At 61.2% G+C, this 56710-nt stretch carries 48 protein-coding genes; 19 read left to right on the forward strand and 29 right to left on the reverse strand.

Annotated features, from left to right (window positions below; all coding sequences use genetic code 11):
- Nucleotides 1-41: 41 nt before the first annotated feature.
- From HGP16_RS21490 to HGP16_RS21510, 5 genes are all read left to right on the forward strand, one after another.
- The gene (locus HGP16_RS21490; protein ID WP_168842188.1) at nucleotides 42-491 is read left to right on the forward strand and encodes a cytochrome c-type biogenesis protein CcmH; all 450 of its coding nucleotides are present in this window, start codon (nucleotides 42-44) and stop codon (nucleotides 489-491) included.
- Nucleotides 492-657: 166 nt separating this feature from the next.
- Nucleotides 658-2211: a Do family serine endopeptidase gene (locus HGP16_RS21495; protein ID WP_168842029.1), complete on the forward strand. Its 1554-nt coding sequence runs from the start codon at nucleotides 658-660 to the stop codon at nucleotides 2209-2211.
- Nucleotides 2212-2413: 202 nt separating this feature from the next.
- A complete protein-coding gene (locus HGP16_RS21500; RefSeq protein WP_168842030.1) occupies nucleotides 2414-3172 on the forward strand; it encodes a response regulator transcription factor in 759 nt (252 codons plus the stop codon).
- A complete protein-coding gene (locus tag HGP16_RS21505; RefSeq protein WP_168842031.1) occupies nucleotides 3169-4584 on the forward strand; it encodes a HAMP domain-containing sensor histidine kinase in 1416 nt (471 codons plus the stop codon). Before HGP16_RS21500 ends, HGP16_RS21505 begins: the two co-directional genes overlap by 4 nt.
- Nucleotides 4585-4624: 40 nt before the next feature.
- The gene (locus HGP16_RS21510; protein WP_168842032.1) at nucleotides 4625-7585 is read left to right on the forward strand and encodes a bifunctional [glutamine synthetase] adenylyltransferase/[glutamine synthetase]-adenylyl-L-tyrosine phosphorylase; all 2961 of its coding nucleotides are present in this window, start codon (nucleotides 4625-4627) and stop codon (nucleotides 7583-7585) included.
- Here the strand turns inward: HGP16_RS21510 and HGP16_RS21515 are convergent, their stop codons facing one another.
- Together HGP16_RS21515 and pepN are read right to left on the reverse strand one after the other, a co-directional pair.
- The gene (locus HGP16_RS21515) at nucleotides 7586-9901 is read right to left on the reverse strand and encodes a PAS domain-containing sensor histidine kinase (protein WP_168842033.1); all 2316 of its coding nucleotides are present in this window, start codon (nucleotides 9899-9901) and stop codon (nucleotides 7586-7588) included.
- A 229-nt stretch (nucleotides 9902-10130) separates the two neighbouring features.
- Nucleotides 10131-12779, reverse strand: a complete 2649-nt coding sequence (gene pepN / locus HGP16_RS21520; RefSeq protein WP_168842034.1) for an aminopeptidase N — start codon at nucleotides 12777-12779, stop codon at nucleotides 10131-10133.
- A gap of 479 nt (nucleotides 12780-13258) precedes the next feature.
- Here pepN and HGP16_RS21525 point away from each other — a divergent pair, with 479 nt between their 5' ends.
- Nucleotides 13259-14128 (forward strand): hypothetical protein, encoded by an 870-nt coding sequence (locus HGP16_RS21525; RefSeq protein ID WP_168842035.1) that lies wholly within the window; start codon nucleotides 13259-13261, stop codon nucleotides 14126-14128.
- 113 nt (nucleotides 14129-14241) lie between these two features.
- Here the strand turns inward: HGP16_RS21525 and HGP16_RS21530 are convergent, their stop codons facing one another.
- The 7 genes from HGP16_RS21530 to HGP16_RS21560 all read right to left on the reverse strand — a co-directional run bounded on the left by HGP16_RS21530 (nucleotide 14242) and on the right by HGP16_RS21560 (nucleotide 22813).
- Nucleotides 14242-14403, reverse strand: coding sequence for a hypothetical protein (locus tag HGP16_RS21530; protein WP_168842036.1), 162 nt, complete (start codon nucleotides 14401-14403; stop codon nucleotides 14242-14244).
- Between the two features lie 53 nt (nucleotides 14404-14456).
- Complete coding sequence (locus tag HGP16_RS21535; protein ID WP_168842037.1) at nucleotides 14457-14648, reverse strand: hypothetical protein; 192 nt, start codon at nucleotides 14646-14648, stop codon at nucleotides 14457-14459.
- A gap of 138 nt (nucleotides 14649-14786) precedes the next feature.
- Nucleotides 14787-15671 (reverse strand): uracil-DNA glycosylase family protein, encoded by an 885-nt coding sequence (locus HGP16_RS21540; RefSeq protein ID WP_168842038.1) that lies wholly within the window; start codon nucleotides 15669-15671, stop codon nucleotides 14787-14789.
- Between the two features lie 55 nt (nucleotides 15672-15726).
- Nucleotides 15727-17016, reverse strand: a complete 1290-nt coding sequence (locus tag HGP16_RS21545; RefSeq protein ID WP_168842039.1) for an Hsp70 family protein — start codon at nucleotides 17014-17016, stop codon at nucleotides 15727-15729.
- A gap of 224 nt (nucleotides 17017-17240) precedes the next feature.
- Nucleotides 17241-20360, reverse strand: coding sequence for an efflux RND transporter permease subunit (locus HGP16_RS21550; protein ID WP_168842040.1), 3120 nt, complete (start codon nucleotides 20358-20360; stop codon nucleotides 17241-17243).
- Complete coding sequence (locus tag HGP16_RS21555; RefSeq protein ID WP_168842041.1) at nucleotides 20357-21598, reverse strand: efflux RND transporter periplasmic adaptor subunit; 1242 nt, start codon at nucleotides 21596-21598, stop codon at nucleotides 20357-20359. Before HGP16_RS21555 ends, HGP16_RS21550 begins: the two co-directional genes overlap by 4 nt.
- Before the next feature lie 426 nt (nucleotides 21599-22024).
- Nucleotides 22025-22813, reverse strand: coding sequence for an SDR family oxidoreductase (locus tag HGP16_RS21560; protein WP_168842042.1), 789 nt, complete (start codon nucleotides 22811-22813; stop codon nucleotides 22025-22027).
- Nucleotides 22814-23105: 292 nt separating this feature from the next.
- Here HGP16_RS21560 and HGP16_RS21565 point away from each other — a divergent pair, with 292 nt between their 5' ends.
- Nucleotides 23106-24770, forward strand: a complete 1665-nt coding sequence (locus HGP16_RS21565) for an electron transfer flavoprotein-ubiquinone oxidoreductase (RefSeq protein ID WP_168842043.1) — start codon at nucleotides 23106-23108, stop codon at nucleotides 24768-24770.
- A 6-nt stretch (nucleotides 24771-24776) separates the two neighbouring features.
- A complete protein-coding gene (locus HGP16_RS21570) occupies nucleotides 24777-25304 on the forward strand; it encodes a GNAT family N-acetyltransferase (protein WP_168842044.1) in 528 nt (175 codons plus the stop codon).
- A gap of 88 nt (nucleotides 25305-25392) precedes the next feature.
- Here the strand turns inward: HGP16_RS21570 and HGP16_RS21575 are convergent, their stop codons facing one another.
- On the reverse strand, nucleotides 25393-26307 hold the full coding sequence (locus tag HGP16_RS21575; RefSeq protein ID WP_168842045.1) for a DMT family transporter: 915 nt from the start codon (nucleotides 26305-26307) through the stop codon (nucleotides 25393-25395).
- A gap of 96 nt (nucleotides 26308-26403) precedes the next feature.
- On the opposite strand from HGP16_RS21575, the gene HGP16_RS21580 reads away from it, so the two are divergent.
- Nucleotides 26404-26925: an Lrp/AsnC family transcriptional regulator gene (locus tag HGP16_RS21580; protein WP_409526857.1), complete on the forward strand. Its 522-nt coding sequence runs from the start codon at nucleotides 26404-26406 to the stop codon at nucleotides 26923-26925.
- A 51-nt stretch (nucleotides 26926-26976) separates the two neighbouring features.
- On the opposite strand, the gene mgtE is transcribed toward HGP16_RS21580, so the two are convergent.
- On the reverse strand, nucleotides 26977-28350 hold the full coding sequence (gene mgtE / locus HGP16_RS21585) for a magnesium transporter (protein WP_168842047.1): 1374 nt from the start codon (nucleotides 28348-28350) through the stop codon (nucleotides 26977-26979).
- A 354-nt stretch (nucleotides 28351-28704) separates the two neighbouring features.
- Entirely contained in the window at nucleotides 28705-29718 is a 1014-nt protein-coding gene (locus HGP16_RS21590; RefSeq protein ID WP_168842048.1) for a zinc-binding alcohol dehydrogenase family protein, read from the reverse strand.
- 104 nt (nucleotides 29719-29822) lie between these two features.
- On the opposite strand from HGP16_RS21590, the gene HGP16_RS21595 reads away from it, so the two are divergent.
- Nucleotides 29823-30227, forward strand: coding sequence for a helix-turn-helix domain-containing protein (locus HGP16_RS21595; protein ID WP_168842049.1), 405 nt, complete (start codon nucleotides 29823-29825; stop codon nucleotides 30225-30227).
- Here the strand turns inward: HGP16_RS21595 and HGP16_RS21600 are convergent.
- On the reverse strand, nucleotides 30192-31409 hold the full coding sequence (locus HGP16_RS21600) for an MFS transporter (protein WP_168842050.1): 1218 nt from the start codon (nucleotides 31407-31409) through the stop codon (nucleotides 30192-30194). The two genes, HGP16_RS21595 and HGP16_RS21600, sit on opposite strands and share 36 nt — an antisense overlap.
- 319 nt (nucleotides 31410-31728) lie before the next feature.
- On the opposite strand from HGP16_RS21600, the gene HGP16_RS21605 reads away from it, so the two are divergent.
- Complete coding sequence (locus tag HGP16_RS21605; RefSeq protein WP_168842051.1) at nucleotides 31729-32676, forward strand: diacylglycerol/lipid kinase family protein; 948 nt, start codon at nucleotides 31729-31731, stop codon at nucleotides 32674-32676.
- Between the two features lie 5 nt (nucleotides 32677-32681).
- Here the strand turns inward: HGP16_RS21605 and HGP16_RS21610 are convergent, their stop codons facing one another.
- Nucleotides 32682-34022, reverse strand: coding sequence for a glutamine synthetase family protein (locus HGP16_RS21610; RefSeq protein ID WP_168842052.1), 1341 nt, complete (start codon nucleotides 34020-34022; stop codon nucleotides 32682-32684).
- 284 nt (nucleotides 34023-34306) lie between these two features.
- Between HGP16_RS21610 and HGP16_RS21615 the strand changes: the two genes are divergently transcribed.
- Nucleotides 34307-35674 carry an aspartate aminotransferase family protein gene (locus tag HGP16_RS21615; RefSeq protein ID WP_168842053.1) on the forward strand — a complete coding sequence of 456 codons (1368 nt, stop codon included), beginning with the start codon at nucleotides 34307-34309 and terminating at the stop codon, nucleotides 35672-35674.
- Between the two features lie 86 nt (nucleotides 35675-35760).
- Here HGP16_RS21615 and HGP16_RS34575 read toward each other — a convergent pair whose 3' ends face one another.
- Both HGP16_RS34575 and HGP16_RS21625 read right to left on the reverse strand, forming a co-directional pair.
- Entirely contained in the window at nucleotides 35761-36294 is a 534-nt protein-coding gene (locus HGP16_RS34575; protein ID WP_312862922.1) for an NUDIX hydrolase, read from the reverse strand.
- A gap of 163 nt (nucleotides 36295-36457) precedes the next feature.
- Nucleotides 36458-37477 carry a glycosyltransferase family 2 protein gene (locus HGP16_RS21625; RefSeq protein ID WP_168842189.1) on the reverse strand — a complete coding sequence of 340 codons (1020 nt, stop codon included), beginning with the start codon at nucleotides 37475-37477 and terminating at the stop codon, nucleotides 36458-36460.
- A 95-nt stretch (nucleotides 37478-37572) separates the two neighbouring features.
- Here HGP16_RS21625 and HGP16_RS21630 point away from each other — a divergent pair, with 95 nt between their 5' ends.
- Nucleotides 37573-38532, forward strand: a complete 960-nt coding sequence (locus HGP16_RS21630; protein ID WP_168842054.1) for a lysylphosphatidylglycerol synthase domain-containing protein — start codon at nucleotides 37573-37575, stop codon at nucleotides 38530-38532.
- A 5-nt stretch (nucleotides 38533-38537) separates the two neighbouring features.
- On the opposite strand, the gene HGP16_RS21635 is transcribed toward HGP16_RS21630, so the two are convergent.
- The 4 genes from HGP16_RS21635 to HGP16_RS21650 are packed head-to-tail and all read right to left on the reverse strand — an operon-like array spanning nucleotide 38538 to nucleotide 40918.
- Nucleotides 38538-39779: an RNA polymerase sigma factor gene (locus tag HGP16_RS21635; RefSeq protein ID WP_168842190.1), complete on the reverse strand. Its 1242-nt coding sequence runs from the start codon at nucleotides 39777-39779 to the stop codon at nucleotides 38538-38540.
- A gap of 10 nt (nucleotides 39780-39789) precedes the next feature.
- Nucleotides 39790-40167, reverse strand: coding sequence for a YciI family protein (locus tag HGP16_RS21640; protein ID WP_168842055.1), 378 nt, complete (start codon nucleotides 40165-40167; stop codon nucleotides 39790-39792).
- A gap of 18 nt (nucleotides 40168-40185) precedes the next feature.
- Nucleotides 40186-40548, reverse strand: a complete 363-nt coding sequence (locus HGP16_RS21645; protein WP_168842056.1) for a YciI family protein — start codon at nucleotides 40546-40548, stop codon at nucleotides 40186-40188.
- Nucleotides 40549-40558: 10 nt separating this feature from the next.
- Nucleotides 40559-40918 (reverse strand): YciI family protein, encoded by a 360-nt coding sequence (locus HGP16_RS21650; protein ID WP_168842057.1) that lies wholly within the window; start codon nucleotides 40916-40918, stop codon nucleotides 40559-40561.
- Nucleotides 40919-41073: 155 nt separating this feature from the next.
- Here HGP16_RS21650 and HGP16_RS21655 point away from each other — a divergent pair, with 155 nt between their 5' ends.
- Nucleotides 41074-41304 (forward strand): hypothetical protein, encoded by a 231-nt coding sequence (locus HGP16_RS21655; protein WP_168842058.1) that lies wholly within the window; start codon nucleotides 41074-41076, stop codon nucleotides 41302-41304.
- Nucleotides 41305-41335: 31 nt separating this feature from the next.
- On the opposite strand, the gene HGP16_RS21660 is transcribed toward HGP16_RS21655, so the two are convergent.
- The 3 genes from HGP16_RS21660 to HGP16_RS21670 form a co-directional block, all read right to left on the reverse strand.
- A complete protein-coding gene (locus HGP16_RS21660; protein WP_168842059.1) occupies nucleotides 41336-42838 on the reverse strand; it encodes an AMP nucleosidase in 1503 nt (500 codons plus the stop codon).
- Between the two features lie 119 nt (nucleotides 42839-42957).
- Complete coding sequence (locus HGP16_RS21665) at nucleotides 42958-43134, reverse strand: hypothetical protein (RefSeq protein ID WP_168842060.1); 177 nt, start codon at nucleotides 43132-43134, stop codon at nucleotides 42958-42960.
- Nucleotides 43135-43337: 203 nt separating this feature from the next.
- Complete coding sequence (locus HGP16_RS21670; protein WP_168842061.1) at nucleotides 43338-43676, reverse strand: DUF2147 domain-containing protein; 339 nt, start codon at nucleotides 43674-43676, stop codon at nucleotides 43338-43340.
- Nucleotides 43677-44147: 471 nt separating this feature from the next.
- On the opposite strand from HGP16_RS21670, the gene HGP16_RS21675 reads away from it, so the two are divergent.
- Entirely contained in the window at nucleotides 44148-44411 is a 264-nt protein-coding gene (locus tag HGP16_RS21675) for a sel1 repeat family protein (protein ID WP_168842062.1), read from the forward strand.
- 223 nt (nucleotides 44412-44634) lie between these two features.
- Here HGP16_RS21675 and HGP16_RS21680 read toward each other — a convergent pair whose 3' ends face one another.
- Complete coding sequence (locus HGP16_RS21680; protein WP_168842063.1) at nucleotides 44635-45747, reverse strand: pyridoxal phosphate-dependent aminotransferase; 1113 nt, start codon at nucleotides 45745-45747, stop codon at nucleotides 44635-44637.
- A 277-nt stretch (nucleotides 45748-46024) separates the two neighbouring features.
- Between HGP16_RS21680 and HGP16_RS21685 the strand changes: the two genes are divergently transcribed.
- Nucleotides 46025-46837, forward strand: coding sequence for a chromate resistance protein ChrB domain-containing protein (locus tag HGP16_RS21685; protein WP_168842064.1), 813 nt, complete (start codon nucleotides 46025-46027; stop codon nucleotides 46835-46837).
- Nucleotides 46838-46841: 4 nt separating this feature from the next.
- A complete protein-coding gene (chrA, locus tag HGP16_RS21690; protein WP_168842065.1) occupies nucleotides 46842-48245 on the forward strand; it encodes a chromate efflux transporter in 1404 nt (467 codons plus the stop codon).
- A gap of 61 nt (nucleotides 48246-48306) precedes the next feature.
- Here chrA and HGP16_RS21695 read toward each other — a convergent pair whose 3' ends face one another.
- Nucleotides 48307-48705: a PilZ domain-containing protein gene (locus HGP16_RS21695; protein WP_168842066.1), complete on the reverse strand. Its 399-nt coding sequence runs from the start codon at nucleotides 48703-48705 to the stop codon at nucleotides 48307-48309.
- 309 nt (nucleotides 48706-49014) lie between these two features.
- Between HGP16_RS21695 and HGP16_RS21700 the strand changes: the two genes are divergently transcribed.
- On the forward strand, nucleotides 49015-49452 hold the full coding sequence (locus tag HGP16_RS21700) for a glyoxalase superfamily protein (protein WP_168842067.1): 438 nt from the start codon (nucleotides 49015-49017) through the stop codon (nucleotides 49450-49452).
- 65 nt (nucleotides 49453-49517) lie between these two features.
- The gene (locus HGP16_RS21705) at nucleotides 49518-50885 is read left to right on the forward strand and encodes an MATE family efflux transporter (RefSeq protein ID WP_168842068.1); all 1368 of its coding nucleotides are present in this window, start codon (nucleotides 49518-49520) and stop codon (nucleotides 50883-50885) included.
- 59 nt (nucleotides 50886-50944) lie between these two features.
- Here the strand turns inward: HGP16_RS21705 and iolB are convergent, their stop codons facing one another.
- The 4 genes from iolB to iolC form a co-directional block, all read right to left on the reverse strand.
- Nucleotides 50945-51742: a 5-deoxy-glucuronate isomerase gene (gene iolB, locus HGP16_RS21710; protein ID WP_168842069.1), complete on the reverse strand. Its 798-nt coding sequence runs from the start codon at nucleotides 51740-51742 to the stop codon at nucleotides 50945-50947.
- A gap of 70 nt (nucleotides 51743-51812) precedes the next feature.
- Entirely contained in the window at nucleotides 51813-52730 is a 918-nt protein-coding gene (iolE, locus tag HGP16_RS21715) for a myo-inosose-2 dehydratase (protein ID WP_168842070.1), read from the reverse strand.
- Nucleotides 52731-52797: 67 nt separating this feature from the next.
- Complete coding sequence (iolD, locus tag HGP16_RS21720) at nucleotides 52798-54648, reverse strand: 3D-(3,5/4)-trihydroxycyclohexane-1,2-dione acylhydrolase (decyclizing) (protein WP_168842071.1); 1851 nt, start codon at nucleotides 54646-54648, stop codon at nucleotides 52798-52800.
- A gap of 122 nt (nucleotides 54649-54770) precedes the next feature.
- Nucleotides 54771-56702 carry a bifunctional 5-dehydro-2-deoxygluconokinase/5-dehydro-2-deoxyphosphogluconate aldolase gene (gene iolC / locus HGP16_RS21725; RefSeq protein ID WP_168842072.1) on the reverse strand — a complete coding sequence of 644 codons (1932 nt, stop codon included), beginning with the start codon at nucleotides 56700-56702 and terminating at the stop codon, nucleotides 54771-54773.
- Nucleotides 56703-56710: the final 8 nt, after the last annotated feature.

Genomic DNA, 56710 nt, shown 5'->3' on the forward strand with positions numbered 1-56710 from the left:
CGACAACCCGCTTTACCTGTATCTGCGGTCTCGGCGGCGTCATGCGACTGTTTCTTTGCCTTATCCCGCTACTGGCGCCGCTGCCCGCCTTTGCCGTCAATCCCGACGAGGTTCTGTCCGATCCGGCCCTGGAAGCGCGGGCGCGCACGATTTCGGCCGAACTGCGCTGCATGGTTTGCCAGAATCAATCCATCGATGATTCCAACGCGGATCTTGCCCGCGACCTGCGCCTGCTCGTGCGCAAGCGACTTGCCAACGGCGATACGGATCGGCAGGTGCTCGACTATATCGTTTCCCGCTATGGCGAGTTCGTGCTGCTCAAGCCGCGCTTGAGCGAAAAGACCTACATACTCTGGGGGGCGCCGATCGCGCTCTTCGTTGTGAGCGGATTGGCCTTGGTCGTCTACGCCCGCCGCCGCGCCGGCAAGCCCACCGGCAAGCCTCTGAGCGACGAGGAAGAGGCGCAATTGAACGAGATCCTGGGAAAGTGACGCTGCCGTCATTTCCTTCACCTCATTACCACCACTTCCTTACATTACGAATTTTTCATGGGGCGGACAGTTCGCTGTAAGGTGTCGCGCCCTATATATTTATCACCACGAACCAAAACCGGTTTGCCGGCGCAAATCCGGCAAGAAAAGAAAAGGTAACTTGCATATGTTCAGGAATATCAAGGACAGCCTGTCCCGCAGCACCGCTATGAAGGCCTCGGTCGTCGCCGGCCTCGCTGTCGCTGCTCTGGCCACGGGTGTTCCGGCCGAAGTCAGCCGTTCCTATGCCGATGCGGTCAATGTTCAGGCGCCGCAGGTTCCAAGCTTTGCCAACGTGGTCGATGCCGTGTCGCCGGCCGTCGTCTCGGTTCGCGTCGAATCCCGTGTCAATGCGGCTGCGGATGAAGACGACTCCTTTGGTCTCGGCCGTGGCTTCGATGATCTTCCGGATGACCACCCGCTGAAGAAGTTCTTCCGCCAGTTCCAGCAGCAGCAGGGCCGAGGCCAGCAGCATGGCCAGAACCAGCAGAAGAATCCCGACGACAAGGGCCATCTGCGCCCAGTCGCTCAAGGGTCGGGCTTCTTCGTTTCGGAAGATGGCTATATCGTCACCAACAACCACGTCGTTTCCGACGGCGCGGCCTTTGTCGTCGTTCTCAACGACGGTACCGAGCTTGACGCCAAGCTCGTCGGTAAGGATTCCCGCACCGATCTCGCGGTGCTGAAGGTCGATCCCAAGGGCAAGAAGTTCACCTATGTCGGCTGGGCCGATGACGCGAAGGTTCGCGTCGGCGATTGGGTCGTTGCCGTCGGCAATCCGTTCGGCCTCGGCGGCACCGTCACCGCGGGTATCGTATCGGCTCGCGGCCGCGACATTCATTCCGGTCCCTATGACGATTACATCCAGATCGACGCACCGGTGAACAAGGGCAACTCCGGCGGCCCGACCTTCAATCTCAACGGCCAGGTGGTCGGCATCAACACCGCGATCTTCTCGCAATCGGGCGGCAGCGTCGGCATCGCCTTTGCAATTCCGGCGACGACCGCCAAGGATGTCGTAGCCGACCTGATCAAGTCCGGCACCGTCTCGCGCGGCTGGCTCGGTGTGCAGATCCAGCCGGTCACCAAGGATATCGCCGAATCCCTCGGCCTTTCCGAGGCAAGCGGCGCACTCGTCGTTTCCCCGCAGGACGGCTCGCCCGGCCAGAAGGCCGGCATCAAGAACGGCGACGTCGTGACGGCGGTCAATGGCGACCCGGTCAAGGATCCGCGCGATCTCGCTCGCCGCATCGGCGCGATGCAGCCGGGCTCCAAGGTTGAGGTTTCGATCTGGCGCGCTGGCAAGTCGCAGTCTGTCACAGTCGAGCTCGGCACGCTTCCGGCCGATCAGAGCCAAGCCTCCAACGATGACACGCAGCCGAGCCAGCCGCAGCAGCCGTCCTCAGAAAAGGCGCTCGCGGACCTCGGCCTCACTGTCGGCCCGTCCGATGACGGCAAGGGTGTTGCGATCACTGGAGTCGATCCCGATTCCGATGCCGCCGATAAGGGCGTGAAGGAAGGCGAGAAGATCACCTCGGTCAATAACCAGCAGGTCTCCAGCGCCGGCGACATCGCCAAGGTCATCGAGCAGGCGAAAAAGGATGGCCGCACGCGTGCGCTGTTCCAGATCCAGTCGGGTGACGGCAGCCGCTTCGTTGCTCTGCCGATCAACGCCGGCTGATCGCTCCAGTGTGTGAAATGCATTCAAGAGGCCGCGCAGGCCACAGCTTGCGCGGCCTCTTTTTAGAGCAATCCCAGAAAAGTGCTGCGCGGTTTTGCGTCCGGAATTGCGAGACAACAAAGCGATAGAGCGGTTCGGAGACCCGTGAAAAACTGAACCGCTCTAAGACGTTCAATAAGGCTGGCTCCAAGGCAGGTGAAAGATGACAACCACTGGCCAACATGCCGTGAATTCTTCCGATTCCCGTTGTGCCGAGACACCCTCGGCGGGTAATGTCGCCCACATGAAGATTCTGATCATCGAAGACGATCTCGAGGCGGCAGCTTATCTCACCAAGGCGTTTCGCGAGGCCGGCATCGTTGCCGATCACGCCAGCGATGGTGAGAGCGGTCTCTTCATGGCCACCGAGAACACGTACGATGTCGCCATCATAGACCGCATGCTGCCACGCCGCGACGGATTGTCTGTTATCAGCGAGCTGCGCCGCAAGGGCGTGCATACGCCGGTTCTGATCCTTTCCGCGCTAGGCCAGGTGGACGATCGCGTTACGGGCCTGCGCGCCGGCGGTGACGACTACCTGCCGAAGCCCTATGCCTTCAGCGAACTTCTGGCGCGCGTCGAGGTGCTCGGCCGCCGCAAGGGCACGCCGGAGCAGGATGTCCTTTATCGCGTCGGCGATCTGGAGCTGGATCGGCTCTCGCATGAGGTGCGGCGCGGCGGCAAGGAAATCCCGCTGCAGCCGCGCGAATTCCGCCTGCTGGAATATCTGATGAAGAATGCCGGCCAGGTCGTGACCCGCACCATGCTGCTGGAGAATGTCTGGGACTATCATTTCGATCCGCAGACAAATGTCATCGACGTCCATGTTTCGCGCCTGCGCTCCAAGATCGAAAAGGATTTCAGCCAGCCGCTGCTGAAGACGATTCGCGGTGCCGGATACATGATCAAGGACGAGGGATGAGTCGCTTTCGCGTCCTCTTCAAGTCCACCGCCGTCCGCCTTTCCGCCCTTTACATTCTTCTCTTTGCGCTTTGCGCCGCGACGCTGGTCTTCTACGTCACGGCCATGTCCGAACGGTTGCTGACGGGGCAGATCCGCGACGCCGTCCAGCAGGAAGTCAATCAGGTCAAGCGCGCCTATGACATCGGCGGGCTGAACCTGCTTCTGCGCACGATGGAGCGCCGCGCCCGTCAGCCTGGCGCCAACCTCTATGTCATTGCCGGTCCTTCCGGCGATATTCTGGCCGGTAACGTCGCCTCCGTGCAGCCCGGCGTTCTCGGCCAGTCCGGCTGGACGGAGCTGCCCTTCGTCTACGAGCGCTACACGGACGCTTCCAACGATCCGGAACGGCGCCATCTGGCGATCGCCAATATCTTCATCCTCGACAACGGCCTGCGCATCCTGATCGGCCGCGATCTCGGCGAGCCGGAGCGCTTCCGCGTGCTGGTGCGCCAGGCGCTGATGCTGGCGCTGGCGATCATGGGCCTCGGCGCGCTGGTCATCTGGTTCGGTATCGGCCGCAACGCGCTGAAGCGCATCGACCGGATGACGGACGCCAGCCGCAAGATCATGGCCGGCGACCTTTCCCAGCGTCTGCCGGTCGGCGGCTCCGGCGACGAGTTCGACCGCATGTCCGCATCGCTGAATGCGATGCTCGAGCGCATCGAGAAACTGAACGAGGGCTTGCGGCAGGTCTCCGACAATATCGCGCATGACCTCAAGACACCGCTCACACGCCTGCGCAACAAAGCGGCCGATGCGCTCGACAATGCCGACAGCGAAGGGCGTCGCGTCGCCCTGGAGGGCATCATCGGCGAGTCCGATCAGCTGATCCGCACCTTCAACGCGCTCTTGATGATTTCCCGTGTCGAGGCCGGATCGGTGGCTGCCGAAATGACCGATGTCGATCTTTCCTCCATCGTCGCCGATACCGCCGAACTCTATGAGCCGGTTGCCGAAGAGGCAGGCCTGGCGCTGACGGCGGATATCGAGCCCGATGTCGAGGTGCAGGGCAATCGCGAACTGATCGGCCAGGCGCTTTTCAACCTCATCGACAATGCCCTCAAATATGCCTCGGGCTGCAACGGCAAGCAGGCGATAACCTTCAGGCTGGTGCGCACGCACGATGCGGTCACGCTCGCCGTTGCCGATCACGGACCAGGCATCCCCGCTCATCAGCGCGGCGATGTGGTCAAGCGCTTCTTCCGCCTGGACGAAAGCCGTTCCAAGCCTGGAACCGGCCTTGGCCTCGCTCTTGTCGAGGCGGTCATGGAGCTGCATGGCGGCCTGCTGGAGCTTTCCGATACTGATCCCGACAGTGCCGATGCCAAGGGATTAACGGTCACCATGATCTTCCCCATGCAGAAACAATAGGTTAATCCTGCAGTATCCGCTTGCTGTTGGGGAGAACTGCATGACGACGACGCAAAGCGATTTGCTGCGGGATGTTCCGTCTGGGCGGTTGCGGCCTTTGAACCAGACCGAGACGAAGGCAGCACTTGCCGATCTCAAGCAGATCGGCGGGGCAGAGCCTGCCGTCGCTGCCTTGCTCGCCGAGGAGAGCGCATCGCGGGATTTCATCGTCGCTGCGCTCACTCTGTCTCCTCATCTGCGCGAGATCGCCAATCTCGAACCGTCGCTCCTCGTTGCCGCCATCGAGAGGCCATTGTCGCCTCAGCTCGAAACGCTGATCGAAGAGGCCCGCCGCGCCTGGCTGCCGGCCGAGGAGGCAAGCTCTTCGCCTTCAGAATCCGAGGTGATGAGCCGCCTGCGCATCGCCAAGCGCCGTGCCGCCTTTCTGATCGCGCTCGCCGATCTCGCCGGCATTTATAATGGCAAGGCGACGACCCTTTGGCTGAGCAGGCTTGCCGAAGCTTCCATCTCGGCGGCGATCGACCATCTGCTGCTGTCGTCGCACGAAGCCGGCAAGATTTCGCTGCCCGATCCCGCATCCCCGAGCCAGAAGTCAGGGCTGATCGTGCTCGGCATGGGCAAGCTCGGCGCCGAGGAATTGAACTATTCGTCCGACATCGATCTCGTCGTCTTCTTCGATGAGACGGCAGGCATCGTGCCCGATCCGGATGACGCCATCGATATCTTCCCGCGGCTGATGCGGCGGCTGGTGCGCATCCTGCAGGAGCGCACGGCGGATGGTTATGTCTTCCGCACCGATCTTCGCCTGCGTCCCGATCCCGGCGCGACGCCGCTGGCAATCCCCGTTGATGCGGCGTTGATCTATTACGAGGGCAGGGGGCAGAACTGGGAGCGCGCGGCCTTCATCAAGGCGCGCCCCGTTGCCGGCGATATCGCCGCCGGCCAGGCGTTCATCCGCGATCTCGTGCCCTTCGTCTTCCGCAAATATCTGGACTATGCCGCGATATCAGACATTCATTCGATCAAGCGGCAGATCCATGTGCACAAGGGCCACGGAGCGATCGCCGTCAAGGGCCACAACGTCAAGCTTGGCCGAGGCGGCATTCGCGAGATCGAGTTCTTCGTGCAAACGCAGCAGCTCATTGCCGGCGGCCGCATGCCGGCATTGCGTTGCCGGTCGACCGAGCAAACGCTCGCCGAGCTGACCGAAGCGAAGTGGATCGGCGCGGAAACCCGCGATGAGCTGACATCAGCCTACTGGTTCCTGCGCAATGTCGAGCATCGCATCCAGATGGTGCGCGACGAGCAGACGCATTTGCTGCCGGAAACCGATGCCGAGCTCCGGCGTATCGCCTTCATGATGGGCTTTGCCGACGTGACAGCCTTCTCCGAGGCTCTGGTGACGATGCTGAAAACGGTCGAGCGGCGTTATGCGCGCCTGTTCGAGCAGGAAATGAAATTATCGTCCGAAACCGGCAATCTGGTTTTTACCGGCCAGGGCGACGATCCCGACACGCTGGAGACGCTGCGCCGTCTCGGCTTCGAAAGGCCATCCGACATCGCCAATGTGATCCGTACCTGGCACTACGGCCGATATCGCGCCACCCAATCGGTGGAAGCGCGCGAGCGGCTGACGGAACTGACGCCCGAACTGCTGCGTGTCTTCGGCGAAAGCAAGCGTGCCGACGAGGCGCTGCTGCGCTTCGACAGCTTCATCTCCGGCCTGCCGGCGGGCATTCAGCTCTTCTCGCTGCTCGGTACCAATCCGGCGCTACTTTCCCTCATCGTCAACATCATGTCCTCGGCGCCGCGTCTTGCCGAGATCATCGCGGCCAAGCCGCACGTCTTCGACGGCATGCTGGATCCGGGCCTCATGGCCGAATTGCCGACGCGCGATTATCTCGCCGAGCGCATCAGGAGTTTCCTGTCGCCTGCAAGACACTATGAAGAGGTGCTGGACCGCCTGCGCATCTTCGCGTCCGAACAACGCTTCCTGATCGGCATCCGTCTGTTGACGGGCGCGATCGGCGGGCAGATGGCGGCTCGAGCCTTCACCTACCTCGCCGATCTGATCGTCGAGGCGGCGCTGGATGCGGTTATGAAGGAAATCCGCGTGGCGCACGGCGAATATCCCGGCGGTCGCATCGCTGTCGTCGGCATGGGCAAGCTCGGCAGTTTCGAGCTGACGGCGGGGTCCGACATAGACATCATCCTGCTCTATGACTACGACGACACGGCCGGTGAATCTTCCGGCACGAAGCCGCTCGACGCCACCCGCTATTTCACGCGCATCACCCAGCGCCTGATTGCGGCGCTCTCGGCACCGACGGCCGAAGGCATCCTCTACGAGGTGGATATGCGCCTGCGTCCTTCAGGCAACAAGGGACCTGTCGCCACACGCATCAACTCCTTCGAGAAGTATCAGCGCACGGAGGCCTGGACCTGGGAGCATATGGCGCTTTCGCGGGCACGCTTGATCGGCGGCGACGAGGCGTTGGTGAACGACGCCGAGCGCATCATCGGCGAAGTTCTCTCGGCAAAGAGGGACACCGCCAAGGTCGCAAGGGATGTTCGCGAGATGCGCGGCCTAATCGAGCAGGAAAAGCCGCCCGAAAACATCTGGGACCTGAAGCTGATCCCCGGCGGCCTGATCGATATCGAATTCATCGCGCAATATTTGCGGCTGATCGCGCCCGAGCGTGGCGTCGGCATCGACGCGAACGGGCTCAGCACGGCGGAAGCGTTGAAATTGCTGGGCGCCAGCCTGATGAATCGCAATGACCTCGATGTCTGCCTGGAGGCCCTGCACCTCTATACGGAACTGTCGCAGCTCATCCGGCTCTGCATCGACGGCTCGTTCGATCCGCAGAACGCGCCCTCGGGGCTGATCGAGCTGGTCTGCCGCGCCGGCGACTGCCCGGATATCCGCACGCTGGAAGCGGAGCTGAAGCGGCTGTCAAAGGCGGTGCGGAAGATATTCCAGGCGACCGTTGAAAGCTGATCAACCCTGATCCGGGATACGGATCGCGATGACGGTGCCGATGCCTTCGCGGGAGCGGATGCGCATGCGGCCATGATGCAGCACCGTCAGCGATCTGGAAATGGCGAGCCCGAGGCCGGAGCCTCCCTTGCTCTTGGCATATTGGCTCTGCACCTGTTCGAAGGGCTGGCCGATCTTGCTCAGGGCCGATTTCGGAATGCCGATGCCCGTGTCGGCGATGACAAGCATGACAGCATCTTCGACTTTGCGCGTGCGAACCGCGATACGGCCGCCGTCATTGGTGAATTTCACGGCATTGGAGAGCAGGTTGAGGACGATCTGCTTCATTGCCCGCCGATCGGCACTCAGCTTGATCTCGGAGGAAATGTCCTGCTCGACGAGAATGTTCTTCTGAGCGGCCGGGATGCGGGTGAAACGCAGGCACTCCTCGATGAGCGGTGCGAGATTGATCCGCTCGCAGGAGAGCTTCATATGCCCGGCTTCGATCTTGGACATGTCGAGAATGTCGTTGATGACATTAAGCAGATGCTTGCCGCTGTCGTGGATATCCTTGGCATATTCGTCATAGCGGGTCGAGCCGAGCGGACCGAACATCTGGTCCTGCAGGATTTCCGAGAAGCCGAGGATGGCGTTGAGCGGCGTGCGCAGCTCATGCGACATGTTGGCGAGGAATTCCGACTTCGCTCTGTTGGCCGCTTCGGCCCGTTCCTTTTCCGCGAGATAGTTCGCATTGGCGGTCGAAAGCTCGGCCTTCTGCCGCTCCAGGATTTGCCGCGAGGCGGAAAGATCGTTGATCGTTGCCATCAGCCGGCGTTCGGACTCGCGAAGGCGCTCCTGATTGCGCTTCAGCTGCGTGATATCAGTGCCGACGGAAACGAGCCCGCCGTCGCGGGTGCGGCGCTCGTTGATCTGCAGCCAGCGCTCGTCGGCCAGCTGCACTTCCGTCGTTTGCGAATGGCTGATGCGCCCGGGATCGACGATGCGCCGCTCAATGACCGGCCGCGCTGCCGCCGCGTTGACGACGGCGCGCTCGGTGCCGGGCACGAGCACGTTGTCGGGCAGGCCATAAGCCTGCTGGAAATGCGCGTTGCACATGACGAGGCGGTCGTTCTTGTCCCAAAGCACGAAGGCTTCGGAGGTGCATTCGATAGCATCGGCCAGCCGTTGGTCGGCTTCGGCATAACGCTGGGCCAGCCGGTGCTGCTCGGTCACGTCCATGGCGATGCCGATCATGTGCACGCGGCCTGAATTGGTGCGAATGACCTGGGCGCGGGCGCGCATCCAGACATAGTGCCCCTTAGCATGGCGGATGCGCAGGATCTGGTCCACCTGGCCGGCATTGCCGCGGGTGACGGAGCGGGCGAGCAAATGAAGGCTGTTGTCATCCGGGTGCATCAGCCGCGCCGCGTCCGTGAAGGCGAGAGGCTTGTCGGCGGCAGGCATCCCCAGCATGTCGTACATCGAGCGCGACCAGAAGAACTTGCGGCTGGTGAAATCGAAATCCCAGAGACCGCAGCGGCCGCGCGAAAGTGCCGTCTCGACCCGCAGGTTCGATTCGAGGAAGATTTCGTCCGCGTCCCGGGCGCGTTTCACCTGGGTATAATAGGCGTAAAGAATGACAAGCAGGATGGAGGATATGCCGGCAAACAGCGTGACGTTCAGCGTCAGCTCGTCGCGCCAGAGCTTGTCGATCTGATCCATCGATGCCGCCGACAGGATGAAATCGCCTTTGTCGCCTATCAGGGAAATCGCCGCATAATAGGGCTCGCCGCCGATCATCGTTTCGATCACGCCGGCATGGTCGCCGAAATTGCGGATGGCCGACACTTCGGGAAAGAAATCGGAAATCAGCATGCCGATATAGCCCGAGCCGGCGGCCGACGAGCCGAACACCCGCCCGCTCGACTGCACGAGCAGCACGAATGCGCCGGTATCCAATCGATCCTGCGGCAGATAGGAGGCCAATTTCCGCTCTGCGCCGCTGCGGTCGCCGGCCTGGAACAGGCTGGCATCGTTCGAAAAGGCGGCGGATGCGGCGGCGATGGAAAGCGAAGTGGTGCGGCGGGCCGAAGCCGCCATCCGGCTATGTTCCGTGATCATGCCGAAGAAATGCGAGGCGGCAACGACCATCAGGAAGGAAACGATGAGGACCGGAATGATGCGCTTGAGAATATGTTCCGTTTGCGGAAAACGACGCGAGATCGTCTCCACACGCACCCCGGTTCGATCGGTAACGCCGCTATGCCAGGACTTCAGACCGTCGAAATTAACACGCAGCCGTCCATCGGCCGCGGTTGCCCGCCGCACGTCCACCATCGCTTTAGCCTTGTCCCTCGTGCGATTCGCTGCGCCGCTCGCCCGAATCTGCCTTAATGAATCATTCGTGATTCGGCTTGTCCAGAGGGTGCGGTAAAACTTTCTTAACCATCTGCGATTTCAGCGTATTTTGCACACGCAGCGGTAAGTTGCGCATATTCGGGACTCGCTGGAGATGAAAAGGCCGATGCAAATCAGCCTTTGAGATCGGTGCGCGAGGAGATCGCAATCACTCCTTCAGGATGCGGTCCACGATGTCGCGCACATCGGTCGAAAGGTTGTTCGAACGTTCGATCCGCATCAGCGCCGAGCGGGCATGGTCGGCACGCACTGGCTCCAGCAGGCGCCAGGAGCGCATCGATGTTAGGATACGGGCGGCGAGCTGCGGATTGCGCGGATCGATCTCAAGGATCTCGTCGGCCAGGAAATGGTATCCGGCGCCGTCTGCCCGACCGAAGCCGGTCGGGTTCGCGAAGACGAAGGTGCCGAGGACTGCACGTACACGGTTCGGATTGGTTCGCTTGAACAGCGGCGTCTCCATCAGCAGCCGAATGCGCTCCAGCGCGCCAGCGCCAGGGATTGCGGCCTGAATGGCGAACCACTTGTCGATAACGAGCGCATTGTCCGCGAAGCGGTCGCGGAAATGCGCAAGCGCCGCCGCCGTCTCGGCCGTATCAGGGAAGCGCTGCGCCAGAATGGTCAGCGCGGCGCTGAGATCGGTCATATTGTTCGCAGCATCATAGGCGGCCTTCGCTCTCGCCGGCGTCTCGTCCAGCTGCGACAGGTAGCCCAGCGCCGTATTGCGCAAGGCGCGTCGGCCGGCACTTGCCGCATCCGGCGTGAAGACGCCTGACGTCTGCATGCCGTCATAAAGCGCGGTGAAGACCTGTTTTCCGGCCTCGGCGACACGCTTGATGATCGTCTGACGCGCGGCATGAATGGCATCCGGATCGTTATTGCCGCCAAGCTCGCGGGCAATATCGGCCTCGCTCGGCAACGCAAGCGCCTGGGCACGGAATGCCGGCTCCAGGCTTTCGTCCGCCGCCGCTGCGAGCAATGCATCGGTGAAGGCCGAATCGCAGGTGATGTCGATGCCCTGGCGAGCAGCGCGCACCGCCTGCAGCAGGTTGGGCAGGCCAAGGTCGATCAGCGCCTGCCAGCGGGCGAAATGATCGGTCTCGTAGCGGGCGATCAGGGCGAGATCGCGGGCGCTCTGGCTGAATTGCAGGTTGATCGGCGTCGAGAAGCTGCGATTGAGCGACAGAACCGGCCGCGAGGGAATGCCATGGAACGTCACTGCCTGCGTCTGCTTCGTCAGGTGCAAGACATCGTCGGTAAGTTCCGCGCCGGCGACGGAGGCAGGCGTAATGACAGCGCCGTCTTCGGCAAGCAAGCCCATGCGCAGCGGGATATGCATCGGCTTCTTGGCGGTCTGGCCAGGCGTTGCCGGCACCATCTGCTCAAGCGACAGAGTGAACGTCTTGGCATCGGCATCGTAGGCGCCGGATGCGGTGACGAGAGGCGTACCCGCCTGATGATACCAGAGCGAAAACTGCGTGAGATCGCGGCCGCTGACATCCTCGAAACACCTGACGAAATCTTCGATGGTGACGGCCTGTCCGTCGTGCCGATCGAAATAGAGGTCCATGCCCGTCTTGAACAGATCGCGGCCGAGCAGCGTTGCGATCATGCGCGTGACTTCACTGCCCTTCTCATAGACTGTCGTCGTATAGAAATTATTGATTTCACGGTATTTTGTCGGGCGAACCGGGTGAGCGAGCGGGCCACTGTCTTCCGGAAACTGTTCCGATTTCAGGTGGCGGACTTCGGCGATGCGCTTGACGGGACGCGAACGCTGGTCGGCCGAAAATTCGTGATCGCGATAGACGGTCAGACCTTCCTTGAGGCAGAGCTGGAACCAGTCGCGGCAAGTGATGCGGTTGCCCGTCCAGTTGTGGAAATATTCGTGGGCGATGATCGCTTCGATATTGGCGTAGTCGGCATCGGTCGCCGTCTCGGGATCGGCGAGCACGTATTTGTCGTTGAAGACGTTGAGACCCTTGTTCTCCATCGCGCCCATGTTGAAGTCCGATACGGCGACGATCATGAAGATATCGAGATCGTATTCGCGGCCGAACCGCTCTTCGTCCCATTTCATCGAGCGCTTCAGCGCATCCATGGCGTAGGCAGCACGCGGCTCCTTGCCATGTTCGACATAGATCTTCAGCGCGACTTCGCGGCCGGTCATGGTCGTGAACGTATCCTCGACGACACCGAGGTCGCCGGCGACGAGCGCGAAGAGATAGCTCGGCTTCGGATGCGGATCGAACCAGGCGGCGAAATGCTTACCTTCGCCATAGCCGGCGCCGCCGAGGAAATTGCCGTTCGACAGCAGCAGCGGATTGGCGGCCTTGTCGGCAATGATGTTGACCGTATAGGGGGCGAGAACGTCAGGTCGATCCGGGAAATAGGTGATGCGGCGGAAGCCTTCGGCCTCGCACTGCGTGCAATAGATGCCGTCGGTACGGTAGAGGCCCATCAACTGCGTGTTGGCCTCGGGATTGATCACGGTCGTGATCGTCAGCTCGAAAGGCGTACTGTCAGGCAGATCGCGAACGGTCAGGCTTTCCGGCGTGGCGTCATATTGTTCGGCCGGAAGTTCGCCCTGGTCGAGCAGCAGCCCGGACAAAACCAGTTCGTCGCCATCGAGCACAAGTGGTGCTTTCGGATCGATGCCTCCCCGCCGATGGAAGATCAGCCGCGCTTCGACCTTGGTTTCGGTTGGATGCAGATCGAAGGTAAGGTCCACGCGTTCCAGAACGAAGTCGGTGGGACGGTAATCTGCCAGATTGACGATCTGGCCGGTGTCTGTTCGCATGGTCTATCCTGATCAGGCTAAGCTATGGCGGGTGCAGTCCGAAGCCTTCCTCGGACTGAAGGTGTCGCATCATTACATCGAAATCTGAACCAAAGTTAAAGTCATGTCACGACATCAATATGTTTTGTTATGGCACAATAAGTATTCGCCCCGCAGCCTGTCTTCGTTTCAGGTTGAATGCAACATCCTGAATGGATGTCTGATTGATCAGATGTTTCCGCCTGCATTTGCAGGCTGATGCTACAGTTGCTACCATCGCGCTCAGGGGATCATCATGGCTGCACTACTAGGGAATGCAGGCTGGAAACAATAATTTAAAGTAAATTATTTGTTTAACTTCTTGCGATATAAGGGCGATTGCATAACTATAGCGTGCTATTAAATGTCGGAATTATGATCGATTCCGGTGAATTCGTTCACAAAAATGAAACATCCTCTTTTTGTCGCTGATTTGAAATGGGCACCCCAAGGAGGCCCGATTGAGTTTTTCCATCGAGCAGCTTGCTCGTCATCCCAAATTCGTCGCGTCGTTGCGCTTTCTTTCGGAGGCGTTACGCAACCGTTACGACAATGGTCCGAGGATCGCGCGCATGCTCGCCTCGCATCAGCGCTGGCTTCTGACGCAGACGGCCTATGCGCTTCACCTTGAGCACGACGCTGCCGTTCCCGGCTCGGGGCTGACTGTCGTCGCGCTCCGCGATCTCATCACGCAGTATCGTGTCGCCAGCCGCAATACGGTCTTGAGCTTCGTCGAAGAGCTGCTGACCTATCGGTTTCTCGAACTGGCTCCCGGCCCCGTTCGCCGCCCCCGCCGTTATGTGCCGACGGAGATGAGCTTCACCGCGATGTTCAGTTGGTATCTCGCCAACCTGACCGCGCTCGATTTGCTTGACGATGGCGAGCGGGCTGCGGCTCTCGCCGCCTCGCCGGCGCTGATGGATCTTGCCCAGCCGCGTATGGCGCGCAATTGTCTGGAAATGGAAATCTGGCGTGAACCGCCCGAATGTATCGGCCTGTTTCTCTGGACGGAAGCCGGCGGCCTTGTCGTCGATTATATCATGTCGAAACTGGATCTCACCGAGGAGGGAGACAGGATCGACATCGGCCGCGTTGACGCGCGGGCGCTGGCCGCCCACTTCATGATATCGCGAACCCATCTGCAGCGTCTGTTGCGTAAATCCGCCGAGCGCGGCGACATCGGCTGGCACGACGAGGTCAAGAAGACACGTATGTGGGTGTCGCGCGATTTTCTGAATCAATATTGCGGATGGCAGGCCGTGAAGCTGGCTGCGATCGACGAGGCTTTCGCATGGGCGCGATCCACTGTGGGGCGCTCCGATCCAAGCTAGGGCATGTCGCTTAAAACCGATTTCCACTTTTCTTGGAATTGCTGCGAAGGACCAGGTCGCTGGCTTCGACCCTCAAGCCGTGGCTGCCAGGCGGGCGTTCCACCCGCGAGATCTCAAAGCGGAATGCTTGCCGAAGCCCGCGCGGTGCCTGTCTCGCGGCAATCGCCCTTGCGGAAGTTGCGCGCGTGTTCAAATTCCTCGGCAGCGCGCACCGCAGCGCCGATATGGCCGACCGAATCTAGCAAGGCGATGAGTGAACGCAAACCGCAAGACATGATGTAATTCCTGATAGTCAAACGCTATGCTGCGGCGCCATTGGCGCCTGTGTTCAGCAGGTACGGAAATCTGCAAAGATGGCCGTCGGCCGGCTGACGCGCGCCGAAACGCCGGTGCCTCGCGCAATCATCTGCTCATTGGCGGCGATGCCGAGGTTGCGATGTCCATTTATTGCGCGCACGGGCTCGACAGCGCGGCGCAGGGTATCAAACCCGCAGTGAATAGGGCGAAAACGTGCAGTCATGGCCTTGGTTCCTTTCGATTCCTCCCAAGACACCATTCTATATTGCAGTGCAGCATTGATTCTGCAATGCACAACGTGGTAAGACTGATATGCCAAAAATGCATGGCTAACGTCATTTTTCGGTAATCGTGGCGAAAATCAGCCTAATATTTCAGCGTCGATATAATTTTTGAAGGCCAGCAAGTCGTTCCAGGCCAGCCGCTTGTTGATCGGCGCGGTCAGCAATTCCTGGGGATGGAGACTGGCGATCGCCGGCACGGCCCGACCGAGAATGCTTAATTCGCGCCACTGTCCACGCAGTCCATGAATGGTTTCGCCCCCCCCGAAGAAGTAGCGGGCGGTGAAGTTACCGAGCAGCAACAGGGCCTTCGGCTCGGCAAGCGCAATCTGCCGTTCTATGAACGGGCGGCATATCTCGATTTCGGGAGCGGATGGCGCACGGTTGCCGGGCGGCCGCCACGGAATGACATTGGCGAGCAGAATCCCGTCGCGTTGCAGGCCGATGGCGGCCAGCATCTTGTCCAGCAACAGGCCGGCGCGGCCGGAAAACGGTGCGCCTTCCCTGTCGTCGTCGGCGCTCGGCATCGGGCCGATCACCATGATTCGGCCTTCCGCCGTACCGCTCGCGAAGATCGTCGAGCGGGCGCTGTTCTTGAGATTGCAGCCGTTGAAGGCTTCGATCGCGGTTTTCAGCTCGCTGAGCGACCGCGCGCTTTCGGCGGCGAATCGCGCCTGTTCCACGGCCTGCTCATCGGGAATGGCGGGCGCGGCGCGCGGCGGTGCTGCAGCAGGCGCAGCCGGCTTCGCGGCCTGGCGACGATCAGGCTGTGCCCGCGTCGCAGGTACCGGAGCTTCGGCCCGGGGCTGCGCTGCCCGCGCGCCTTGCCGCGCGGCGCGCATGGCTTCGAACTCGGCAAACCGATCCACCGGCTGCTCTTCCAGCAACCAATCGACACCGGCATCCGCATGGAAATGCAGAAGGGCGGCAAGCTCGGCCGGGGAGAGATCGCTGGCGGAAATCATGGACGAACTTTAGCCAAAGCAGCGCAGAAACGGAAGGGTCGAGGAGCCTGCTATCTTACGCCGTCCACTGGGCGATATCGTCGCGTTCGCCGATCAGGGCAAGCCCGTGGGCGATCGACAGCAGTTCGCCGCCCGTTTCGATGTGCTCCTGACCGAAGCGTTCGGTGAATATCCGCCGCACAGCCGGCACGAAGGATGTGCCGCCTGTCAGGAACACCTTGTCGATCGCGTCGGGCGATGTGTTCGTGGTCGTCAGCACGTCGTCCAGCGCGCCCTCGATGCGGGCAAGGTCGTCGGCAATCCAGCTCTCGAAATCAGCCCGGCGCACATTCTTGCGGCCGGCCTTTCCGAGCGGCGGGAAGTTGAATTCCGCTTCTTCCTCGCTGGAAAGGGCCATCTTCGTCGCCGATACGGCCTGGTAGAGCGGGTAGCCTTCGTCATGCTCGACGAGTTCGATGAAGGTCTCCAGCTTTTCCGGCTCCAGGCTGCTGCGCACCAAGGTCTTCAGGTCGGCATACTCGCGCGAGGTCTTGAAGATCGAAAGCTGGTTCCAGCGCCCGAAATTGGCATAGTAGGAGGTGGGCATTTCCAGCAGCTTGTCGAAGCTCTTGAAGAAGCTGCCCTTGCCGATCGCCGGCGAGACGATGTTGTCGATCATCCTGAAATCGAAATGATCGCCGGCGATGCCGACGCCCGAGTGGCCGATAGGGGTGGCGGTCAGCTTTCCAGCCTGCGTTTCGAAGCGGATCAGCGAATAGTCGGTCGTACCGCCGCCGAAGTCGGCCACAAGCACGGTTGCGTCCTTCTTCAGATGCTGGGCGAAATAGAAGGCGGCTGCCACCGGTTCGTAGACATAGTGGACTTCCGGAAAGCCGAAGCGCGTCAATGCCGCGTTGTAGCGTTGCGTGGCAAGAGCGGCGTTCGGATTGGCGCCGGCGAAATGAACAGGGCGGCCGGTGACGATGCGGGAAACATCGCTCGGCCAATTGTCTCCGGCATAGGCACGCAGGCGCCGCACGAAGATCTCCATCAGGTCTTCGAAGCTGTGGCGCTTGGCGAAGATCAGCGTGCCCTGGAAAAGCGCGCTTGCGGCAAAGGTCTTGATCGACTGCAGGAAGCGACAGTCGCCGGGATTGTCGATGAATTGCCGGATGGCGGCGTGCCCGGCTTCTACCTTCAATGCTGCCGCGCCAAGCCCAGGATCCTTCATGAAGGAGAGCGCCGTGCGCATGCTGTCGGCCGTGCCGGCTGCGCTATGGAAGACGACTGATTGTGTCGCGGCTCCGTCGGCCATCGCCAGGACCGTGTTCGTGGTGCCGAAGTCGAAACCAAGCGCCCGAGCCATGCCCGCACTCCCTTCCGTCGAAATTGTCTGGATTGGGGCCAAGCCCCTGTGAGGCGCATGACACGCCCTTGCCGCAAAGAGCGCGCGTCATGCCATGGCTGAACCTCAAGTTCAAGACGTGAGTTTTTTATTTTCGCTCGTCGCTGTATCCGTCGCGAGAGCTTTACGGGCGAAGCGCTTCGGCTCGCCCCAAAGGAAACGGGCGCTTTCGGCGCCCGTTGCTGTCACTCGGCTGCGATGGCCGCTGGCGGTTCCTTATGATGCGGGTCCTTATCCTTGCGTTTGCCGAGCCGCCCAAGGAAGTCGCTCAGGCGGTTCATCTCAAGGAAGATAACCGGGGTGATGAACAGCGTCAGGAGCTGCGAAACCACCAGGCCGCCGACAACGGCAATGCCGAGCGGCTGACGGAGCTCGGAGCTCGCGCCGCCGCCGACCGCGATCGGTAGGGCGCCGAGCAGGGCACAGAAGGTCGTCATCATGATCGGACGGAAACGGCGCACGCAGGCTTCGTGGATCGCTTCCGATGGCGACATGCCGGAAGACGAGCGAAGCGTTTCGAGCGCCACGTCGATCATCATGATCGCGTTCTTCTTGACGATGCCGATCAGCATCAGGAGGCCGATCAGCGCGATGATCGACAAGTCGAAGCCGAAGACCTTCAGGGCAAGCAGCGCGCCGAGAGCGGCTGCCGGCAAGCCGGAAAGAATGGTCAGCGGATGGATGAAGCTCTCATAGAGAACGCCGAGCACCACATAGATCGTCAGCACCGCGGCAAGGATCAGATAAGGCGTGCTGCCCTGCGACTGCTGGAAGATCTGGGCGGTGCCGCCATAGGACGTGAAGACGTCCGCCGGCATGTTGATATCCTTCTTGATCTGCTCGATCTGTGCCGTGGCATCGCCGAGCGCTTCGCCGGCCGGCAGGTTGAAGGATACGGTGGTCGAGACGAGCTGGCCCGTCTGGTTAATGGTGACAGGGCCTGTCTTGCGCTCGACATGGGCGAAGTTCGACAGCGGAACGAGCGCGCCGCTCGCCGACGCGATCTGGATTTCCTGAAGCTTCTGGTCGTCCCAGGGCTTGCTCGTGTCGAACTCGACGATCACGTCGTAGCTGTCGCCGGTCGACTGGATCTGCGCGGCGGTAAAGCCGCCGAAGCCTTCTTCCAGCGAGGTGCGCAGCTGGTTGTTGTTGATCCCGTATTGGGCCGCCTTTTCGGTATCGACGACGATATTGGCCTGCAGGGCGTTATTCTGCTCATCCGAGGCGACATCCGTGAAGCGTGGATCGCGGCGCATCGCGTCGAGCATCTTGTTGGCCCAGAGATTCGTCTGGTCGGCGCTCAGCGCCTGGATGACGAGCTGGTACTGGCTGGCCGTCTGGCGGCCGCCGAAGCGCAGGCTCTGCTGCGGGGTGATGTAGGCCTTCAGGCCGGCGATCTTGCCGATGCTGGCGCGCAGCTCCCGCAGGGTCTGATCGAGCGGCTCGCGCTGGTCTTTCGCCTTCAGCTCGACATACATGGTGCCGTTGTTCAGCGGCTGGCGCGCATTGCCGCCGACGATGGACATGACGTGGGCAACGGCTGGGTTCTGTTTCACCAGCGCGGCGGCCTGGTTCTGCAGGTCCTGCATCGCCGGATAGGAGATATCCTGCCGGGCCTGCGTCGAGATCGTCAGACGTCCGATATCTTCCGTCGGAAAGAAGCTTGCGGGCAGGACCATGAAGAGGTAGGCCGAAAGCGCCACCGAGCCGAGGAAGCTCAGGAGCACCGTGCCGCGATGGCGCAGGCACCAGGCAACGCCTCGGTCGTAGCCGCGCTCAATCCAGTCGAAGCCCATATTGAAGAGGCGCACCGGGTAGGGCGGCTCGCCATGGCCCGCCGACAGGCGCGAGCTGAGCATGGGCGTGACGGTCAGCGAAACGACGGCCGAAGACACGATGGCGATGGCGACGACCATGCCGAATTCGTTGAAGATGCGGCCGACGACGCCGCCCATCAAGAGGATCGGGATGAACACCGCGATCAGCGAGATCGACATCGAGATGATGGTGTAGCTGACTTCGGCCGACCCCTTCAGCGCCGCCTCGAGTACCGGCATGCCCTCTTCGACGTGCCGCAATATGTTCTCGAGCATGACGATGGCGTCGTCCACCACGAGACCGACCGCAAGCGTCAGGCCCAGCAGCGAGATGTTGTCGATACTGTATCCCAGCACATACATCATGCCGAATGTCGCAATCAGCGACAGCGGCACGGCAAGGCCTGGGATGATCGTTGCCGTGACGTGACCGGTGAAAAGATAGATCACCAGCACGACAAGGCCGATCGTCAGCATCAGCGTGAATTTGACGTCGGAAATCGCATCGCGAATCGGCTGCGCCGCATCGTTCATGACCGTCGTCTTCACCGATGCCGGTATTTCCGCATGCAATTGCGGCAGCTTGGCATTGATGGCATCGACTACGTCGACCGTATTGGCATCCGGCTGGCGCTGGATGGCGAGAATGATCGCGCGCTTGCCGTCATACCAGGAGCCGGTATTGGTGTTCTCCACGCTGTCCTGCACGTCCGCGACGTCGCTAAGATGGATCGGCGCGCCGTTTGGGTTCGCGATGACAAGCGAACGGAATTGCTCGGCACTGGTGCGCTGGGTATCGGAATTGATGGTCATGCTCTGCGAATTGTTCTGTAGAGTACCGACCGGAACCTGGCTGTTGGCGTTGACAAGCGCATTGTTGACGGTGTCGATGCCGATGCTGCGGTTCTGCAGCTTGGCGGGATCGACTTCGACGCGTACGGCATAAGTCTGGGCGCCGAAAACAGTGACTTCCGCCACGCCGGGCAGCGTCGAAAGCGACGGCGAGATGATATCTTCGGCGATCTCGTCGAGCTTGCTGCGCGGCATCGTATCGCTCTGCACGGCCAGCAGCATGATCGGCGCATCCGCGGGGTTGGTCTTGCGGTAGCTTGGCGGCACGGTCAGATTATCAGGCAGCTGTCGGGTCGCGTGCGAGATTGCCGCCTGAACGTCGGCAGCCGCGGCATCGATATCGCGGTTGAGGTCGAATTGCAGCACGATGCTGGTGTTGCCGAGCGAGTTGGTCGATGAGATTTCGCTGATGCCGGGAATCGTCTCGAACTGCTTGATCAGCGGCGTCGAAACCGATGTCGCCATGGTCTGGGGCGAAGCACCATTCAACTGCGCAGTGACGTTGATGGTCGGGAAGTCGACTTGCGGCAGGGCGGCGACGGGAACGAGCTGATATCCCGCCAGGCCAGCCATAACCACACCTAGCGCCAGAAGCGTCGTCGCGACCGGCCGCCGGATACAGAAGGCGGGAATCATTGCTTTGCTCCGACAGAAATCGTTTCGGTTTTCTGACCCGACTGATCGTCAGCCGAGGCGACTTTCTGCGGCGTGCCATCGTTGAACTGCTCGACGACGCTCTGGCCGTCGTTCAGCTGCACCTGTCCTTCGGTGACGACATGGTCGCCTTCCGAGAGGCCCTTGGCGACGGCTGTAAATGCACCGTTCTGTCGGGCAACGGTGACCGGCGTCAGATGCACCTTGTTATCCTTGACGACATAGGCAAAAAAGCCTTCCGGGCCAGGGCTGATCGAAACCGTGGGCGCGACGATGACCGGCTGGTTGTCATTGAAGTGCACGACGATGTTGACAGACTGGCCGGGCCAGATGGCGCCGTTCGCGTTGTCGAACTTCGCCTTGGCGAGAATGGTGCCGGAAGCCGCATCGACCTGATTGTCGTAGAAGCTCATGGCGCCTTGGCGCGTCTTGCCTTCGGCCGACCGCGGCACGGTGCTGACCGGCACGGCGCCAGTCTTCATGGCCTCTTCGAGTTCGCGAAGATGGCTTTCCTGCAAATGGAACTTGACGTAGATCGGGTCATATTGCGCGATCGAAACAATCGCGGTCCCGGCGCTGACATAGGCGCCGACGCTGAGCTGCACATCGCCGAGGCGGCCGTCATACGGTGCCCGGATTTCGGTATGCTCCAGAAGCACCTGGTCGGATGTGAGCTGCGCCTTGTCGCCGTTGACTGTCGCGACGGCCGTATCGCGCGCCGCAACCGCCTGATCGACCGTCTGCTGCGTGCCGGCATTGTTGAGCAGGTTCTTGGCGCGGGCAAGCGCTGCCTCCGCCTCGACGAGGGTAGCCTGATCCTTGGCGAGATTTGCCTTATCCTTGTCGACCGAGGCCTGCGCGGTGCGCGGATCGAGCTTGGCAATCAGGTCGCCTGCCTTGACCATGGCGCCATCCTGCGCCTCGATCTCGGTGATCAGGCCGGCTTCCTGCGCCGCGACGGTGGTGGTGTCCTGTGCATCAGCCCAGCCGGTGGCTGTCACGTCGTTCGGCAGCGACCTTTTTGTGACGGCAACGGTCTTGACGGCAGTGGGAGCGGCTTCGCGCTTGTGACTGCCCGCTTGCGCCGTCTTACTGGCGTCTTTGGTTTCTGCGGATGCTTGATCGACAAATGCGGAAAGGAAAGGAATACGGTCGCGATAGCCCCAGGCAACCAGGGCTGCGACGACAAGAAGGCCGAGGGGAAGCCAGAATTTTTTCATATTAAAGAACCGGTCGAGGCGAGTTGCAGGAAGCGCGATGACGTTGAAGTGTATTTATTGCGTCGCACAACAAAGACGAGCTTCGCCGCAATCCATCACATCGCTGTTACCGCTAACGTTCGGTAATTCTGTCCCTATAACGTGAATTCGTGAACGCTGATCCACCGCAATTTACCACAGTTCGCCGGCACGAAAAATTAAAGCTTGGAAAGCTTTGGAATTGCTTCCGCTTGTGCAGTGCAACAAACAGTCAATTGGCTATTTTTTGATTGCCGTTATGTAATAATTGGACGGCTGTGTGGCGGGGTACAGTATTTATAGTGGAGAAGCAGGTCGCAAACCTCATGGCAGGCGCCATCGTCGCTCACGCAAATGTGTTGTCGGGGCCGGTTTAGCCAAGCCCCTTCTTCGTTCGTGGTTGGGACTTCAAAGGGAGCGCGCAGCCCCTCCGTCGCAGCGGACCAGCGTTCCCGTGACATAGCTTGCCGGTTCGCTGCAGAGGAAGGCGGCCGTTGCAGCGAATTCTTCGACACGGCCATAGCGGCCGACGGGAATGCGCTGCTGGCGCTCGGCGCTGACGTCTTCCAGGCTCCGGTTTCCGCGTTTGGCTGCGGCGGTATCAAGCTCGGCCAATCGGTCGGTGGCGATGCTGCCCGGCAGAAGCATGTTCACCGTGATGCCATGCGCGGCCACCTCGCTCGCCAGCGTCTTGCTCCATCCGGCCAGTGCCGGCCGCAGCGTGTTGGAAAGCGCGAGGTTGGGAATGGGCTCGATGACGCCGGAGGAGGCGACCGTGAGAATGCGTCCCCAGCCTTGGGCCTTCATGTCAGGAAGCAGGGCGTTGGTGAGGGTAATGATCCGCGACACCATGGAGACGAAATAGGTCTCCAGCCGGTCCGCGGTCATATCCTCCGTCGTTCCGGGCGTCGGGCCGCCGCTATTGTTGACGAGAATGTCGATGCCGCCGAGCTTCTCGGTCGCAGCCTTAGTGACGACATCAACGAAGTTCTCGTCGTTGAGATCAGCCCAGATCCAGTCTGCCCGACCCTTGCCTTCGGCGTTGATGGCCTTGCAATTGCTTTCGAGCCTTTCGCCACTGCGGCCGCAGAGCAGGACGTTCACGCCCTCGCGGGCCAGCGCCACCGCGATTCCATGGCCGAGCCCCTTGGATGAGGCAAGCACCAGCGCGCGCTTTCCGCCGATACGAAGATCCATCTCGATCACCCTTCATGCTATCCGCAATTTCCTGATCGGCTCTTATAGAGCGCCATCGAGCGATTATGGAAGTCACGCTCCGGAGATGGCGATAAATACCTTCAGAATATTGACGTTAACGTAAGGGTAATTTAACTTGTTTTGCGCGCTGGACGAATTGGAGGATTGCCTGTCGCTTCCCGGCTCGACAATCCTCTCCCGTTTTGACAAGAGATAAACGAAACGGGGAAGACGCCCAAGGGGATAAGGCTGTGATCCGATATCATCGGACGCCGCCAAGCGGAGAAGATGAATGACTGACGCGAGCGAGCTGCCGGAACGCGAGAGCATGGAATTCGACGTTGTGATTGTCGGCGCAGGCCCTGCGGGGCTTTCGGCGGCGATCCGGCTGAAGCAGATCAACCCCGATCTGACCGTCGTCGTGCTCGAGAAGGGGGCCGAAGTCGGCGCGCATATCCTGTCGGGCGCCGTCGTCGATCCGATCGGCATCGACCGGTTGCTGCCGGGCTGGCGCGAAGAGGAGGGCCATCCCTTCAAGACCGAGGTGACGGACGATCACTTCCTGTTCCTGGGTCCCGCCGGCTCCGTCCGTCTGCCGAATTTTATGATGCCGCCGCTGATGAGCAATCACGGCAATTATATCGTCTCGCTCGGCAATGTCTGTCGCTGGCTAGCCGAGAAGGCCGAGGCTCTGGGCGTCGAGATCTATCCCGGCTTTGCCGCGACCGAAGTGCTCTATAATGACGAGGGCGCCGTCATCGGCGTCGCCACCGGCGACATGGGCATCGAGAAGAACGGCGAGCCCGGTCCGAACTATACCCGCGGCATGGCATTGCTCGGCAAATACGTGCTGATTGGCGAGGGCGTGCGCGGCTCGCTCGCCAAGCAGCTCATTGCCAAGTTCGATCTGTCGCGGAACAGCGATGTGCCGAAGTTCGGCATCGGCATCAAGGAACTCTGGGAGATCAAGCCGGAGAACCACAGACAAGGCCTCGTGCAGCACTCCTTCGGCTGGCCGCTCGGCATGAAGACGGGCGGCGGCTCGTTCCTCTATCATCTGGAGGACAATCTCGTCGCCGTCGGCTTCGTCGTGCACCTGAACTACAAGAACCCCTATCTCTATCCTTTCGAGGAATTCCAGCGCTTCAAGACGCATCCGGCGATCCGCGGCACCTTCGAGGGCGGCAAGCGCATCTCCTATGGTGCCCGCGCCATCACCGAAGGCGGATATCAGTCGGTGCCGAAGCTGACCTTCCCGGGCGGCGCGCTGATCGGCTGTTCGGCCGGCTTCGTCAACGTTCCTCGCATCAAGGGTAGCCACAATGCGGTACTATCAGGCATGCTGGCGGCCGACAGGATCGCCGAGGCGATCGCGGCCGGCCGCGGCAACGACGAAGTGATCGAGATCGAGAACGAATGGCGCGCCTCCGACATCGGCAAGGACTTGAAGCGCGTCAGGAACGTCAAGCCGCTGTGGTCGAACTTCGGCACGGCGGTCGGCGTGGCGCTCGGTGGCCTCGACATGTGGACGAACCAGCTCCTCGGCTTCTCCTTCTTCGGCACGCTGAAGCACGGCAAGACGGATGCGCAGAGCCTGGAGCCGGCGGCGAAGCACACGAAAATCGACTATCCGAAGCCGGACGGCGTCTTGACCTTCGACCGCCTCTCCTCGGTGTTCCTGTCCAACACCAATCACGAGGAAGACCAGCCGGTGCATCTGCAGGTCAGGGATATGGCGCTGCAGGTATCGTCGGAACACGATATCTATGCCGGCCCTTCTACGCGCTACTGTCCGGCGGGCGTCTATGAGTGGGTGGAGAAGGACGGCAAGGAAACCTTTGTCATCAACGCTCAGAATTGCGTCCACTGCAAAACCTGCGACATCAAGGATCCCAACCAGAACATAAACTGGGTTCCGCCGCAGGGCGGTGAGGGACCGGTCTATCCGAATATGTGAGATGCAATGACCGGGATCGGGCAAAAGACCTGGGTGATTCGTTCAGCCAGGGCCGACGAGCTGCACTTGCTCGCCGCTATCGAGATCGATGCCTTTGGGGCTCTGCACGAGGCCGGCGCGGTCGCCTGCGAGCCGACGTCGCTGCCTCTCAACGTGTTGGAGCAATCCCGAGCAGAAGACTTGCTGTTCGTAGCTGTCGACGGCGACGACCGGCCATTCGGTTTCCTCGCGGGCATCCGCAAGGACGGTTCCGTTTATATCGCCGAAATCGATGTCGTCAGGCGCTGGCAGAAGCAAGGCGTCGGGCGCCGGCTGATGGAGGCTGTGATTGCAGCGGCCAGAACACAGGGTGCTGCTGGGGTTACTCTGACGACAGATCGTCAGGTAGCCTTCAACGCGCCTTTCTATGCCTCGATGGGCTTTCGCATCCTGGAGGGTGAGGAAAGGCCGGCCGTCCTCACGCAGATTCTGGAGAATGAGGTTGCCCACGGCGCCGATCGGCTCAGGCGTGTGGCTATGGCGCTTCGTTTCTGATCCTTGTTCCAAGGCTTGCATCGGAACAAATAGAAATAGAGCGGTTCGGCATTTAGCCGAACCGCTCTATTTCTCCGCGAGAGGCGGATTAGTGCTGGGCAGCCTTCCGGGCGAGTAAGCCGGTGGAGAGGGCAACGCCGGTGCCGGTCACGATTGCTGCAGCAATGCCGGCTATTCCGATTTCTTCGCCGAGCAGGAAGCCGCCGCCGATCGTCGCGAGAACGGGGGTGATCGCGGTGAAGGCCGCGGCCTGTGTGCCACCAAGAGCCTGCACGGCAAGGCCGTAGGCGAGGGTGGCGGCAAGGCCGGACAGCAGGCCTTGGCTGACGATCTGCAGGCCGATTTCAGGCAGCGGCACCGAGGTCAGCGAGCTGCCGAAGATGGCGGCCAGCCCGACATGGATCAGGAACGACCAGACGGCGATGATGGCGCTCGATTGCACGGCGTTGAGCCCGGAGCGGCGGAAGGCATGGGTGTAGCTTGCCCAGAGTACGGCCGACAGCGGCAGCAGCGTGAAGCCCTCCCAGGAGATCTGCACGCCGTAGAGGCTGCGGGCAAGCAGGATCACGACGCCGGCGACGATGCCGCCAAGACCGAGCCAGCGGGTGATATCAAGCCGCTCGCGAAAGATCAGCACGCCGATCAGCGCGGTTGCCAGTGGCATGGAGCCGCCGAGCAGGATACCGGCTGACGAAGCGGGCGTGAATTGAATGGCGAGCGTGGTCAGCTGAAAGAAGAGGGCACCGGAGCCGCAGACCATCAGCGCCAGCAATTTCAGCGGCACGCCTTTCGGCAGCAGGCCTGTCCGCCACCAGACGGGAGCCAGCACCAGCGCCGGAACGCCATAGCGCAGCAAGCCAAGGTCGATCGTGCTCATCTGGGTCTCGGCGGTATGGCGGGTGGCCAGGATCCAGTTCGCCCAGATCAAGACGGTGACGACAGCACCCGCATAGCCGATCGCGGTAGGGGTTGCCTTGTGAGTGGAGAGAGACAAAGCGGTCATCGACATATCCTTTCCAATTATCCGGTTATCGTTCGAATGAGGAAAAGATAGCGCCGAAGGCCGAGGCATGTCCTTGCTAGTTATGGCTGAAAAATCATGCTATCAGCAATAACCTGCCAATATTGGCAACTGGATTTATTGGATATGCCAAAACTGGATAAATTCGATATTGCGATCCTCAACTGCCTGCAACAGGATGCGCGGGCGACCAATGTCGAGATCGCCGAGCGCGTAAACCTCTCGCCATCGCCCTGCCTGCGGCGCATTCGCAATCTGGAAAAATCGGGGCTCCTGCGTGGCTACCGCGCCGATATCGACCGCAAGGAGGCCGGTCTCGGCCTGACGGTTTTCGTGGAGCTCAAGGTCGGCCATCATTCGAAGGAGAATTCGGAAGCGCAGCAGGCCGCATTGCTGGCCATTCCGGAAATCGTCGCCTGTCATCTGATTTCGGGAACCGCCGATTTCCTGGCGGAAGTCGTGGTGGAGGATCTTGCCGCCTACGAAAAGGTGATGTCGGAGAAGCTTCTGGTCCTTCCCGGCGTGGTCGACCTGCGCTCGAATTTCGCGATCCGGACCCTCAAGACCAATGGCGTGCTGAAACTGCCTGCGCCGGAGTGAAAATGAAAAGGGGCCGCTGCCGGCCCCTTTGTCGTGAGAGCTTTATTATCCTCAGAGCATCGTGCCGCTGAGGATCAGCAGGGCGACCGAGAAGTAGATCACCAGGCCAGTGACATCGACCAGCGTCGCGACGAAGGGCGCCGATGCGCTGGCCGGGTCGAGCCGCAGCTTCTGCAGAACGAATGGCAGCATCGAGCCGGCGAGCGAACCGAAGGTGACGATGCCGATCAGGGCCGCAAAGACGGTAAAGGCGACCAGCTGCCAGTGCGGGCCATAATCGAACAGGCCGATATTCTGCCAAAGGACGATGCGGGCGAAGCCGACGAGGCCGAGGATCGCGCCGAGCACGATGCCCGTCGGCAGTTCGCGGAACGCCACGCGCCACCAGTCGGAAAGCTTGAGTTCGCCGAGCGCCAGCGCCCGGATGATCAGCGACGTTGCCTGGGAGCCGGAATTGCCGCCCGAGCTCATGATCAGCGGGATGAACAGCGTCAGCACGACGGCCTTTTCCAGCTCGCCCTCGAAGTGCTGCATCGCGCTTGCCGTCAGCATTTCGCCGAGGAAGAGTGCTGCGAGCCAGCCGGCGCGCTTGCGGATCATGCCGGCAAAGCTGATCTTCATGTAGGGCTGGCCGAGTGCTTCCATGCCGCCGAACTTCTGGGCGTCCTCGGTCGTATCGGCGATCATCGTGTCGATGACGTCGTCGACGGTGACGATGCCGAGCATCATGCCCTTGTCATCCACGACCGGAAGCGCCAGCAGATCGTGGCGGCGGATCAGGCGAGCGACATCCTCCTGCTTCATCAGCGGCGGCGCCGTGACCGGCGTGCCCTTCTGCGCCACGGTGAGGATACAGGCGTCGGGCTCGCCGGTGATCAGGCGACGCAGCGTCACGACATGCAGCAGCACATGCGTCTCGTCGTCGAGGACATAGATGGCATAGACGGTTTCGCGGGAGCGCTCGACCTGGCGAACGTGATCGAGCGTCTGTGCAACGGTCCAGCTGGCGAGAACGCTGACGAATTCCGTCGTCATGATGCCGCCGGCCGTGCGCGGCGGATAGCCCATCAGCCCCTGGATCGCTAGCCGGGCATGCTCGTCGAAGGTGGCGAAGAGCCGGGTGCGCGCCTCGACATCCATTTCGAGCAGCACGTCGGCGACGCGGTCGTTGGACATGCCATGCAGCAGCCGCGCGGCATCGCTGTTGCTCATGACTTCGAGGATGGCAGGCGCGTTGCGAAGTTCGGGCCGGTCGAGAATGCGCACAGCGCGCTCTTCCGGCATCTTGGCGAGGATGCGCGCAGCCTCGGATGCCCCAAGCGCATTCAGCGACTCGACACGCTCGGCGATGGTTACGGCACGGTTGTTATTGATGAATGCGCGCGCGGCATTGCCTGCCCGCACGGGAAAGCTGTTTACGTTCATTATAGCTCGCCTTTCCGGTCGATCCGCCGTCGTAGCGGATCGTGGCGAGCCGACAGGAGTCGGTTAGTGCACGAATGCTACTGACGGCAAAGGCAATCGACTACTACTGTCGCTAGGCATCGAAAGATGGCTCCGGTTGATCGGTATGGAAAACGCTGTTCCCCACGTGCGGAGAAGTCGCGCCGAAGGAATAAAAAGTCAAGAGGTGGACGCGCCTAAACGCGCGATCCTGCGATAAAAATTTGCTTAGGTGGCTGCAAATTTTTGCGATGCAACAAAACCTAGCGCAAATGCGTTAAGACAAGACGGTCGGGCGACATGCGCCCGACCTGATCTGTCGCGAATATTGGTCACTCAGAAACCGGCCAGAACGACCTTTCCCTTCATCTTGCCGGTCTCGACGAGGGCATGCGCCTTCTTGAGATTGGCGGCATTGATCGTGCCCGCGGTCTCGGTCAGCGTCGACCTGATCTTGCCGGCATCCACCAGTTCGGCGATCTTCGTCAACAGGTTATGCTGCTCGATCATGTCGGCAGTGTTATAGAGGGGGCGAGTGAACATCATCTCCCAATGGATCGATATCGCCTTCCACTTGAAGGGCACGACATCGAGCGTTTTCGGATCGTCGATGAGGGCGAACCGGCCCTGGGCCGCGATGGCCTCCGCGATCGAGGCGATGTGATCCAAGGTGTTGGTCGTGGAGAAGACGAAAGCGGGGGCGCCGATGCCAAGCGCCTCGATCTGCGGTGCAAGCGGTTTCGAATGATCGATGACGTGATGGGCACCGAGTTCCTTCGCCCAGACCTGCGTTTCCGGCCTGGACGCCGTGGCGATGACGGTGAGATCGGTCAGCGCGCGCGCGATCTGGATGGCGATCGATCCGACGCCGCCGGCGCCGCCGATGATGAGGACTGCATTCGCCGCTCCGGGGACGGGGTCCTGAACCTTCAGGCGGTCGAACAGCGTTTCATAAGCAGTGATCGATGTCAGCGGCAGAGCAGCTGCGGCCGGAAAATCGAGGCTCTTCGGCTTGGCTCCCACGATGCGCTCGTCGACCAGATGAAATTCCATATTCGAGCCCCCGCGATTGATGGTGCCGGCATAGAACACTTCGTCCCCTGGCTTGAACATGGTGACCTCGGGACCGACGGCCTTGACGATGCCGGCTGCGTCCCAGCCGATAATCTTGTATTCGCCCTCGGTGGGGGCGACGCTGGCGCGGACTTTGACATCGACCGGATTGACCGAGACGGCTTTCACTTCGACAAGGAGATCGCGGCCCTTGGCCTCGGGTGTCGGCAGATCGATATCGATCAGCGATGTCTCGGCGGAAATGGGGTGAGGATGCTGGTAGGCGACTGCACGCATGGGAGAAGCTCCTGGTTTTGTTGCACAGAGGCTAAATGCGCATTATGGTTAGAGGGCGCAAGAATGCACAAATTCTGTACGTAAGTACAAAAAGGATACTGTCGATGTCACTTCCCCGCTCCAAGCTTGTCGGGAATTTTCCAGGATGTCCGGTCGAGGCGACGCTGAGCCTTCTCGATGGCAAATGGAAGGGAGTTGTTCTTTTTCATCTGATGGAGGGAACACTGCGTTTCAACGAGATTCGTCGCAAGCTGCCGTCGGTGACACAGCGGATGCTGACGAAGCAATTGCGGGAATTGGAGGAATCCGGGCTGATCTCACGCACCATCTTTCCGGTCGTGCCGCCGCGCGTCGATTATGCGCTGACGCCGCTTGGCGCCAGCCTGGGACCGATCATCAAGGCGATGGCGGTATGGGGCGAGGAGAATGTATTCTGCCACGACGGGCGCCAGCAGCTCGCCGCACCGGGAATGTCATGCGTGTCCGGTGCGACGCTCCAGGCCAACTGAAATAGCGAAGACGGCAAGACCGCCAACGGAGAGGACCGCGCCGACATAGCCGGTCGCAGCAGCCGTGAAGCCCCAGGAGATTACCAGGCCGCCGAGCCAGGCGCCAAGCGCATTGGCGATGTTGAAGGCGGAATGGTTGGAGGCGGCGGCCAGCGTCTGCGCATCCGCCGCCACATCCATCAGGCGCGTCTGCACGGCCGGACAGGCAGCAAAGCCGCAGCCGATCAGGAAGACGCAGATGCAGAGCATGACGGGATTGGCAGCCGTCAGCGAGAAGAGCGTCATGATGACGATGTTGAAGATCATCATGCCGCCGATCGTGCCCTTGATCGAGATGTCGCCAAGTCGCGAGCCGACGATATTGCCGACATTCATACCGATGCCGAAGAGCGCAAGCACGACAGGCACCATGGCGGTGCCGAGGCCGGCGACCTCGGTCGTCGTCGTGGCGACATAGCTGAAGATGGAGAACATGCCGCCGAAGCCGACCGCGGCGACGCCAAGCGAAAGCCAGACCTGGATGCGCTTCAGCGCGCCGAGCTCGCGGGTGATGCTGGCGCCTTCCTCGACCTTGTCCCTCGGCAGGAACAGGGCGATGAGCAGCATGGTGACGAGACCGACGCCGCCGACCATCATGAAGGCAGCACGCCATTCGAGCAACTGGCCGAGGAAGGTGGCGATCGGCGTGCCGATCAGCGTCGCGATCGTCAGGCCGAGCATGACCTGCCCGACGGCGCGCACGCGGCGATGGACTGGCACCATGGAGGCGGCAACCAGCGCCGCGACACCGAAATAGGCGCCGTGCGGCAGGCCGGTGACGAAGCGCAGCGCTGTGAAGCTTTCGAAGGTCGGCGCGAAGGCGCTGGAAATATTGCCGGCGGCAAAGATCGCCATCATCAGCAGGAGCAGCGTGCGCCGAGCCATCTTGGCGGCGAGCACGGCGATAACAGGCGCACCGACGACGACGCCGAGCGCATAGGCGCTGATCACATGGCCCGCTTCCGGCGTCGTGACGCCGAAGGTGTCGGCGACGTTGGGCAGAAGTCCCATAATGACGAATTCGCCCGTACCGATGCCGAAGCTGCCGACGGCCAGAGCCAGGGTCACCAGCGCGATGGCGGTGCGCGACGGCGCTTCGATGATGGCCTGGCTATCGAGGGCCTCGACGGAAATATCGCTCACGGAAACTCCTTGGGCGGCACACCAAGGGGAAGCGCCGCGATCGGGCAGCGAACCCCGCATTCGGCGCTCAGTGCATCAGGACGAAATAAGGAACTGGAGGGGCACGAACATGCCTCGCGCGATACTATCGATGAGGCCGCCACTGCTGTCGCGTGCATTTTTTGCAGTGCAGCATGTCGCGCGGCGCATAAGTGCGCGCTGCACAATCCGACGGGAGCTAAGGATTCTTGAAATCGCCTCGTCCGGGACCATTTGTGGAAGAAGCGCACGGGGTTTCAGCCCTTATTGAGATGAAGACTACGGAAAATCCGAGAGCCCCATGAAACTGATCGGCTTTTTCAATCGAGATGGCGGTACTTTCCGCACGACTGATATGGCGGCCTATGAGAGGACAGCGGAGCAGGTCTTCCGCGACGCCGGACATGATTTCGAGGCTGTGGTCGTGGAGGGCCGCGATATCGTCTCGGCGATGGAGCGCGCGGCGCGGCGCGACGATATCGACGGTATCGTCGCCGGCGGCGGGGATGGCACGATTTCGGCCGCTGCCGCCATCGCCTGGAAGAACGGCGTCGCCCTTGGCGTCATTCCGGCCGGCACCATGAACCTCTTTGCCCGCTCGCTGCGCCTGCCGCTCGACATCTGGCAGACGCTGGGCGTACTCGCGCGAGGCGAGGTCGACAATGTCGATATCGGCAGTGCCAACGGGCGCGCTTTCGTGCATCAGTTTTCGGCGGGCCTGCATGCGCGCATGGTGCGTTATCGCAACGGCTATAGCTATCGCTCGCGCATCGGGAAGATGTCGGCCAGCACGCGGGCCGCTTTCGGCGTCATCGCCAATCCGCCGGAATTCGACGTCGATTTCGAGGCCGGCGATATTCGCGAGCGCCGGCATGTCTCGGCGATCTCCGTTTCCAACAACCCCTTCGGCGCCAACGCGCTGCTTTATGCCGACAGCCTGCGCAGCGGTGAGCTCGGCTTCTACACCGCAAAGCCCCTGCGGCCGCTCGGCGTTGCCCGTCTCGCCATCGACATGTTGCGCGGCCGCGTTCGCGAGAACAACGATGTCATGGTCATGCACGCGCCGCAGGTGCATCTGCACTTCCCGAAGCTACGCCATCTCGCCAACTGCGTCATGGACGGCGAACTCCTGCCGCTCGAGCGCGACGTGACGCTCAAGGTTCATCCCGGCGAACTCAAGGTGATGGTTCGGGAAGGGACCGCCGCCAGCATCGCCCGCGAGGGCGCCGTCGACAACGTCGCCATCTGAAGCGCTTAAATGCGGGGCAGGTAGGTCCGGTAATCGAAATCGGAAACCGTGCGCAGGTGGCGGATCGCTTCCTTATGCTTCGTCTCGCCGTAAAGCCGCTGATACCGCTCGCCGAAAATGTCGGCAATGAAGGCGGAAGCGCGGAAGCGCTCGACCGAGGTCAGAAAATCATGCGTCAGCCGCGGCGCATCGGCCGGCACATGAGACGGCGTCGTTTCCTCGCCGGGGTCCAGGTCGTTCTGCAGGCCGAGCAGCATGCCGCCGAGGATTGCCGCTAGCATCAGGTAGGGATTGACGTCGGCGCCGGCGACGCGATGCTCGATGCGCGCTCCCGGTCCATCCTTCTCGGGAATGCGTACGGCGGTGCCGCGATGGCCAAAGCCCCAGGTGAGATCGACGGGGGCAAACGAGCCCGGCTGGAAGCGGCGATAGGAATTGGCATAGGGCGCAAAGACTAGCTGTGCTTCCTGCAGCGTCTGCAGCAGTCCCGCGCAGATCGACTTCAGTCTCTTCGGCTCGCCGCCTTCCGCGTCGAGGATATTGCGGCCCCGAGTGTCGATGATACTGGCATGCACATGCAGCCCGGAGCCGGCATGATCGGTATAGGGCTTGGCCATGCAGGTCGATTTCAGGCCGTGCTTTCGCGCTGCCTGCTCGGCCACGCGCTTCAGCATGATGCAGTCGTCGGCGGCGGCAAGGGCATCCGGGCAATGCAATAGGTTGATCTCGAACTGGCCGGGGCCGAACTCCGCCGTCGTCGCATCCGCCGGCAACCCTTGCGTCCTCGCATAGCTGCGCAGCGTTTCGAGGTAATCGTCGAGGAGGTCGACGGCATCCATGTCGTAAAGCTGGAAGCCGTTCGGCTCGTCCCGATAGGTCAGCGCTGATGGCGGCGACGGGATGCCTTTTTCGCGCCAATCGCCGGCCAACAGATAGAATTCCAGCTCGGTTGCGACGACGGGCGTCAGGCCGAGCGCCTTGTAGCGATCGAGCACGGCCGCAAGAATGGCGCGCGGATCCTGAAAGCTCGGGCTGCCGTCAAGCTCATGCATGGTGGCCAGCACCTGTTTGGACCCAGATGGCGCCCAGGGCATATCGACGAGCGTGCGCGGGTCCGCAACGCAGTCCCCGTCGGGATCGCCGATCGTCAGCGACAGTCCGGTAATATCGTCATTGTCGTCGCCCCAGATATCGAGCGATTGCGTCGAGGTCGGCAGCCGCACGGCGCCGGACCAGACTTTCTTTTCGGCCGAAATCGGGATCTGCTTGCCTCTGAGCCGGCCGTTCATGTCCGAGATCAGCACTTCGATGCGCGCGTTACCTTCGGTTGCGTTGTCGGCCGCCATGCTCTTGTAAATCCCCAATGCTCACGGCATGGTCGTAAACGATGATAGCTTCCAGTCAAGTCTGGCCATGCTGCGGCTTCGTGCCAGGTCCCTCATCCTAACCCTCTTCCCGCATTTGCGGGCAGAGGGACACAACAGTGCCGGCCGTACCCAAAGCGGACAATTCGGCACTTTAACTCCCTCTCCCCGTTCGACGGGGAGAGGGCTGGGGTGAGGGGCCTGGCACATAATCGCATCGTTGGCGGATTTGCCTGACAGGCACCGATCTCAATAAGGTTACAGCCATGCCAGATACGTCCAACCGCTCCAATCTCGCCGCCCTCGATGCCGCCCATCACCTCCATCCCTTCGCGGACATGAAGAAGTTGAACGCGGACGGCGCGCGCGTCATTCAGCGGGGCGAGGGTGTCTATATTTTCGACGCAGAAGGGCGGAAGTATCTGGATGGGTTTGCCGGCCTCTGGTGCGTCAACATCGGCTACGGCCGCACTGAAATCGCCGATGCTGTTTCCAGGCAGATGAACGAGCTGCCCTATTACAACACCTTCTTCGGCACCACGACCACACCGGCGACGCTTCTCGCCGAAAAGGTCTGCGCCCATGCCGGGCCGCAATTCAACCATGTGTTCTTCACCAATTCCGGTTCCGAGGCCAACGATACCTGGTTCCGCATGGCCAGGGTCTATTGGGGCGCCATGGGTAAGCCGACGAAGAAAACCATCATTGCCCGCAGGAACGGTTATCACGGCTCGACCGTCGCCGGCGCCAGCATGGGCGGCATGAAATATATGCATGAACAGGGGGATCTGCCGATCCCGGGCGTCGTCCATATCGGCCAGCCCTATTGGTATGGCGAGGGCGGCGATCTGTCGCCGGAGGACTTTGGCCTCAAGATTGCGCGCGAACTCGAGGCGAAGATCGACGAGCTGGGCGAGGATAATATCGCGGCCTTCATCGCCGAGCCGGTGCAGGGCGCCGGCGGCGTCATCATCCCGCCATCGACCTATTGGCCGGAGATCTCGCGTATCTGCAAGGCGAGGAACATTCTGCTCGTCTGCGATGAAGTCATCTGCGGCTTTGGCCGTCTCGGCGCATGGTTCGGCCATCAGGATTTCGGTGTCGAACCCGATCTCGCGCCGATCGCCAAGGGCCTGTCGTCAGGCTACCTGCCGATCGGCGGCGTGCTTGTGAGCGATCGTATCGCCGACGTGCTGATCAATGAAGTCGGCGAATTCAACCACGGTTTCACCTATTCCGGCCACCCGGTCTGCGCGGCCGCCGCTCTCGAAAACCTCAGGATCATCGAGGAGGAAGGACTGGTGGAGCGCGTGCGCGACGACATCGGCCCTTACTTCGCCAAAGCCTGGGGCAGCCTTGCCGATCACGACATGGTTGGCGAAGCGGTCAGCATCGGCTTGATGGGGGCATTGCAGCTTGCCGCCGACAAATCGACCCGCCGCCGCTTCGAAAAGCCGGACGCAATAGGTGCGGCAGTGCGCAACCATGCCCTGGCGAACGGCCTGGTGCTGCGCGCCACCGGCGATCGCATGCTGGCCTCGCCGCCGCTCGTCATCAGCCATGAGGAAGTGGATGCGATGGTGCGCATCGCGCGCGACGCTCTCGATGCCGTCTGGACGGACGTGAAATCGTAACTAGAGCTTGGCCGTTGGTGCCGGTACTTCCCATTTGCCCGCCTTGTGAAGGGCAAGCGTCAGCGCGGCGACATGGATCATCTGGATCATTTCCCCTCCAGCGCCAGCTCGATCGCCTGCCGGATCGGCATGCGGATCAGGCGGATGCGCTCGGTCGGGTCATCTGCCGGCTTGGCGGCTAGTTCGACATTGCGGGCAATAACGATATGCGCGAGATTGGTGTGCGTGGCCGGATTGGGCGCAAGCTTGCCGACATACTCCCAATCGCGGGAGGAAAGACCGGTTTCCTCGCGCAGCTCCCGCGCCGCCGCCTCGACCGGGCTTGCATCGCTCGCATCCATGGCCCCACCGGGAAGCTCGAGCGCCACAACGCCCAATCCGTGACGATACTGCTGAACGAGATAGATGTGATCCTCGGCATCGAGCGCGATGATCTCGACCCAATCGGGATATTCCAGCACGTAAAAGGGCGCAATCTCCGTGCCCTCCGCCGTCACGCAGGTGTCGGCGCGGACTTTCAGCCAGCGATCATGAACCAGATGCGTTGAGTTCGTCGTCCGCCAGGGCGGAAGATCCGCGGTGTCGGATAGAAGGCTGGCGATCTCGTCTTTCGGGCTCACGCGCGGTTCAGCTCCTGTTTCGGATGGGTCCGGGCATAGGTGAGAGATGCCTAGAGCATGATGCCGAAAAGTGTAGGCGGTTTTCGGACGACATCACGCTCTACTTCTTTGATTCTAGAGCGGATTCAGATTTTAGGTCGAACAGACCTAAAATCATCCGGCTCTAGGCATCCTGATGATTACGGTCGAAGATCTTGCGCACGATGTAGTTCGGCGAGAGATCGTCGCGATAATAGATGCGCGCGATCATTTCGGCGAGAATGCCCGTGGTGATCATCTGCACCGACGACAGGAGCAGCACGACGCCGACCATCAGCAGCGGACGGCTGCCGATATCGTCGCCGAAGATGAACTTGTCGATGAAGAGCCAGAGCAGGATCAGGGCGGCGAGCGCGCCGAGCCCGAGCCCGAGCGAGCCGAAGAAATGCCCTGGCCGCGCCTTGTAGCGCATGAAGAACATCACCGACAGCAAATCGAGAATAACGCGGAAGGTGCGGGAAATCCCGTATTTCGACGTGCCGTGCTGGCGGGCGTGATGGGTAACGGGGACTTCGCCGATGCGCGAGCTTGGTACGACGCCGGCGACCCAGGCAGGAATGAAGCGGTGCATCTCGCCCATCAGCTTCACCTGCTTGATGATCGAAGCGCGATAGATCTTCAAGCTGCAGCCATAGTCGTGCAGCTTCACGCCGGTGATGCGGCCGATCAGGTAGTTGGCGCACCAGGAGGGGATCTTGCGCAGAAGCAGCCCGTCCTGACGGTTCTTGCGCCAGCCGACGAGCAGGTCGAGCTGCCGCCGTTCCAGCTCCTCGACCATCGAGGGGATATCCTTCGGGTCGTTCTGCAGATCGCCGTCCATGGTGGCGATCAGGCGGCCGTTGGCCGCATCGATGCCGGCCTGCATGGCGGCCGTCTGACCGAAATTGCGCTGAAGCTCAACGATGCGCAGCGTCAGCCCGTCGTGCGAAAGTGAGCGGCGCGCGTTTGCCAGCGTCGCATCCGTGCTGCCGTCATCGACCAGGATCAGTTCCCAGGATTTGGCAAAGCTCGTCATGGCGGAACAGATGCGCTCGATCAGCGGTCCGACGCTTTCTTCCTCGTTGAAGACGGGCACGACCAGCGAAAGCTCGAGGGGGCTTGCCGTATCGGCCTGGGGGAGGGTCGACTCTGCCGTTGTCTGCAACACTTCTTTCTCCTAAAAGACCGGCAGTACCTGCCGGACGAAACGAGCGAGAAGTCCGGTTTCAGCTTCCGCTCGCCTTTGGGTGCCCTAACTACATGAAGACTCCGACGGTTGCCAGCCGACAGAATTGGTTTATTCGCAACCGAATGACGCTGCTGACGCTCGCCGTCGTCCTTGCTTATGCCGGCTTCATCGAATGGTTCTGGGGCTGGAGTTCCATCCTGGCGCAATGGGCCAAGGTCGGCGCCTTGCCGATCCTTCTCGCCCTGGTGCTTCTGACAGGCACTTACTTCCTGCGCACCTGGCGCATCTACGACTATTTCCCGAAGGAAACCGCAGGCCATTTTGCGGCGTTGTTCCGCGTCACGCAGGTTCATAATCTGCTGAACATCATGATGCCGTTCCGCACCGGCGAGACCAGTTTCCCGGTACTGATGCGCTCGGAATTCGGCATTCCGCTGGCGCGTGGAACCTCGGCGCTGTTCGTCATGCGGCTGCTCGACCTGCATGCGCTGCTGGCAGCCGCAGGCATCGGCCTTGCGCTTGCCGCGCCCTATCATGTCCTGGCCTGGATCGCATGGGGTGCTTTCCTGCTGCTGCCCGTTGTGGGCTTTGCTTCCCGCCGGCCGCTGATCCGCCTTGCGGCCCACATCCTGCCGAAGAAGGCGCAAGGTCTGGTCCACGAGCTGGAACGCGGCTTGCCGATCGATATCGGCGCTTTTGCGCGCGCCTGGCTGACGACGGTGGTCAATTGGCTGGTAAAGGTCGTCGTCCTTGCCTGGGCGCTCGGCCTCATGAACGTCACCCCGCTTTCGGCAAGCTTCGGCGGCGCACTCGGCGGTGAACTGTCGTCCGTCCTGCCTGTGCATGCGCCGGGTGGTGTGGGCACTTATCCGGCCGGCATCACCGCCGGAGCCATGGCCTTCGGTGCCTCGGGCGAGAAGGCGGCGATTGAAAATCTCGCCCAGGCCAGCATCAATGCCCACCTGCTGATCGTCGTTTCGGCGCTGACGGGGACCGCGATCGGATTGCTGGTCTCGCGCAAGCGGCACTGACCCCGCTATTGCAGCGTCTTGCCCGCAAGCTCGGTCAACCGCTTGCGCAGGAATGCCTGCTCCGGCGCCTGGTGACACAGCGAAAGTGCCATTTCATAAGATTGCCGCGCCTCGTCCGACCGTCCGAGCTGCCTGAGGAAATCGGCCTTCGCGGCATGAGTGAGGTGATACCGCGCCATGCGCTCCTCCTGCAGCAGCCCATCGACGATGGAAAGTGCCGCTGCCGGACCGTCGCACATGGAGATGGCGACCGCTCGATTGAGCTCGATCACCGGGGAGGGGCTCGCCGTCAGCAGCAGGTCGTAGAGCATCACGAGCTTTCGCCAGTCGGTATCATCAGTGGTCACAGCGCGGGCATGTTCCGCCGCAATCGCGGCCTGCAACGCATAGCTGCCGACGCTTTCGGCCGCCATCGCTCTTGCCGACAGTGTCAGGCCTTCGCGGATCTGGCCGCTATCCCAAAGCGCGCGATCCTGATCGACAAGCAGCACCAGATCGCCGGCGGCATTGGTGCGGGCAAGCCGGCGCGAATCCTGCAGCAGCATGATCGCAAGCAATCCTTCGACCTCCGGATCCGGCAATAGCTGCAGCAGGAGCCTGCCGAGGCGAATGGCTTCGGCCGCAAGGTCGGCACGGACGATCGCCGAGCCTGATGATGCCGAATAGCCCTCGTTGAAGACGAGGTAGATGACATGCAGCACCTGTGCCAGACGCTCCGGCAGCTCCGTCTTGCCAGGCACTTCATAGGGAATATGGGCGGCGCGGATGCGGTTCTTGGCCCGGACGATGCGCTGGGCGACGGTCGGTGCCGGGATCAGGAAAGCATGGGCGATCTCTTCCGTCGTCAGGCCGCAGACCTCGCGTAGCGCCATCGCCATGCGCGCCTCGGAGGCAATAAGCGGATGGCAGCAGGTGAAGATCAGCCGCAGCATGTCGTCTTCGATCTCTTCGTTTTCTGCGATTTCCATCGCCTCTCCCTCCGGATAAAGGCTGTCTGTAATGTCCGGGCGGGACGCGTCGAAGCGCGTCCGGCGCCGGATATGATCGATGGCGCGGAAGCGGCCGGCAGAGACGAGCCAGGCATAGGGATTGGCCGGGATCGTCTCGTCCGTCCATTGCTGCGCCGCCGCCGCGAAGGCATCGTGAAGCGCTTCCTCGGCGCGGTCGAAATCGCCGAGCAAACGGATCAGCGTTGCCAGCACGCGGCGCGAATGGCTGCGATAGATGCTGTCGATGGTCTGGTTCAGCGACACGGCATCAACCTTCCTCCGCCAGGTCTCCCCGAAGGGTCAGGATGCGCACCGGACGAATCTCGATGGTGCCGTAGCGCGCAGAGGGAATGCGTTTGGCGATCTCGGTTGCGCCATCCAGGTCGGGAGCATCGATGAGATAGAACCCGGCCAGATATTCCTTCGTCTCCACGAACGGCCCATCGGTCACCGAAAACGTATCGCCGTCGGGGCGGATGACGATCGATTTGTTTCGGAGCTCCAGCGCATCCGAAACGATCAGCGTGCCGTCCTGCCGCAGGCCTTCGTCATAGACGAAATGCTCGCCGATCAGGTGGTTCATTTCGTTCGGCGTCAATCGTCCGTCGACATCGATGGACGTGTAGATCAGGCATAGAAACCGCATGTCTTTTTCCCTCCGCAGCTACTCGTCCGGAAAGCGGATGTCGAAGGCCGCACGAACCTCGATCATGCCGTAGCGCGCGACGGGGAAGGTAGCAGCGATATCAGTTGCTTCCTTGATATCCCGCGCCTCGATCAGCACGAAGCCGCCCAGATGCTCCTTGATCTCGGCGAAAGGGCCGTCGGTGACGATGGCGTCGCCCTTGCGCACCCGGACCGTTCTGGCGGTCTCTGGCTCGCGCAAGGCATTGGCGACGATGAGATGGCCGCTCTCGCGCAGCCGGTTGTCGTTGTCGATCGAATCCTGTGTCAGCTTTCGCCCTTCCTCTTCGGAAAGCTTGGCGATCTCGTCACTTTCGAACCACACTTGGCAAAGGAATTTCATCTGAGCCTCCTCAAACATCAGGGCCGAAGGAATAGATCGGCCGCACCTCTATGCTGCCGAGCTTGGCGAGCGGGATGCCGGCGGCGACACGGATCGCATCGTTCAGGTCTTTCGCTTCGATCAGGATGAAGCCGCCGAGATATTCCTTGGTTTCGATGAAGGGGCCGTCGGTCACCGATGTCTCGCCGTTGCGGACCCGCACCGTCACGGCCGAGCTGGGTGATTGCAGCGCCTCCGCATGGATCATGTGGCCGCTTGCCATCAGATCGCGGTCATAGCCGAGCGAATCCGCATCGAGCTTGCGTTTTTCCTCTTTGGTCATGAGATCGAGCCTCGTGCCATCGAACCAGACTTGGCAGAGATATTTCATCACAGCGTCTCCTCTTTCAATTTGCTGACAGCCATAGACGAGCGGCTGCCAAGCAAATCGACATCCCGATCCGCAGCATGACAAAATTTTTTGGCTCTGTCGAAAAAGGCGATCGCCGGTCGACCAGTTCCGTCATCTCAAAAGGAGAAACGGACATGTACAACCTGGAAGCAGCCCTCATCTATCACTGGCACAAGAAGACGCTGTCGGAGGAGGAGATACTGCAAATGTCAAATCCCCGCGAAGCGGTTCTTCGCACGGCGATCGGATTTGCCATTTTTGCCGCGATGATTCTTGGTCTGAATTTGTGGGCAACGCCAAACGACGAACGGCCGCAAGTGGCGGCCGTTTATCAGGCGCAATCGGTGTCAGCAGATAAGCAATAGGGCGAAGCCCCATTGCCTCCTGGTGCGTGGTTTATTGGAACGCCGTTTCGAAGAAGCTGCGCAGCTTGCGCGAATGCAGCGCTTCCGGCGGCATCGCGGCTAGCTTCTGGATGGCGCGGATGCCGATCTGCAGATGCTGGTTCACCTGCGTGCGGTAGAAGGCGGTCGCCATGCCCGGCAGCTTCAGCTCGCCGTGCAGTGGCTTATCCGAAACGCAGAGAAGCGTGCCGTAGGGAACACGGAAGCGGAAGCCGTTGGCGGCGATCGTTGCCGATTCCATATCGAGTGCGACCGCGCGAGCCTGGGACAGCCGCTTGACGGGGCCGGCCTGATCGCGCAGTTCCCAGTTGCGGTTGTCGATGGTGCCGACGGTGCCCGTGCGCATGATGCGCTTCAGCTCGAAACCCTCGTAGCCGGTGATCTCGGCAACGGCCGCTTCCAGTGCCACCTGCACTTCGGCGAGCGCTGGGATCGGCACCCAGACCGGCAAGTCGTCGTCGAGAACGTGATCCTCGCGCATATAGGCATGGGCGAGCACATAGTCGCCAAGCCGCTGGCTGTTGCGCAAGCCCGCGCAATGGCCGAGCATCAGCCATGCATGCGGGCGCAGCACGGCAACATGGTCAGTGATCGTCTTGGCGTTGGAGGGACCGACGCCGATATTGATCATGGTGATGCCGGCATGTCCCTTCTTCTTTAGATGGTAGGCTGGCATCTGCGGCAGCCGCGGCGGCGTGGTGTCGCCTTCCGGATGGCTTGAGCCGGCCAGTGTGATGATGTTGCCGGGCTCGACGAAGGCCGTATAGCCGTCGCCGCCCTTGACCATCACGTCGCGCGCCCAATTGCAGAATTCGTCGATATAGAACTGGTAGTTCGTGAACAGCACGAAATTCTGGAAATGTGCCGCACTGGTCGCGGTGTAGTGGGCGAGGCGGGCCAGCGAATAGTCGATGCGCTGCGCGGTAAAAGGTGCAAGCGGCGAGGGCTCGCCCGGCGGCGGAATATATTCGCCATTGGCGATCTCGTCGTCTGTCGTGTTCAGGTCCGGCGTATCGAAGAGGTCACGCAGCGGAATATCCTCGAAGATGGCCGCGGAAGCCTCGACATGCGCACCCTCGCCGAATGCGAAGTGCAGCGGGATCGGCGTATTCGATTCCGAGACGACCACAGGCACATTGTGGCTGCGCATCAGGAGCGTCAGTTGCTCCTTGAGATAATGCTTGAAAAGCTGCGGGCGCGTGATGGTCGTCGTATAGACGCCGGGCGCCGTGACATGGCCGTAGGAGAGACGCGAATCGACATGGCCGAAGCTGGTCGTCTCGATGCTGACCTGCGGATAGAAGGCGCGGTAGCGCGCCGTGATCGGCGCGCCCTTGGCAAGCTTGGTGAAATTGTCGATCAGGAACGCCGTATTGCGCTCGTAAAGCTCCGTCAGCGCCTCGACGGCTTTAGCCGGATCATCGAAGGTCCGCGGCTGGAACGGGCTGGGGGAGGAGATGTCGAGAGGTGAAAAGGGAGAGATTCTGTTGCTCATGAGCCATTATAGAGTGTCGTTGGTTACAAGCAAACGACGTCGCAAGAGGTGGCTCGGATTCTCGCAGCTATTTTTGCAGCCGCCTCAAGGCCTGCGCGGGATCGTCGCGCAGGCATTCGTCATTGCACCGTCGTGCAATAAGGCGTGCCGGTCTCCACGCAGGTGAAGCTTGCACCGAAATGCGACTGCGCTCCGCTGCGGCCGGCGTGTTCGACCGCAACCGAGAAGCTGAACGCAAAGATGGCGGCAAACAGCATAATGATGACGAAACGCCGTGCCATGATGATCGAGTCCATGTCCTTGGCCCTACCCGTGCCCTATACTGGACACCGTTTTGCCATGGTCAGGCTGAACAGGTGCTGAGATACCGGTTCATCCGGCGTTCATAAATATTGCCGGTCTCGAATTGTCGCCAGGGTCTCTCCATAGGCAAACAAGAAGAGGCCTGCCGACCAGTGGCGGGCAGGCCGATAATGTTTCCTGGATAGAAAAGTGCCTTTTATAGCCTCGTCCAGGTCTGCGACTTGCAGAATATCTTGAGAACGCAGCCCCTCATCTTGACGCTATTGCCGCTCACGGTGCCGGAGCCGCTATAGGTCTTGTTTTCGGAAGGGTCGGTGAGTTCGCCGGTATAGCTGGCGCCTTTGCCCTGCATCCTGCCGATCTGCTTGCCGGCATATTTTCCGGTCTTCAGCGTCACGCAATAGCTGTCCGCACAAGGCGCAATGGCGGCGGTATCGCCCTCGACTGTTTTCCAGTTGCCGACGATCGGCTCTTCGGCAAAGGCCGCACTCGCGCTCACGAGCAGTGCGGCAGCAAGAATGGTGGCACGGATCATGGTGTTATTATTCCTCCCCCCAAGGTGCCATCCGGCTCCATGGCCGGGAACGTGGCGAGATTATCTAACGCGAACGTAAAGGTAAATATGGTTTTCGGTGCGGAAAAACTGCGATCCCGCCGGCTGTCCACGCTTCATCAAAATACGGCATCGGACTGAACTGCGCTCATTTTGTGGTGAAGGAAGGGTTTAAATCCAAATCCTAACGGAAGGTTAAGCTCGCCCGAAAATCCTTAATTTGCAAGGGAAGCGATGTTTAACAAAATCCCAAGTTTACCAAGCGTTTGCACTTTGTTTGCATCGAATTAATCATGCATTTTAGGCGTTTTTTGAAAGCCGTCTGCGATAGTGAAGCCATCAAACGAGCGGGGCAAACCCGCCGGCCGGAAGAACCGGAAAGCCGCGAACGACGGCAAGGCTCGGACGGAAAGCAGGGCAGATACGAACGGAAGTAAAACAGGGATAAAAGCAATGGCACGCTTCGAAATGACGACGTCTGGAAATGCCATGATGGGTGGTAACAGCGCCGATGCCCTTTGCGAACTGGGCGTGAACTACGCGACCGGCAGGGGCTGCACCGCGGACCTCGTTGCCGCCCACAAATGGTTGAATATCGCAGCCATCCGTGGCAGCGAGCGCGCCGCCGAGCTTCGTGCCGACGTCGCCGCGACCTTGACCAAGATGCAGCTCGCCGCAGCGCTGCGCGCCGCCCGCGAGTGGATGACCACGCACTGAGGCGTGCCGCAAACAATACAACGTACTGACTGATCTCGAAGGAGGGGATGTCGGCGGTCGAAGGAGAGGCGAGCGCCGAAATGATGAAAACCGCGACCGGCCGGGACAAGGCAGGCGCGGTTTCGTCGTTTTAGAGCAATTCCCGGAAAAGTGCGCAGCGGTTTTCCGTCCGGAATTGCGTGAGAATATCGACGTGGAGCGATTCCGCGAAACGCTTCACGCCTCAGCCGATCGCCTTCAGCACTTTCGGCAGCGCCTCGGCCAGCAGGTCCAGATCCTGTTTGGGGCCAACGCTGATACGGATGCAGCGATTGAGCGGCGCAACGCCCGGCATGCGGATGAAGACGCCGTGCTGGATCAGCCCGTCGACGATCGCGCGCGCATAGGTGCCGTCCCGACCGCAATCGATAGCGACGAAGTTGGTGGCGGAGGTGAGCGGTAAAAGCCCGTTATCGCGGGCAATGGTGCCGATCTCCTCGCGCGCAGCGGCGATCTTGCCAACCACTTCTGTGAGATAGGCTTGATCTTTCAGCGCGGCCAGAGCCGCCACCGTTGCAAGCCTGTTCATGCCGAAATGGTTGCGGATCTTGTCGAAGGCCAGCACCGTCTCCGGCGTGCCTATGGCATAGCCGACGCGGGCGCCGGCGAGGCCATAGGCCTTGGAGAAGGTGCGGGTGCGGAGCACATTCGGCAGGTCGATCAGGTCAGAAATATCAGGCAGCGAGCTTGCGGGACCGGTCTCGCTATAGGCTTCGTCAAGGACCAGCAGGCAGCTTTCCGGCAGGGCGCGGGCAAAGGCGACGATCCTGTCCGCCTCCCACCAGCTTCCCATCGGATTGTCGGGATTGGCGAAATAGACGAGCGGCGCATTTTCGCGCTTCACCGCGTCGAGCAATCCATCGAGATCCTCGCGATCATTGACGTAAGGTGCGGTAACCAGGCGGCCGCCAAAGCCGGCGACATGGAAATTGAAGGTGGGATAGCCGCCGAGCGAGGTGACGACGGGCGTACCCGGTTCGATGACCATGCGGGCGATCAGGCCAAGCAGACTGTCGATGCCTTCACCGACGGCGATATTGGCGGATTGAACGCCGAGATGCGCCGCAAGCGCATGCTTCAGCTCGAAATTTTCCGGATCGTTGTACATCCAGATATCGCCGGCCCGCTCGCGCATGGCTGACAAGACCGAGGGCGCAGGCCCGAAGCCGTTCTCATTGGCGCCGATGCGCGCCTTGACGCCGAGGCCACGCTGGCGCTCCAGCGCTTCGGGGCCGACGAATGGAACGGTGGAGGGAAGGGCGCTGATCAGCGGCGTGAAGCGCGAGAAGGCGGACATGCTGGCTTGTTTTCCCGAATTCAGTTGCAAGGCGCCGCAGAATAGACCCTCGGTGGGCCGTTGCAAGAGCGGAAGACGCTGCTTCCGGATTGCTCCAACGGTGGTCATCTGTTCCGGTTGCTTTTGACATTTGCCAGATCGCGCTTGCCCCAATTCAACAGCTCGCTTGACAGAAATTCGGCCCGCGCGCATATACATTCTATGGGGTTGCGATCACCCCACGAGGCGACATGCCGAAGAATCGCGTCCATTGAACCGAACACCGGAGGGACGCGTTATGCCGTCATTTCTCGAAATTTCATCGGAAAAACTCAACCGCATCATCGGCACGCCGAATGCGCCCGCCATCATCGACGTGCGCACCGACGACGACTTTGCCAGCGACCCGAGGCTCGTACCTGGTTCCATTCGCCGAAACTATAAAGATTTGGGGAATTGGGCCGGCGACATTGGTGGCCCTGCCGTCATCGTGTGCCAAGGTGGCCTCAAGCTCAGCCATGGTGTTGCGGCCTATCTCCGGCAGGAGGGAACGCCGGCCGAAGTGCTGGAAGGTGGTTTCGAAGCATGGATACGCTCCGGTGGCGCGGCGGTGCCGAACGAGAAGCTGCCGCAGCGCAATCTGCAGGGGCGGACCGTCTGGGTCACCCGCTCGCGGCCGAAGATCGACCGTATCGCTTGCCCATGGCTGATCCGCCGCTTCGTCGATCCTTCGGCTGTTTTTCTATTCGTTCCGACCTCCGAGGTTTCCATGGTCGGAGATCGTTTCGGCGCGACGCCCTTCGACATAGAGCAGGTGTTCTGGAGCCACCGAGGAGAATTCTGCACCTTCGATGTCATGATCGAGGAATTTGGGCTTACCTCGGAACCTTTGTCGCGGCTGGCGACGATCGTGCGTGGCGCAGATACAGCTCGCCCGGATTTGGCGCCGGAAGTGCCTGGATTGCTTGCCGCCTCGCTTGGCCTGTCGCGGATGTTCAACGACGACCTGGAGCAGCTAGACGCCGGTATGCTCCTCTACGATGCCTTCTACCGCTGGTGCCGCGACGCCACCGACGAGACCCACAATTGGCCGAGCCAAAAGCGGGCATAGTGAGATGACGGAGTTCGTCAAAGAAGGCAGCGCTCCGGCGAGTGCGACTTCGCACGGCGTTTCCCTTGCGGAGGCGACCAAGGTCTGGGCGAGAGTGGCGGCGCTGAGCTTCGGCGGTCCCGCCGGGCAAATAGCCGTCATGCACCGCATCGTCGTCGACGAGAAGCGCTGGATCGGCGAACACAGGTTTCTCCACGCTTTGAGCTACTGCATGCTTCTGCCGGGGCCGGAGGCACACCAGCTCGCGATCTATATCGGCTGGCTAATGCACCGGACGGTTGGTGGCCTTATTGCCGGGGTTTTCTTTGTGCTTCCGGGTTTCGTCTCGATCCTGGTGCTGAGTTACATCTATGCAGCTTTCGGCAACGTCACCTTCATCGAGGGACTCTTCTTCGGCCTGAAGGCGGCGGTACTCGCCGTCGTTCTACAGGCCGTCTTCCGTATTGGAAGCCGAGCATTGAAGAACGGCGTGATGTTGGCAATTGCCGGCATTGCCTTCGTCGCGATCTTCTTCTTCCGGGTTCCGTTCCCGCTGATCATTCTTGCAGCCGCCCTTGTCGGATTTCTCGCCGGACGGTCCGGATCAGCATTGTTCAAGCTTGGCGGCGGGCACAAGGCAGGTGCGGGCGCGGCTCTCGACGACAAGGATTCGCTGCTGGGGGAGGGAACGCCTTTTCATGCGCATCCGAACCTCACATGGTCCATGAAGATTTCAGCCATATTGGTAGCGCTTTGGCTTCTTCCGGTGGCGACCCTGCTGATCACCCTCGGCGCGGATAACGTGTTCTCAAGGATCGCGGTGTTCTTCAGCCAGATGGCGGTTGTCACGTTCGGCGGAGCTTATGCCGTCCTTGCCTATGTGGCTCAGGAAGCAGTTCAGAATTTCGGTTGGCTGAAGCCTGGCGAGATGCTGGACGGCCTCGGCATGGCGGAGACCACACCAGGCCCGCTGATCATGGTCGTGCAGTTCGTCGGCTTCATGGCGGCATTTCGCGAGCCTGGCGCGCTCAATCCGATGACCGCGGCAACATTCGCAGCGATACTAACCACTTGGGTGACGTTCCTGCCCAGTTTTGTCTGGATATTCCTTGGCGCACCGTTCATCGAAAAAATGCGTGGCAATCTCGCCTTGACGGGCGCGATGTCGGCGATCACGGCCGCGGTCGTGGGGGTCATTCTCAATCTTGCGATCTGGTTGGCACTCCACGTACTCTTCCGTCAGGTCGATGAGCACGTCTTCGGTCCGCTGGTCGTCGAAGTGCCCGAATTCTTCTCCATCGACACGGCATCCCTTGTTCTCACGGTCGCCGCAGTCATCTTGTTGCTCAGGGCGAAGATATCCGTGGTTCCGACGCTCGGCCTGTGTGCATTGGGCGGAATTCTATGGACTCTTGGATCGACGATCTAGGTTCTAATATCCGCTTAAAGTCGAATGCAGCCATCGGCGGCATTCTCAGGTCTTGCAGAATTTATACCGATTGCCTCTTGCCACGCGCAGCCAGCGCTTCGGCATTGCCGATCATGAAATCGGCGCGCACGACGCGGCGCAGCGTTTCCGGTTCGATCAGGTTGATGAAGCGGACATGGACGCGGTTTTCGTTGCGGCTCACCTCGGCGCAGGCGATGCGGTAGGCGAGACCGAGAATGTTCAGATAGTAGTGGCTCGGCAGCCCGACGGTCGTGGCGACGGTAAAGCTGGCGCCGCCGCGCGAGATGTCGGTGATCTCAGCGCTGCGCACGGAAATGCCGGTCAGACAGGGACGAACCGCCACGAGACGCGCCGGCCTCTGAACGTAGAAACGTTCCCAGCTTCGTTCGTAGACCTCGGATTTGACTTTCGCCAGATGGGTTGCGCGAAGCATTGTCATTCCCTGTTGAAGAACAGACCGAATTCATCTCGGTTACGACACGAACCTTGCACGGAGATTTTGCGGAAGCGTCAATTCCATTGGTAGAATTTTAACGGGTTCGTCTTTTGTCTCGATTTGAACGCATCTTGACAGCAAATCCCGCTTCGATCATACGGATTGACGGTTCGAGGCGCCTGCCGCTCGCGGATGAAAATCCAAGGTGAAGTCCTCGCAATTTTGGTCACAGCCATATAGGGCATGCTGACTGACGGTAATGCGAGCCCCGTTTCACGGTCGTAATTGCGTGCCTTAGCAAAGGCTGATCCTATGACGACGACTTATCCGTCCATAGATGAATTGAAAGCTCAGGCCCGACGTCTGCGTCAGGCCATGGCCGAGCGCGGCAACGACATGAGCCACAGCACGGCGCTGGAACTCATCGCCAAGCAGCATGGGCTGCGCGACTGGAACACGCTGTCGGCGCTTGCGGCAAAACCGAATGACGGGCCGGATGCGCCCTTCGATGTCGGCTCCGCCATTCGCGGGCGCTATCTGAACAAGCCCTTCACGGGGAAGGTTCTGGCGATGTCGGCGAAATCTGGCGGGCTCTACAAGATCACTATCCATTTCGACGAACCGGTCGATGTGGTGGAGTTCGAGAGCTTCTCGGCATTCCGCCAGCGCATCAACGCCCAGGTCGATGCCGACGGCATTTCGCCGCGCAAGACATCGAACGGCGTGCCCCATCTGGTTCTCGACATCTGATATTCATCTTTCATCGACAGGCCGCTATCTCCGCCGATAGCGAGCATTCCCGTTCGGATTCCCCCATGACGCACAGTACTGAAACCAATATGTTCCTCACCGGCTGGCTGCCTGGCGTCTTTGCCAAAACCGCCGCGCCGATCATCGTCATCACCACGGTCAACGGCCTCTTTGCCGTCGTCGACGCCTATTTCCTTGGCGTCTATGTCGGGGCTGGCGCGCTGTCCGCGGTCAGCCTCATTTTTCCCGCGCTCATGCTGCTGATCGCGCTGCAGACGCTGGTTTCGAACGGCATGGCGAGCATTCTCGCGCGCCGCCTCGGTGCCGGAAATCGCGACGCCGCGAAGTCCGTGTTTACCAGCGCCCATACGCTGGCGCTTGCCGTCGTGGTGGCGATCAACCTCGTCTACTGGCTCGCAGGCCGGCAGTTCATTGCCGTGGTAGCGGCGGGAAACGCCGATGTTGCCCGCAGCGCCGAGGCCTTCATGGGCGTCATGGTCGCCTTCGCGCCGATCAGCTTCTTTCTTTCGATCCATCTCGACGGGCTGCGTTGCGAAGGAAAGCTCGGCTTCATGACGCTGGTGACGCTTGCCTCGACGCTGCTCAACATCCTGGCAAACTGGCTGCTGATGGCCGTTGCGCACTGGGGCGTGGTCGGCTCCGCCGGCGGCTCGATCATGGCGCAATTCATCTGCCTGGCGATCGTCGTAGGCTATCGCCTGCGTCGCCCCGGCGCGCTTTCGTTCGATATGAGGCCGCACATGCGCGAGTGGCGTGGCATCTTTGCCTTCGGCGCACCGATGAGCCTCGGCTTCATCGGCATTTCGCTGAGTTCGGCGGCGATCCTCTTCAACCTGTCGATCTGGCACGAAGGGGACTATGTCGCGACCGTCGGCGCCTATGGGATCGTCACTCGCGTGATGACCTTCGCCTATCTGCCGCTTCTGGGCCTCAGCATCGCGCTGCAGACCATTTCAGGCCATAATCACGGCGCCGCGCTTCCGGCGCGTGTCGGCCACAGCGTTGTCATCGCCATGATCTCGGCTCTGGTCTATTGCGCCGCCGTCGAGTTCATCGTCGAGCTGCTGGCGGAACACCTGGGGTCGATCTTCGTGGCCGATCCGGTGATCATCGAGGAAGTCGGTCGCATCCTGCCCTGGACGATCGGCGCCTACTTTCTCTTCGGCCAGGCAATCATCCTGTCATCCTATTTCCAGTCGATCGGTGACGCCAAGCGCGGCGCGATCTTCGGCCTGTCACGGCCCTATCTGTTCACCTTGCCGCTGACGTTCCTCTTGCCGCTCGTCTTCGGCGAGCGGGGAATCTGGATGACGCCGATCTTTGCGGAAGCGGGGATGATCCTGCTCACCTGGCTTGTACTGTCGCGCAACGCCAGGGATCGGAAGTGGCGCTATGGCCTGATGCCCGCGTGAAACGAGAAAGGCCGCGTTTTCGAGCGCGGCCTTTCCGTTTGAGCTTATGTCGGTGTCACTCAGGACTTGAGCAGCCATTCATGCTCGACGGCATTGTGGAATTTCCAGATGCGCTTCGGGCCGGCCATGACGTTGAGATAGTAGAGATCGTAGCCGTGGCAGGCGGCGCAAGGGTGATACCCTTTCGGTACCAGCGTCACATCGCCATCCTCCAGCACCATGACTTCGTCCAGCGACCGGTCGTCGGTATAGACACGCTGGAAGCCGAAGCCCTGCGGCGGGTTTAGGCGATGATAATAGGTCTCCTCCAAGAAGCTTTCGTTCGGGAGATCATCCTGATCGTGCTTGTGGGGAGGATAGGAGGAGGTGTGCCCGCCCGGCGTGATCACCTCTACGACCAACAGCGAATGCGCCGCGCCATCGTCTTCCGGCATGATGTTGTTGACGTGGCGGACATTGGTGCCCTTGCCGCGCGTTAGCGCCGGATGCGTGCCCGGAGGAATGGCGCGGGCTTCATAGGAGCCGCCGCCCGGGGCCGAGCAGACGGCCAGTTCCAGATTGGTCTCGGCGGTCACCGACCAGTTCGAGCCGGCTGGAATATAGAGCGCGTGGGGGGCGCCCTCGAAGGGACTCATGCGCCCGCCGAGCGAGCCGAAATCCTTCGTACCCGCCTTGGCGCTTCCCTTGCCGCTGACCCATACGAGGCAAACCTCGCGACCACCGGTCTCGGCGGAGGCCGTTTCGCCCGGCTTCAGGCGATGGAGATCGAAGCCGACATAGGTCCAGCCGGCGCTTTCGGGCGTGACGTGAGTAACGCGGCCATGGGAGCCGTCAGGTTTGACCTTGAGATTTGGCATAGGTTCTTCCTCCATTGCTTGGAAAAACGTCCCTCGCCATCTTCCGATAGGCGAGGGCGCTCGTCTCTAGCTATCCCTTGGGAAAGCCTTCGGTTTCCACCGTGTAACCCGCTGCCGTCATGACGCGCATCAGTTCGGCATGGCCGACCTCGGCCATCTTCTGTGGCGGCGCCTTGCGCGGGTCCTGCTCGGCCTCGACCACGAACCAGCCTTCATAGCCGTAATCGGCGAAGCGCTTGACGATGGCGCCGAAATCGAGCGAGCCGTCGCCCGGCACCGTGAACGCACCAAGCGCGACGGCATCGAGAAAGGACTGCCTGCTGCGATCCAGCCCATCGACGACAGGCTTGCGGATATCCTTGACGTGGACATGGTTGATACGGGCATGGTGGTTGTCGATGGCGCGCAGAACGTCGCCACCGGCAAAGGCGAGATGGCCGGCATCGAGCAGCAGCGGAATGCCTTCGCCGGAATTGCGCATGAAGGCATCGAGTTCCGGCTCGGTTTCGACCACGGCTGCCATATGATGGTGATAGGAAAGCGGCATGCCCTGGTCTGCACACCATTCGCCGAACTCAGTGACGCGGCGGGCATAGGCCTTCATCTCGTCATCTGAAAGACGCGGCTTGGTGGCGAGTGGCTTGGAGCGGTCGCCCTGAATGGAGCGGCCGACTTCGCCATAGACGATGCAAGGCGCGCTGACGGCCTTGAACAGTTCGATCATCGGCGCGATGCGGTCCTTGTTGGCTGCCAGCTCCTCGTTGACGAGCGTGCCCGAGAACCAGCCGCCGCAAAGAGTCACATCGGCGGCGCGCAGGATCGGCAGCATTTCATCGGGGTTGCTGGGGAAGCGCCGGCCTTGTTCCATGCCGGTGAAGCCGGCGCCACGCGATTGCCGCAGGCATTCCTCGAGGGATACGTCGTCGCTAAGCTCAGGAAGATCGTCGTTCCACCAGGCGATGGGCGACATGCCGAGTTTGGCCTTCATCAATGGTCTCCTTGAAAAAGCTATTGGAGGAGCCGAAACGCTCCCCCAGAAATAGGACGGAAATCAATCAGCCGATGCGCTGGGCGGCGCGGGCCTTTTCATAGGCGGCGCGGGCCTTGTTGACCTCGGCGCGCGGGCTGACCTCGGGAACGGCGACATCCCACCAATGGCCGCCTTCGTCCGTTGTGATCAGCGGATCGGTGTCGATGACGATGACCGAGCTGCGGTCGTTCTTCTTCGATGCTTCGATGGTCTGTTCCAGCTCGGCGATGGAAGCGACCTTCACGGCAATCGCACCCATGCTGGCCGCATGCGCCCGGAAGTCGATCTCCGGCATCACTTCGAAGTGCGAGTCCTTCAAGAGGTTGTTGAAGTTCGCGCCGCCGGTCGCCATCTGCAGGCGGTTGATGCAGCCATAGCCGCGGTTGTCGAGCAGGACGATGGTGATCTTCAGGCCGAGCATGACAGAGGTCGCCAGTTCGGAATTCATCATCATATAGGAGCCGTCGCCGACCATGACGACGACATCCTTCTCCGGCCGCGCCATCTTGACGCCGAGGCCGCCGGCAATCTCATAGCCCATGCAGGAGAAGCCATATTCCATGTGGTAGCTGCCCGGTGCGGTCGCCGGCCAGAGCTTGTGCAACTCGCCGGGCAGGCCGCCGGCAGCGCAAACGAGAATGCTGTCCTTGCCGCCGAGCGTGCGGGTGACGGCGCCGATGACCTGGGCGTCGGAGGGCAGAGCGGCGTTCGTGGTTGCCATCGCCTTGGCGGCCGCCTCCATCCAGACCTGCTTTTCTCGCGTTGCCTTTTCGGCGAGCGATGCCGGCGCGCGCCAACCCGTCAGGCCGGCGGAAAGCGCCTTCAGCCCCTCGCGCGCATCCGTCACCAGAGGGTGACTATTGTGCTTGAGGGCGTCATAGGCCGCGATATTGAGGCCGATCATGGCCAGCTTTTCATTCTTGAACAGCGCCCAGGAGCCGGTGGTGAAATCCTGGCAGCGGGTTCCCACAGCGATCACCAGATCGGTCTCCTCGGCAATGGCATTGGCCGCCGATGTGCCCGTCACGCCGACAGAGCCGAGCGCGAGGGGATGCGTCTCGTCGATGGCCGATTTGCCGGCCTGCGTGACAACGACGGGAATACCATGAGCTTCGGCAAAAGCGACCAGTTCCTTCGTTGCCTGCGAATAGAGCACGCCGCCGCCGGCAAGAATGACCGGCTTTTCGGAGCGGCGGATCAATGCAATGGCATTGGCAAGTTCGTCTGCATCCGGCTGCGGACGGCGCGGCACCCAGACATGCTCCTCGAAGAAGCTTTCCGGATAATCGAAGGCTTCGGCCTGCACGTCCTGGCAGAGCGAAAGCGTCACCGGGCCGCAATCGAGCGGATCGGTCAGCACCTGCATGGCGCGCTTCAGCGCCGTCATGATCTGTTCGGGGCGGGTAATGCGGTCGAAATAGCGGGAGACCGGGCGGAAGGCATCGTTGGCGGAGACGGTACCGTCACCGAAATCCTCGATCTGCTGCAGCACCGGATCCGGCGCGCGGTTGGCGAAAACGTCGCCGGGCAGGAACAGGACGGGAATGCGGTTGACATGTGCTACGCCGGCCGCCGTCACCATGTTCAGCGCGCCGGGGCCGATGGACGTCGTGCAGGCCATGAAACGCTGACGGAAGCTTGCCTTGGCATAGGCGACGGCGGCATGGGCCATGCCCTGCTCATTGTGAGCGCGGAAGGTCGGCAGCTCCTCGCGCACCTGATAGAGCGCCTCGCCCATGCCGGCGACGTTGCCGTGGCCGAAGATCGCCCAGACGCCGCCGAAGATCGGCTGCTTCTGTCCATCGATGATGGTCATCTGCTTCTTGAGGAAATGCGCGACGGCCTGTGCCATCGTCAATCGGATCGTCTTGCCCATCGGGCGCCTCCCAAATGCTAGAGCAATTCCAGGAAAAGTGCGTAGCGGTTTTCCGTCCGGAATTGCGAAAAAAGATATAGAGCGGTTCAGAGCTTCTGTGAAAACTGAACCGCTCTGGAATTTCACAGACCGCGGGTTTTGAGCCACGCTTGTGTCAATTGCCGGAAACGGCCGGCCATGTCGGCAATCGCTTCCTCGTCGTTCATGCCGCCCGATAGCCATGCGCGGGCCGCATCGGAGAAGATGGTCCGCCCGACGGCGAAACCCTTGACCGAGGGCGCGGCCAGCGTCGCCTCGAAGCTTCGGATCAATTCCTCCGCCGGAGCCTCCAGTCCAAGCAGCACGATACCACGGCACCATGGATCATTTTTGGCGATCACGGCATCGATTTTTTTCCAGGCGGCGGTCGATTCCTGCGGTTCCAGCTTCCACCAGTCCGGCTTGATCCCGAGCGCGTAGAGCTCTTCCATCGCCGTCGGGATCGTGTCGTCGGTCAGCGGCCCGTTCTTGCCGGCGATGATTTCGACGAGAAGCTCGCGGCCGACCTTGCGTGCGGCTTCGAATAGGGTGCGCAACTTCTCCTGCTGCTCCGCCTTCAGCTCCTTCGGATCGTCCGGATGATAGAAGCACAGGCATTTGATGCAATGATGAAGCGGCCATTCCACGAGCTGTGAGCCGATGTCCTGGCTGAACTCGAATTTCAGCGGCTTCGATCCCGGCAGCTCGACCGGTCGTCCGATCCACGAGAAATTCTTGGTCGCGGCATCGAAGAAGGCGTCGCGCCCGAAGCGTTCGTCGATCAGCATGCCATAGCCTGAGCGGCCGCCGGCCACCCGCCCCGCCGCCTCGACGGCAAGCCGCTTGAAGGCGACGATCCTGTCGTGGCCGACGCCCAGTTCATCGGCGACGCCGACGAGCTGCGACCGGTGGTCGATGGCGAGCGCCATCAGCAACGGGATGTCGCCGCGCCGGGTCGTCGCCCAATGAATGTGGTTGATCGCCTCGTCCTTGCGCAGTGCCCGGTGCTTGCTGCCTGTCTTCAGGAAGAAGTCGAGCTCGGTCCAGGTCGGATATTCCGGCGAGCAGAGCAGGCGGGAAACGGCAAAGGCGCCGCAGGCATTTGCCCAGGTGGCGCAGGTCTTCAGCGGTTCGCCGCGCAGATAGCCGCGCAGGAAGCCGGACATGAACGCATCGCCCGCGCCGAGAACATTGAACACTTCGATCGGGAAGCCCTGGCCGACAATGCCGGCTTCGAGATCGTCGGCGATCGGGCCGTCATAGACGATGCAGCCCATGGCGCCGCGCTTGAGCACAATGGTCGCCGGAGAGAGGCGGCGGATTTCCTTGAGCGCGCCGAGCACGTTGTCGACGCCCGAGCCGATCATGATCTCCTCTTCCGTGCCGATGATCAGATCGCAATCCGGCAGCGTCTCCCTCATCTTCGAGGAAACGCGATCCGACTTCACATAGCGCTCGAAGCCCTCGGCATGGCCGGCAAGACCCCATAGATTTGGCCGGTAGTCGATGTCGAAGATCACCTTGCGGCCGGCAGCCTTGGCGATGCGGATCGCCTTGCGTTGCGCCGCTTCGGTATTCGGCTTGGAAAAATGCGTGCCGGAAACCAGGACCGCCTTGGAGGACTTGATGAAATTTTCGTCGATATCGTCTTCGTTCAGCGCCATGTCGGCGCAGTCGGACCGGTAGAAGATCATCGGCGAGACGCCCTCCGCCTCGACTGCCAACAGCACGAGTGCCGTCAGGCGCTCCTTGTCTGTTGCGATCCCATCGACGGCCACACCTTCGCGCGCCGCCTGTTCGCGGATGAAGCGACCCATCTGCTCGTCGCCGACGCGGGTGATGAGGCCGGATTTCAGCCCCAACCGCGCCGTGCCGATGGCGATATTGGCGGGGCAGCCGCCGACCGATTTGGCGAAGGAGGCGATGTCCTCAAGGCGCGAGCCGATCTGCTGGCCGTAAAGATCGACAGAGGAACGGCCGATGGTGATCACATCGAGTTTTGCTTCCGGCTGAGCGCCAGGATTGTCGTGTGCCATGATGTCCT

It is taken from the genome of Rhizobium sp. P40RR-XXII (assembly GCF_012641405.1).
Classification (GTDB): domain Bacteria; phylum Pseudomonadota; class Alphaproteobacteria; order Rhizobiales; family Rhizobiaceae; genus Rhizobium.

What these genes read in the sequence shown, in the direction of transcription:
- HGP16_RS21490 (WP_168842188.1), top strand. Translation starts at nt 42, where the DNA reads ATGCGACTGTTTCTTTGCCTTATCCCGCTACTGGCGCCGCTGCCCGCC.
- HGP16_RS21495 (WP_168842029.1), top strand. Translation starts at nt 658, where the DNA reads ATGTTCAGGAATATCAAGGACAGCCTGTCCCGCAGCACCGCTATGAAG.
- HGP16_RS21500 (WP_168842030.1), top strand. Translation starts at nt 2,414, where the DNA reads ATGACAACCACTGGCCAACATGCCGTGAATTCTTCCGATTCCCGTTGT.
- HGP16_RS21505 (WP_168842031.1), top strand. Translation starts at nt 3,169, where the DNA reads ATGAGTCGCTTTCGCGTCCTCTTCAAGTCCACCGCCGTCCGCCTTTCC.
- HGP16_RS21510 (WP_168842032.1), top strand. Translation starts at nt 4,625, where the DNA reads ATGACGACGACGCAAAGCGATTTGCTGCGGGATGTTCCGTCTGGGCGG.
- HGP16_RS21515 (WP_168842033.1), bottom strand. Translation starts at nt 9,901, where the DNA reads ATGGTGGACGTGCGGCGGGCAACCGCGGCCGATGGACGGCTGCGTGTT.
- pepN (WP_168842034.1), bottom strand. Translation starts at nt 12,779, where the DNA reads ATGCGAACAGACACCGGCCAGATCGTCAATCTGGCAGATTACCGTCCC.
- HGP16_RS21530 (WP_168842036.1), bottom strand. Translation starts at nt 14,403, where the DNA reads ATGTCTTGCGGTTTGCGTTCACTCATCGCCTTGCTAGATTCGGTCGGC.
- HGP16_RS21535 (WP_168842037.1), bottom strand. Translation starts at nt 14,648, where the DNA reads ATGACTGCACGTTTTCGCCCTATTCACTGCGGGTTTGATACCCTGCGC.
- HGP16_RS21540 (WP_168842038.1), bottom strand. Translation starts at nt 15,671, where the DNA reads ATGATTTCCGCCAGCGATCTCTCCCCGGCCGAGCTTGCCGCCCTTCTG.
- HGP16_RS21545 (WP_168842039.1), bottom strand. Translation starts at nt 17,016, where the DNA reads ATGGCTCGGGCGCTTGGTTTCGACTTCGGCACCACGAACACGGTCCTG.
- HGP16_RS21550 (WP_168842040.1), bottom strand. Translation starts at nt 20,360, where the DNA reads ATGATTCCCGCCTTCTGTATCCGGCGGCCGGTCGCGACGACGCTTCTG.
- HGP16_RS21555 (WP_168842041.1), bottom strand. Translation starts at nt 21,598, where the DNA reads ATGAAAAAATTCTGGCTTCCCCTCGGCCTTCTTGTCGTCGCAGCCCTG.
- HGP16_RS21560 (WP_168842042.1), bottom strand. Translation starts at nt 22,813, where the DNA reads ATGGATCTTCGTATCGGCGGAAAGCGCGCGCTGGTGCTTGCCTCATCC.
- HGP16_RS21565 (WP_168842043.1), top strand. Translation starts at nt 23,106, where the DNA reads ATGACTGACGCGAGCGAGCTGCCGGAACGCGAGAGCATGGAATTCGAC.
- HGP16_RS21570 (WP_168842044.1), top strand. Translation starts at nt 24,777, where the DNA reads ATGACCGGGATCGGGCAAAAGACCTGGGTGATTCGTTCAGCCAGGGCC.
- HGP16_RS21575 (WP_168842045.1), bottom strand. Translation starts at nt 26,307, where the DNA reads ATGACCGCTTTGTCTCTCTCCACTCACAAGGCAACCCCTACCGCGATC.
- HGP16_RS21580 (WP_409526857.1), top strand. Translation starts at nt 26,404, where the DNA reads ATGCTATCAGCAATAACCTGCCAATATTGGCAACTGGATTTATTGGAT.
- mgtE (WP_168842047.1), bottom strand. Translation starts at nt 28,350, where the DNA reads ATGAACGTAAACAGCTTTCCCGTGCGGGCAGGCAATGCCGCGCGCGCA.
- HGP16_RS21590 (WP_168842048.1), bottom strand. Translation starts at nt 29,718, where the DNA reads ATGCGTGCAGTCGCCTACCAGCATCCTCACCCCATTTCCGCCGAGACA.
- HGP16_RS21595 (WP_168842049.1), top strand. Translation starts at nt 29,823, where the DNA reads ATGTCACTTCCCCGCTCCAAGCTTGTCGGGAATTTTCCAGGATGTCCG.
- HGP16_RS21605 (WP_168842051.1), top strand. Translation starts at nt 31,729, where the DNA reads ATGAAACTGATCGGCTTTTTCAATCGAGATGGCGGTACTTTCCGCACG.
- HGP16_RS21610 (WP_168842052.1), bottom strand. Translation starts at nt 34,022, where the DNA reads ATGGCGGCCGACAACGCAACCGAAGGTAACGCGCGCATCGAAGTGCTG.
- HGP16_RS21615 (WP_168842053.1), top strand. Translation starts at nt 34,307, where the DNA reads ATGCCAGATACGTCCAACCGCTCCAATCTCGCCGCCCTCGATGCCGCC.
- HGP16_RS21630 (WP_168842054.1), top strand. Translation starts at nt 37,573, where the DNA reads ATGAAGACTCCGACGGTTGCCAGCCGACAGAATTGGTTTATTCGCAAC.
- HGP16_RS21640 (WP_168842055.1), bottom strand. Translation starts at nt 40,167, where the DNA reads ATGCGGTTTCTATGCCTGATCTACACGTCCATCGATGTCGACGGACGA.
- HGP16_RS21645 (WP_168842056.1), bottom strand. Translation starts at nt 40,548, where the DNA reads ATGAAATTCCTTTGCCAAGTGTGGTTCGAAAGTGACGAGATCGCCAAG.
- HGP16_RS21650 (WP_168842057.1), bottom strand. Translation starts at nt 40,918, where the DNA reads ATGAAATATCTCTGCCAAGTCTGGTTCGATGGCACGAGGCTCGATCTC.
- HGP16_RS21655 (WP_168842058.1), top strand. Translation starts at nt 41,074, where the DNA reads ATGTACAACCTGGAAGCAGCCCTCATCTATCACTGGCACAAGAAGACG.
- HGP16_RS21660 (WP_168842059.1), bottom strand. Translation starts at nt 42,838, where the DNA reads ATGAGCAACAGAATCTCTCCCTTTTCACCTCTCGACATCTCCTCCCCC.
- HGP16_RS21665 (WP_168842060.1), bottom strand. Translation starts at nt 43,134, where the DNA reads ATGGACTCGATCATCATGGCACGGCGTTTCGTCATCATTATGCTGTTT.
- HGP16_RS21670 (WP_168842061.1), bottom strand. Translation starts at nt 43,676, where the DNA reads ATGATCCGTGCCACCATTCTTGCTGCCGCACTGCTCGTGAGCGCGAGT.
- HGP16_RS21675 (WP_168842062.1), top strand. Translation starts at nt 44,148, where the DNA reads ATGGCACGCTTCGAAATGACGACGTCTGGAAATGCCATGATGGGTGGT.
- HGP16_RS21680 (WP_168842063.1), bottom strand. Translation starts at nt 45,747, where the DNA reads ATGTCCGCCTTCTCGCGCTTCACGCCGCTGATCAGCGCCCTTCCCTCC.
- HGP16_RS21685 (WP_168842064.1), top strand. Translation starts at nt 46,025, where the DNA reads ATGCCGTCATTTCTCGAAATTTCATCGGAAAAACTCAACCGCATCATC.
- chrA (WP_168842065.1), top strand. Translation starts at nt 46,842, where the DNA reads ATGACGGAGTTCGTCAAAGAAGGCAGCGCTCCGGCGAGTGCGACTTCG.
- HGP16_RS21695 (WP_168842066.1), bottom strand. Translation starts at nt 48,705, where the DNA reads ATGACAATGCTTCGCGCAACCCATCTGGCGAAAGTCAAATCCGAGGTC.
- HGP16_RS21700 (WP_168842067.1), top strand. Translation starts at nt 49,015, where the DNA reads ATGACGACGACTTATCCGTCCATAGATGAATTGAAAGCTCAGGCCCGA.
- HGP16_RS21705 (WP_168842068.1), top strand. Translation starts at nt 49,518, where the DNA reads ATGACGCACAGTACTGAAACCAATATGTTCCTCACCGGCTGGCTGCCT.
- iolB (WP_168842069.1), bottom strand. Translation starts at nt 51,742, where the DNA reads ATGCCAAATCTCAAGGTCAAACCTGACGGCTCCCATGGCCGCGTTACT.
- iolE (WP_168842070.1), bottom strand. Translation starts at nt 52,730, where the DNA reads ATGAAGGCCAAACTCGGCATGTCGCCCATCGCCTGGTGGAACGACGAT.
- iolD (WP_168842071.1), bottom strand. Translation starts at nt 54,648, where the DNA reads ATGGGCAAGACGATCCGATTGACGATGGCACAGGCCGTCGCGCATTTC.
- iolC (WP_168842072.1), bottom strand. Translation starts at nt 56,702, where the DNA reads ATGGCACACGACAATCCTGGCGCTCAGCCGGAAGCAAAACTCGATGTG.